Origin of the sequence: Providencia sp., assembly GCF_003533305.1 — a bacterium.
Lineage (GTDB): Bacteria > Pseudomonadota > Gammaproteobacteria > Enterobacterales > Enterobacteriaceae > Providencia.
In genome coordinates, this window is the sequence record NZ_DOEH01000019.1 from 64,756 (window position 1) to 122,426 (window position 57,671).

Consider the following 57,671-nt stretch of genomic DNA (forward strand, 5'->3'; position numbering starts at 1 on the left):
TGTCAGACACGCGCTTGGTTATCGACCGCGAGCATACCGAGCGATCGTGCAAATTTTTGGGTTAGCATTCCAGTTTCGTTACTTGCCGCCGATGCACACAGCATTCCAGTTGATAACCAACGATTTACTGTTGTGCCTGCCGCATTTTTCTCAACAAAATTGGCATCGCGGTCATCTTTCATCAAACGCGCAATACGCGTGAATGCATCATCCCAACTAATGCGCTCCCATTTATCTGAGCCTGGCGCTCGATATTCAGGATAACGTAAACGATTTTCGCTGTGAATATAATCCAGTAGTCCTGCCCCTTTCGGACAAAGTGCACCACGGTTTACAGGGTGGTCAGAATCACCCTCAACATGAAATATAGCGGATTTAGCATTCATGGCGCCATCGCCCATGCTATACATTAATAACCCACAACCGACAGAACAGTAGGTACAAGTATTACGAGTCTCTTTCGACCGAAGTAATTTATTTTCACGTACATTAGCTATTGCCATTCCAGGCATAAAACCTAACGCAGCTACAGTTGTACCTGCCATCCCGCCAGCGCAGATTTTAAAAAACTTTCTGCGACTAACGTTCATTACTAACCTCTTTATCTTTTTTGTATAAAACGATGAGAGAATAGCAGCCTAATATGATGAGTTATTGCCTAAAATCAATTAATGTGAAAATAAATGTTTAATTAATATTAACTGAGTAGTTAACCAACAATTAAATTTACTACTAATAGAGTATTTTTTGTTAAATTGATTTGGATCAAGTGTTACATTTTGAAAAATAGTTAAACATTAGCATACTAAAATAGTGAAATTTGAGATAAGTTTAATTTCGGGTATTTAAAACATGAGATAAAACCAAAATAAAATATCGTTTAATTATTTATAAAAGCTCATATATTAATTAATCATCTCACAGAAAACTTAATTAATAATTTAAAGCGCAAAATAAAAATCCTGCGCCGATATATTTAAACAAACTATTTCCAACCACTAATAATAATACCAGCTCCCAATAGTACGACTAAAGCACCTACCCAATCTGTGGTTGTCAACTGCACCCCATCGACCACACGCAACCATATCAATGCAGTGACAATATATATTCCCCCATAAGTTGCATAAATTCGCCCACTCGCTTCAGGGTGTAAGGTTAATAACCATACAAACAACACTAAACTTAAAGCGGCTGGTAGTAACAACCATGGGCCACCTTGCTTTTTCATCCACAAATAGGGAAAGTAACACCCCGCAATTTCAGCAAGCGCAGTGATAAAGAATAAAACTATCATTTTAAAGGACATAAAATCTCTTTTAATATATTGATTATAAATATTTTATTTATTCATATTACACTACCCTAGACAAAAATTTAAATACTATTTGAGTCATCAATTAATTCATCAACAGGTAAAAGCTTAATTATTAAATTAAATAATTAAGCTAATGCAAAAACTAGTGCCATCCATGGTTAAATAGATGACATAAAATTTATGTTGATTTAACTAACAATAGAGAGAATCGCCTTGCTATTGGCAGTACAAATAACACAGTAGGAAAAGCAATCATCCACGATAGCCCCCAAGAAGTTATCCAAGGTGATAAGATTTCAGAGGTAAAGCCTAGTGCTCTGATGACACTAATAAGCGAAACAATGCCGCTCATTACTAAAGATAAGAAAAAAGGTACGAGGAAAATCATTGCTCTAGCAGGAAGTTTAGGGAAACCTAAAACATAATTTTTGTCTTGAAATGACATAAAGACTCCAAATTAAACGGTACACAACAGCACATAACTGTTAGTACAACAAAGTTATATGCGTTGATTTACGTAAACGCTTACGAGTCTTTAAGACCAATAACGTACATTCTATAATTTGTATTAATTTTGTCAACCTAAGCTAAACAATATATTTTATCGCGTTAATCTTAATATACATTAGTATTCAAAACCCCTAAATCCAATCGAGTAAGAACAAAAATTTTACCTCTTGAAATTCACCATCTTTCATTTATTATACACCGTATAATTATTAATATTTATAGGCTGAAAATGATCACAGGACATATATTTATAGCAACAAGCGTAGATGGTTTTATAGCTCGTGAGAATGGAAATATTGATTGGTTACATGAAATAGATACCAAAAATGAAGATCATGGCTATGTGCAATTTATGCAGAATATTGATGCCATTATTATGGGACGAGGAACGTTTGAAACACTCAGTGCTATTAGGCCTTGGGTTTATGATATCCCTGTGCTTGTGCTTTCTAAAACACTGGCAGACCAATCAACTCCTACTGATCTTATCGGTAAAGTGCGTTTTGTGAATAAAACACCAAAAGAAGCAATGGCTTTACTCGAAAACGAAGGATGTCGGCGTGTTTATGTCGACGGAGGGCGTGTCGTTCAATCTTTCATTTATGATGCCCTAATCACTGACCTGATCATTACTCAAATTCCTCTTTTACTTGGCAATGGCCGTCGATTATTTGGCGATATTCCTAATGATATATTTCTGCAACATCAAAAAACAAAAACATTCCCATCAGGATTTGTGCAATCAAAATATATTATAAAACGATAAATACACTAAAAATAAACATAACAAAACAAGAATTGAGATATCAATATGACTCAACGCAGCCGCGGTAGACCTAAAGCAAGTGAACCCCAAATTTCTCCAGAGGATATTATTACTCATGCATTATTGATTATCGACCGTGATGGCTTTGATAACTTAACCATGCGTGCGCTTGCGAAGGAAATGAATATCAATCCAATGACGATTTATCATCATTTTCAAGACCGTAGTGGCTTAATAAAAGCTATCGCAAACTCTCTATACGCTAATATTATTCCTACTTTAAAAGGGACGAATAGTGAACAAATTGAGGCTATTTTATTGGCCTATAGAACACAAGTTACACGTTACCCTGCACTCACTCTGGCGATATTTAATCTCCCCAATGCATTTCCTGAACAAGCTAAAAAAATAACAGAGAAACTAGTTTTCTTATTAGAACAACGAGGACTCCATTCTACAGAAGCATTGCAATGGACACATATATTAGTGGATTATACCCATGGAGAATCTCTTTCAGTCACTAAACAACCAACGATAAGCACGCCTAATTCAATCGAAGATAACCCTGAATTAACTCGTTACCGTAGTGCTATAAATATGCTTATTAATAACCTTAAGCATGGATTATAATCATTATTCATGCCGCTAAAACTTATTGCTCTAGCGGCATTTTTAAATCAAGGTACCTTTTGATTAAATTTATTATTATTTGCGTAAGGGATTTTTCCGTCGCATTGCTCAAAACTAAAACTTTCTCGGTCAACAAAACCCACAATATTATCTGAATCAAATAACTTTAATGCAAATTCAGCTAATTCATCACTCGTATGATAAGTGCCAAAAGATGCATCATAATCATAGTGTTCAATTCGATTAGCAACTTGGCCAAACTCTGTTTTTGTCGCTGCGGGTGCTAATACCTTAGCACTCAATTTAGCATCGGAAGCGAGTAGTTCCTTCGCTAATCCTTCGGTAAATACATTAACAAAAAATTTGGATGCGCAATAAGTAATAGCTGTTGGCACAATAGTATACCCACCAGCCGAGCTAATATTAATTAATTGGCTATTATCAATATGATGATAATCTCTCACGAATAATGAGGAGAGGATCGTTAAAGAATTTATATTTAAATTTAACAAGTGATTAAGCTCATCAATAGGTTGTTCTGATACCTCCCCATAATAGCCAATGCCTGCGTTGTTTATCCAAACTTGAATATCAATTTCTGCCAGTGAGTTATAAAGTAAAATGGCATTTTCAGGTACAGATAGATCAGCTGATTTTATAATCACGTCAATTTTTGAATTTACCTCCATAATTTCATCTTTTAGTTGCTGTAATAAACTCACTCGCCTAGCAACAACCACAACATTAAATCCTCTACCCGCGAATGCTTTTGCCATTGAGCGCCCAATACCCGAACTTGCACCTGTAATAACAACATATTTCTTATTTTTCATAACGCCTCCTTTGACAACATGGACTAAAGGGTAAAAGATAGAGCTAACTCTAAGTCAAGGCATTTAGGAAAATAGATGAATTACTCAATTAGTGAATTTGCAAATTTAACGGGATTTAGCACCTATACGCTGCGCTATTATGAAAAGGAACAGATACTAAAGCCTGCGAGACAAAACAATAATCACCGTTTTTATTCAGATAGAGATGTTGAGTGGATTAAATTTATTGCTCGTTTAAAAGAAACTGGCATGCCATTAAGAAATATAAAAAAATATGCCCAGCTCAGAGAAGAAGGCAACACTACGGTACAACAGAGAATGACACTGCTCATTGAACATAATGATAATCTAGAGGCACAGTTAACCGTACTTAGTGAACATTTAGTCAGCTTAAAACAAAAAATTAATCATTATGAGCAATTAATAAAATAATAAAAATCATCCCACTTGGTACTCAGGAGTCTGTATGACAACCTATATTCAACTCACCATCAAAAACGATCTCAGCGTTCTAACGTATCAATCAGATGACATAACACTGCCTATTGGACTGACAAATATAAATGGATATCGTTTACAACACTCGCCAATAACGCCTTATGAAGCTGAAATGGCTATTGAGCATATTGAAGACACTATTATTCCTGCTAGAAAACTATTTCCTACCGGAAAAATTAGCCTTTCGTGCACCAATGAAGAATTAAAACAAATACCTATAGATACTATTGACCTAAAGCAATTTATATCGACCTCACAAATAGAAAGAGCATTTAATGAATTAGTGAATGTCATTAATGGTGGCCCATCAAACTCAACAACCTTGCCATTAGATAAGTCATTTAGTGCATTTTTACTGATCATCAGAGAAATAACACATCATTGGGGACTAGAAGGCATTACGATTACAAAGTAATAGATACGCTTGCAGTACCTAAATTTCAATTTATATCAATAATTCAATACCTGTTTAACTTTCACATCTAGTTTAAGTTAATCAGGTTTTCTCTAGCTCTTTCAATAAACTCATACTGTTACAACACAAAGTAAAACACAAAAAATAGGCAATAGATTAAATTAATTTTTGTTTAGTCTTTTTTTTATTAATTTAAAATCTAATTTAATTTTATTAAATATACTTTTATTTTTACTAAAATGACCATTTAATAACTAAAGCACTAGCTTATGAGTACATGAAATTATTTATTATAGTTCCTAAAAACATTATAAATAATATGAAAAAAAGCCTTAATTAATATATTAATAATAAATTAATATATATTTATCAATAGATTAATTCATGGTGTGATATTGATCTCATTATCATATAAACAACTATTGATAAAACACCCTTTATACCCACAAAAAGCAATGAAAATAGATTAATACACCAGAAAACAACACTATAAATAAAATTTAATTCCAATTAAATGCACACTAACTAGCATATTATTTTATGAATTAGAATAATGATCTAGATCAATTCAATCAGTGTAAGTGAATATGTTAAAGTGTATCCAAGTTAAAGAAACAGATTTTATAAATTCATAAATATTGATTTAGATTAAAGAGAGCACTCCATGAAAAACATTAATTTAATTACTGCATTAGTATTAACCGTAATTTCTACAGGTGTTATAGCCGCAGATGGTAAAATTACTTTTAAAGGTGAAGTTGTCACACAAAGCTGCGTTGTTGAAGCGGCAGATCAAAGTAAAACAGTTACGTTACCAAAAATAAGTTCTGTATCATTAACACACCCGGGCGACACTACAGGTACAACACCATTTTCCATTGGATTAACTCATTGCGATTCATCCGATACAATTAAAGATGTTGGATTAAGCTTTGTTGGTCCAAATATTGACTTAGAGACAAATACGCTAAAAACAGACGGTGTTGGTGCAACAACAGCTAAAAACATTAATATTGCACTATATAATCAAGATGACTCTAAAATTATGCTAGGTGGCGATACAACAACTCAAAATACTAGCTATACTAAAATCAGTAATGATAAAGCACAGTTAAATTACTTTGCTAAATATTACTCTACAGGAATAGTCGAACCAGGCTTAGTAGAAACAACTGTTGATTTCGAAATTATTTATAAATAACTCTCTATTAAAAAACTAATTGGAAATAAGTTGATTAGTTTGCTCTAATCAACTTATTCCTATTTGTATTCCTTACTAAAGAGCATCTAAATTTACTATGATCAAAAAAACGCTCCTAATCCTCCTGTCTTTAATAACCATTCCCGCTTATTCAAGTATTGTGGTTACAGGCACTCGATTTGTATACTCCTCAGATGAAAAAGAGATATCAGTTAATATTGAAAATACAGGCAACAAAGTAGCATTAAGCCAAGTTTGGCTTACTAATGGATTTTCAGAGAAAAGAACAGATAAGCAAACGACTAAAGCTGATATTGATGATGCACCTTTTGTTATTTTACCGCCTTTATTTAAACTTAAACCAAATAATGCACAAACTGTCCGTATCCTTTATACCGGAGAGCCATTAGCAACGGATAGAGAAACTATTTTTACATTGAATGTTTTAGATATTCCGCCTAAAAATAAAGAAATTGCAAATAGTCTTCAGATTTCTGTTCTATCAAAATTCAAGTTATTCTATCGACCAGCACAAATAGCCAGTGAATATGATTCATCTATCGATAATCTAGAATGGAAAATAATCAAGCAAGCAGATGGTATTTACCTCACAGCTAATAATAGTAGTGGTTTTTATATTACCCTTAATAAAGCAAAGGTTATTATTAATAAAACCGAGTATGAAACTCAATCTGACTTCAATATGATGGCACCATTTGGTGGAACAACAAAAACAAAAATAAACAAACTATCCTCGCTTCCTAACCAGCCTATAGAAATAAAATTCAGCTATATCAATGACTCAGGTGGAAGTTCGGATTTGACAAAAATAATTAATTAATTAACCTCATTTGGTTTAGTCTATGAGAAGCTATATATCACAGCCATTATTATTACTGGTATTATTTTCTATGTCTATCATCAGCGCCCATGCTGCAGTTGATGATGATGACATGGAATTTAACCCTGCATTTATTAAAAACTATGCCGTAAGTAGTGACGCCTCTCTCGACAATTTCATCAGTAACAATGATGATACTCCGGGCCTATATAGCTTAGATATTGATGTAAACGAGCAATTTGTAGATAGATTACTCGTTAAGCTTGAAAAATCGGATGATATATTACAAATTTGCTTAACTGAAAAACTTATAAATTCCCTTGGCATCATCGATTCACTAATGGAAAGTTATAATAAAAAAATCGAAAGTAATGGTAATGACACCTGTGTATTTCTTTCGGCATTGATTCCTGAATCTTCTTTTAATTTTAACTTTAGCAAACAACAACTTTCAATTACTATTCCACAAAGAGATTTGATAAAAAATATCGCTCCTGAAAATAATCCTGCTAATTGGAATGAAGGTAATGCTGTAATCTTTAGTAATTATTCTTTCAACCGCTATACTACCCGAGCAGAAGGCTACTCCAAAACAACTAATTCACTCAGTTTAAACTCAGGTATTAACCTTTTTAAATGGCGATTACGTCATGACAGTCAAATTTATGATGATCAGTACACCGCTATAAATACTTACCTAGAAAGAGATGTAGACCTAATTAAAAGTAAACTTACCTTTGGTGATTTTTATTCAGGTTCTATTTTTTCCAATGGGAGCTCATTACGAGGCGTTCGCTTGCGTAATGATAACAGTATGTTATCAAATAGGGAAACTGGCTTCGCGCCCTCTATTCAGGGTATAGCAAAATCGCAAGCACAAATTAAAGTTTACTTACCGAACTCAAATACAGAAATTTATAGTACCGTAGTTCCTGCTGGACCATTTGAAATTAATGATTTATTACCCATTTACTACTCTGGTGACTTACTTGTTGAAATCATAGAATCTAATGGGGAAATTCAAAAAATGTTAATCCCTATCCAAAGTGGCTTATCTTTTACACGACCTGGTAAAATAGATTTTGATATAGGCGCCGGTAAATTACGTTATAAAGATAGTGTCTTTGGTGACCCCATTTTTGATGCATCAATGCGTTACGGTGTGAATAACTATCTTTCAACTTCTCTAGGGACAATTGCTAGCCAAGATTATTTATCTAATGCATTAGGTGTTACTGTTAATACCAATCTAGGTGCTTTCAATGCTGAAATGCTCCATTCAAAAGCTAAACTAAAAAATAGTAATAAAAATTTAGAAGGTAATGCCTATAAACTAAGCTACAGTAAATCTTTTGCTGAAACTAAAACCTATATTAATTTATCTTCAATTCAGTACGATTCGAAAAACTATACTAATGCCTATACTGCAATGCAGATGAACCAAAATGATTCCGACTATAATAATCAACAACAAAATAATAAATATAAATTAAAAACACAGTATACCTTATCAATGAGCCAACGCCTTCCTTATCAGTTAGGTAATTTGAACCTCAGCGGATCGCTTGCCGACTATTGGAATGGTAGCAGTCAAAATAAACAATACACTGTATCTTATAATACAAATATTCGTGATATTGGACTCACTACCTCTTTACAGAAAATTAATAATCAATTTAATAATGATACTTTATTTTCTATGTCAGTCAGTATTCCACTCTACTCTAATGAGAATACGATGAACCTAACTAGCAGCTATTTATCCGCGAATAAAACTCAAAATCTTGGTGTCGGTGTGAATGGTGCAATAGGAGAATCTGTTGATTATTTCGTAAACGTCGGACAAGATAAATATGATAATGAACAAAGTCATTATGGTTCAGCCAGCGTAAATTATAAATCTTCATTTGCTAATTTATCAACAGACTATAGTCAATATCAAGATGCAAAAACGCTTAATCTAAGTGCAAATGGCGCAATCGTCGGGCACTCCGGCGGAGTTTTATTTTCGAACACACTAGGTAACTCCTTTGCTATTATCAAAGCTGAAGGAGTAGAAAATGCCCATGTATTAGGTGCTGATACAACAACAAACCGTTGGGGATATGCCATACAGCCGAACTTAGTTCCTTATCGTAAAAATTTAGTTGGTATTGATACTAAAGACTTAAGCCAACAATACACCATTGAAGAATCTAAACAAATGGTTATTCCACGCTCGGGTAGCGCAGTATTCGTTGATTTAAAAACAAAAATTGGCGCACCTATTGTCTTAAGAATTACCGATAAAAATAATAACCCATTACCATTAGGGGCTACAGTTTATGATGATCAAGACCAATCGCTGACTTTTGTAGGACAAGGCGGAAAAATATTTTTAAATTTAAACGCACAGTTACATCATATTTATATCCATACTAATGCAGGCGAACAAGATATTTGCAAGGTTGATCTAGAGGATATCATTGCAAAGAACCTTCATAATGAAAAAATCACAACCCTTAATTTGACTTGTACAAAAGAGCAATAATGAAAATACCACTGATAGCCAAAATCATATTACTAGTTAGTACATTTATGGTCAGTACAACTGGGCTTACCTACAGCATAATTGATGATACTTCAGGACATGTCCCACCGAGATGGCGAGGCTCCAATATTAAAGCTACTTTGGGTACGGTATTATCTGGCACCTATAATTTTGGTGACATTATTATAGATATTAAAAATAAGCCTATCGAATTATTGTATGTGACTCACTTTCATATGTCATATGCAAAGCCTAGATTTAACTGTAATAAAGGTCAATATTATCGAGCAGCTATTACCGCCGATAGTATAGGTGTTGTTCTTGGAGAAAAGGATGGCTATGCCATTCTTCAATCAAATATACCAGGTATAGGTTATCGATTAGATATTGGTGGTGCAATTTCAGGAACTTATATAGATCCAGTAGTTTCCCGCTACAGCAAAGTCAGTGCAACAGGCGCTAATGATATTGAAATGTATTGCCAATCTACCGCTCAATTTGCAATGGCTATCAAAGTAACTTTAGTTCGCACTAATGAGTTACTCAATGATAACGCTTCTAAAGTATTTATCCCTGTTAATGTTACTCCGTTGTATCCAAGAACAGTCCAACTATTTGATAGTTCGGGTAATCTAGTTCTTAGTGGCACATGGACAATCCCTTTAAAAAATGCCAGTAATGCTTCAATTAACTATATTAAAGAATCATGTCGCTACCAATTCTCAAATAGTGAACAAATATTAAATTTAGGCAAAGTCAGTAGCCAGCAATTTACAGGTCCTGGCAGTACGGCTTATGGTGAAAATGGCCAACAAAAAATTGATATATTAGTTAATTGTTCAGGGACAAACTCAATTCGTCATATTCGTGCTTCTATTTTTGAAGGAATTTCAGGAAATGAAGCGGATCAAGCTTTGCGTCGTCAGGGTGTATTGCTAAATAATCTAACTGGTCCCAATGCAGCAAAAGGTATTGGCGTTCAATTATTAATTAATAATGATATCAAACCATTAGGATCTGACACACAAGATTATGTTAATGATGGCACTCAGTGGGATGTCATCGCTGGAAATCAAGCTCTTACTGGTGTATATAATTTTGCGCTTAGTGGTCGTTATTTCCAAATTGATCCTAAAATTCATGAAGGAAAGTTACAAACAACGGCAGGTTTCACCTTAATTTATCGCTGACCTTTAATAGGGTTTGATTAAAGTAACTAACATAATTTATTTATTACATTGTAATACTGAACATTTATCTGATACATAATAAGGCCACAATAAATAGTCATGTGGCCTTATTTGATACCTAATGGCTACGGGTATCTGTAATAGGTTGACGTACTAAAAAAATATAAGCAAATGCGCCTAACAACGTTACACAACTACAAATAATTAACGCTAAATTGAATGAATTAGTTTTATCTAAAATAAACCCTGTCACTATCGGAGCAAAAGATGCACAGATAAAACTCGCAAAATTCTGAATACTGCCAACAGAAGCAGTCATCCTTGAAGCTACTGAAACATGAATAAGTCCCCATGCAGAAGTACCCGCAAAGTGAATACAAAATAGCGCCATACCAATCAGTAAAACTGCAGACATTGATGTCGTAGCCTGTGGCACAATAAAAGTAAATATTGCAGAACAAACCATACCAACAACAATGCTTATTTTACGACTTTTTAAAGGAGCCATTCCTTTTTTTACCAACCAATCTGTCGCATATCCATTTAGTAACATTCCTGCTGCGCCAAATAAAAATGGAATTGCAGCCATCATCCCTGTGCTTTTTAAATCCAAATTATATGCAGTCTGTAAATAGCCTGGTAACCAAGCTAAATAGAGCCAAGCCGTATAATTGATACCGCTAAAGCCCAACATCATTCCCCACATTGTACGATTACGAAATAAGCCTCTCCACTCAGAAAAACTTAATGGATCGCGTTTAACATTAACACTTCCCGCATTTAAATAATCTTGTTCATCACTATTTAAGACAACTTCCTCTCTATTGCGATATAACATATACCAGCCTATAGCGAGAAACATTCCCAGTACACCAATGGTGATAAACATACCCCGCCAACCGATAACTAGCATCATTGCAGCTAGTAATGGTGGGCTTATTGCCATCGCAATTGTCGAAGCCGCATTAAAATATCCCATAGGGCGACCACGTTCTTTAATATTGAACCAGTCATTAATTACTTTTACTCCACATGGGTTCATTGGCGCTTCACCAATTCCCATTCCGATCCGAGCTAATACAAATTGGGTAAATGAATGAACTAGCCCTGACAGGGCTTGAAATAATGACCAAAAAAACATGCCAATACCAAGCATTAACCGAGGCCCTTTTCTATCAAGCAGTGGGCCACAAGGTAATTGTGCAATACCATAAGCCAATGAAAAAACTGACAATAATATGCCTATTTCAGTTGCACTTAGACCTAGCTCTTCTCTAATGGTTAAATTTGCTACAGAAAGCGAACTTCTATCAAGATAGTTTATAATGGCAGCTAAAAATAAAAGGATCATTGCTGTCATTTGTATCCGCTTCAAACGTTTACTTTTTTCAGGTATTGGAATTGTAGTATTCAAATCTTTAGTTTTCTTATCATCACTTAAATTATTTTGATGATTGATAATGCTATCTGTTTTATCCACATTAACTCCCTATCTTCCCAGAATTATATTCAGATTAGTTAACTAAAATCCTAATTAATTGATTGTTATTTATTTTTTACTTTATTTTAGATCTAGACGTCATTTTCATGATTTTGTTCAACCTGAGAATATGTGGGAAGACATATTTATAATTTATAATTTCATAAATTCGTGCACTCGATAGTAATTTACTGCTTTTTATCGGTACTTAATTATTAATTTAATTTATTTCCCTGCTTTTTATTAATTAAAAACATATTTAATACTGTTTTGTGCGTATTACATCACAAATCAAATGGGTATTATTATTATTTTATCCTTTTTAGCTGAAATTAATAGGCATACAAAATAAGGAGAAAACCATGTCAACAATAAATACACTAGTTTGCCAAGAACCTAAAAAATTAATTTGGGAAAAACGTTCTATTTCAGAACCTAATTCAAATGAAGCTAAAATTAAAATTAAAACAGTGGGAATATGTGGAACCGATATTCACGCTTGGGGAGGGAATCAACCTTTTTTTAGCTACCCTCGTGTATTAGGGCATGAAATTTGTGGCGAAATTATTCAGCTAGGTTCCAATAAATCAGCGTTTAATATTGGACAACAAGTTGCCGTTATTCCCTACGTTGCATGCCAAAAATGTCCTTCTTGTTTAAGTGGTCGCACAAACTGCTGTGAAAATATTTCTGTTATCGGTGTCCACCAAGATGGCGGATTTGCAGACTACTTAAATGTTCCGGTTACAAATTTATTATCCGCAGAAGGAATTGCACCAGAAGCCGCAGCATTAATAGAACCTTTTGCTATTAGCGCGCATGCAGTTCGCCGCGCTGCTGTACAGGCAGATGAAGCAATATTAGTTGTTGGTGCAGGACCTATTGGTTTAGGTGTTGCCGCCATTGCTCATGCTGACGGTGCTCAGGTTGTTGTAGCAGACACTAGTGAAGCAAGACGCAATCATGTGGATAAATATTTATCACTGCCAACAGTTGACCCTTCTGCTGATAATTTTGAAGAGCAATTAAAACAATTATTTGCAGGAGCTTTACCTTTAAAAGTTATTGATGCAACGGGTAATCAACATGCCATGAATAATACAGTTAACCTGATCCGACACGGCGGAACCATTGTGTTTGTAGGATTATTTAAAGGTAATTTACAAATTTCCGATCCTGATTTTCATAAAAAAGAAACAACAATGATGGGAAGCCGTAATGCAACGCCAGAAGACTTTGAAAAAGTAGGTCACTTAATGGCTAATAACCAATTAAATGCCGAAATAATGTTAACGCACCACTATCAATTTACCTCTCTAGCTGAAATATACGAACAAGAAGTTATTAATAATAGAGAGTTAATTAAAGGCGTTATCCATTTTTAATATTTGGAGCATGAGAATGAAAATATTAAATCGTCAAGATTTTTTAGGGAAGAATTATCCAACTCGTATTATTCAATTTGGTGAAGGCAATTTTTTACGTGCCTTTATAGGTTGGAGTATTGATATTTTAAATGAAAAAACTAAATTTGATGCAGGTATTACTGTTATTCGCCCTATTAATACGGATTTTCCACCATCATTAAATACCCAAGATGGTCTTTACACTACCATTATTCGTGGTTTAAATGAAAATGGTGATAAAATAAGTCAGTCTAGGCTGATCCGTTCTGTCAATAATGAAATAAATCCTTATAAAAATTATGATGAATACTTAGCTCTCGCTCAAGATAAAAATATCCGCTTTGTCTTTTCAAATACGACGGAAGCCGGTATTAGTTATCATGAAAATGATAAAGTGAATGATAAACCACCAGTCAGTTTTCCAGCTAAACTTACCAGACTTCTGTTAGAGCGATTTAATCATTTTAACGGTGCAGCAGATAAAGGCTGGGTTATCATACCTTGTGAGTTAATTGATTATAATGGGGATGCCTTAAAAGCATTAATTTTACGTTATGCGCAAGAATGGCAGCTACCCACCGAATTTATTCAATGGATAAACACTGCAAATACCTTTTGTTCTACACTCGTTGACCGCATTGTCACCGGTTATCCAAAAGATGAGGCTCAACAATTAGAACAAGAGCTGGGTTATCATGATGCTTTTTTAGATACCGCCGAATACTTTTATCTATTTGTTATCCAAGGTCCTGAATGGTTAGAACAAGAATTACACCTTGATAAATACCCAATGAATATTCAAATAGTTGATGACATCAAACCTTATAAAGAACGAAAAGTAGCCATTCTAAATGGTGCTCATACCGCAATGGTACCTATTGCTTGGCTATGTGGGTTAAATACGGTTGGCGAGGCCATGCAGGATGATGATGTTAGGGAATTTATTGAGAAGTTATTAAGTGAAGATATTATTCCTGTTTTAGATTTACCTGAAAACCAATTACGCGCTTTTGCTGAAGCAGTTACAAGTCGTTTTCAAAATCCGTATATTCAACACCAGCTCCTTTCTATTGCATTAAATAGTATGACAAAATTCCGAACTCGTATATTACCTCAGCTTATTTCGGGTATGAATAAAGGTTATATTTCAGAACGTTTAAGTTTTGCTCTTGCAGCACTACTGGTCTTTTATCGAGGACAGCGTTTTGATGAGTTTTATCCCTTACAAGATGATGATATATGGTTAACACGTTTTACTGAGTTATGGCCACGTGTTGGTAATACACTTGATTCAAAAGAATTTGTTCGTATTATTCTTTCTGATGAAAATCATTGGGAACAAAATTTAAGTAAAAATGACAAACTGGTTGATAAAGTTGCCCTACACCTTGATGCTATTTTGCAACAAGGCATGAGAGAATCAATCAAATCATTAAAATAATCACCTATTCTACACGCGACTTTAACTGTAACTTAAATAGCGTGTAGATATCTTTTGTTACTATAGATCTTTATGATTTAGCGATAAGAAAATATAAAATTACTCGCTCGCAAACTGGAATTTTAAATATTGTCATGGCAAGAACGCAAAATTTACGACATAAAGTCATTAATCAATTTATTGATGCAATTCGTCATCAGTATATTTGTTCGCCGCTACCTTCCCAATCAGTACTTGCAGAAATGTATAATGTAAGTCGCACGACAGTTCGCCATGTATTAACCTATCTCACTCGGCAAAAAATATTAGAAAATATTGGCAATGATTACGTCATTATTAGAAAACCTAACGATGAAGACCTACTTGATACCATTGTTGATCTACCTGATATACAACTCAATGAATTTGAATCCTTTTTTTACAAGTTAATCCAACAAAAAGAACTTAAGCCTGGAGATAACTTTACTGAATTGCAACTTGCTCATCGAGCCAACGTTAGCCCTGTCGTTGTCAGGGAATTTTTACTGCAATTTTCTCAATATAATCTCATTGAAAACTTGCGTCGTGGGCTCTGGAGCCTTAAAACTTTTGAACAGGATCACGCAGAAAAATTATTTGAATTACGTGAACTACTCGAAACCTATGCACTCACGCGTTTTATGAATTTACCCGCTAATGATAAACGTTGGGTACAAGCTAAAGAATTATTATTTCAACATAGAGAATTAAGAGAAACTATTGTTGATAATTATCGTGCTTTTTCTGATTTAGACCGTAAATTCCACACCTTGCTTCTCTCTGCTGCGGAAAATCCATTTTTTGACCAATCATTAAATATGGTTACCATTATATTCCATTTTCATTATCAATGGGACGATAGCGATCTACGTGAACGTAACGCTTTAGCCATTGAAGAACATATGACAATTTTAAGTGCCATCGTCAGTCACAATGACTTACAAGCAATGAACGAGCTACGCAATCATTTATATACGGCAAAACAATCAATGAAGCGCTCCCTTCAAACATCAATAGCTCAACCCTCTAAATAGTGGGATTCAGATAAATTATTCACTATTCCTCCAATTTTATTTTTAAATTGAATAATTGATATACATCAATAAAAAAACAATTTCTTCTCAAATTTAATTTAAAAGGTACATAATAAATATCAGTTAGGGCTAAGTAGGTAGCTATACTATTTTGTCCGGTGATTGTGTAAAACTTATCTATACTTAATATTAGCTATACTTAATATTAGATAGATAAACGAGCATCACAAACTAATCCAAACATATTTAGGAGTGAATAATGAGCAAAGCTAAAGAATTGCAAATCCGCCCACTCAAAACACCAACTGACCTCTCACCTGAAGCGACTAAAGATATTAGTGCCGCTATGAATGCGATATTGGCTGATATTTTTGCTATTTATCTTAAAACCAAAAATTTCCATTGGCACATGAGTGGACCGCATTTCCGTGATTATCATCTCCTATTGGATGAGCAGGGAGAACAATTGTACGCAATGACAGATCCTATTGCTGAACGTGTACGTAAAATTGGTGGCGTGACGCTACACTCCATAAGCCAGATATCTAAAATGCAAAGAATAAGCGATAACAACGCTGAATATGTTGAACCTTTGGATATGTTAGCTGAGCTATGTGAAGATAATAAACTGCTTGCTGCTGAATTTAGAGAAGCCCATGAGGTCTGTTCACAGTATGGTGATTATTCAACTACTAGCTTAATTGAAAACTGGATTGATGAAACCGAGCGCCGTGTTTGGTTCTTATTCGAAGCTTGTCGCGAAGCAAAAACTTCTGGTCATTAATTCTATTACCTTTTTAAGCCACTTTACTTGTATGTAAAGTGGCTTTTCTCTTAGGCGTCAAATTACTATTTGCAATATCAACCGATAATATCAGTTAATCTCTTGTCATTTAAACTTAAGGATTGTGGTCATCGTCATCGTGATTATGATCTTTATGACTATGCAGTTCTAATTCGGTTTCACGTCTTTGACATTCAGTTAAATACTGTATTGAGTCTGCTTTTCCCGTCTTCGGATCAACATAATAAAAACCTACTGTATTTTGCTCAGGTGAAAATACCTCAATGGCACGCCCATCATCATAATAAAGATCGCCTTTACTAATCATTACCTTAAAATCTTTAATACTTTCAACCTGCCTTTGCTGTTCATTTTTCGTCATCGTATAGCCAGTATAATCACCACCATCAAATTTCATGATATGTAGTGTATTATCAATTAAATAAACTCTTGCTGTCGTCGCAGCAGTAGGGAAAGTAAATAAGCCATTTCTCTCCCGAGATATCTCATTAAACGATTGATCAATAGAACAATCAAAAGCACGTTCTGAACGAATAAGATTACAACCAGACAGCAGAAGCGTTGAAACCAATAACATCCCTATTCTTTTCATATATTCCCTTATTTATTCAATCGCTTATTTGACAGTTAACTATACTAGCTAATTTGATTTAGCATTAAAGATACCACCCATAAGCTAAACTTTCATCCAAAAATGAAAATCAATCTAAGATAAACTGTTAATAAAAGTAAAATATATGTCACTGAACCACCTTAAGCATTTAAATACTTAAGGTGATTTTATCAAAAATAATTAAAAATTAGCTTCTATACCAAATCTAAACGTTCTGCCTGGAATTGGCATATAAATTACCGTACCTGGGTCAAAGGCATATCGGTTAGTCAAATTATCAATATTGAAATTTAAGTTAATATTTTTTTGAAGATAGTATTTACCAAAAATATCCATAGTTGTTGATGAGTAAAGTTTTTCAACTGGTGCTGCTGCCGTGCCCGCTAACCATTTTTGAGGATAATCTTTTCCTGAGTTATAACGCACTCTTAAACCTGTTTGTAATTTTTGGTCGAACATTTTGACGCCAACAATTCCCGAAACAATCTTTTTCGGTGGTATTCTAGACGGCGATAATCCCCAAGAAAAACCCACTGAATTACACGCTGATGGTAATCTGCCAAGTTCCATTTCATCTGCCGAACATAGCTCAGAGTTATTATAAAATGTCGCATCTAATGAACCGAAAGCATAATTAGAATCATATTTCAGCTCGACTTCATAACCAGAGAGTTTGAAACTATCATAATTTTTAGTCACTACATAAGGTGAGGACCAATCATCTAATTTAGGATTCACCCCCTGAGATAAATAACCCTTTATATTATTATCGAAATACGCGACACGTAATGACGTGGTATCTTCATCCAAAATAATATTTTTTTTCTCTACATTAATACCCAACTCAAATGATTTAGCGTGCTCAGGTCTTAATGGTACATTCGGGCTATAAGAGTATGTTTGCCCTGAAACGGTACTTTCAAATAAACTTGGCTCTCGATAACTATCTGAATACTTTGTATAGACATCAAGCTCATTGGTTATATGAAAACGAACTTCACCCATTAAATCATTCTTAGGTCCGTAACTGCGACTTTTCCCTTCAATATGGTCATCAACTTCAAATGAATGTATTCGCCAACCGGCAAGTGTTGTGAACCAATCATTTCTATATTCGATATTCGTAAATGCCGACGTATTTGTTCCTTTTGCATCTCGCGTGACGGATGGTAGCTCTTCACCTTGTAAAGTCCCATTAGGTGTCCAAATTGGCTGATATCGCTTACTTAGTGGTTTAGACTTTTGAACCATATATTCCACACCATAAGTAATATCAATCGGATAGTTAGCAACCTGAGAGGTATTCTCTAGATTAAATCCTATTCTTTCATCTGAATATCTGTGTTGGTATTGGTCGCCATAATGAGCGGTCACATCCTCAGTTAAGCCATTTCGCTGATTGAATGTTCCTTTCGTCCACCATAAACCTAAATTCATATCCACCAAAATTGAGTCTGGCTTATATGAGTAGTTCATAGACGCCGTATCAACTTCCGCGCTTCCAAGCGACCATTGGGGCATTCTTCCATCACTTTGGTACCAATAAGCGGCTAAAACCTCTCCGGCTTTTTGTTCATGTCGACGATAATTCAGTTCCAAGCTAGCGTCTGGATTAAAATAGATATTTGTTTTTAATAAAGTCGATTTACTTTCATAACTGGTATTAACGACCTCTTGCCCTGGTAATATAGGGGCATTGGTATTTTTATATTTTGAATAACCGTGTTTACCTGCAAAGAAATTACCCTGAGTTCTATCACTATAGGCAATTAAAAAATCAAATTTTTCATTTCTAAATGCAGCTCCCGCAGTATAAGAACCATTATTAAAATGAGTACTTTGCAGATTTTGTGAAGGCCTATAGTTGCCTTGAAGGCGGTTATCTGAACTGATTGTTGGTCTTACATTATTATTATATATATTACCTTTAAATAAGAAACCGAACTGGTCGCCTTGAGGAATAATACTATTGGCAGAGAGTGTTTTTAATTTCACCGTACCACCAATTGCGCCCCCTGAGAATTTGCTCATGGAAGCCCCTTTTTCTATATCAATAGTATCGACTAAATCCATATCAATATAAGTTCGGTCTGAGCTTCCTTGGTAACCACGCCATGTATTGGTTGATTGTAAGCTACCATCGATAACAATCGGTACTCGCCCATTACCTTGTAGCCCTCTGATCCCTATATCGAGTGCCCCAGCCTCATTTCGAGCGTTATTTATTTGTAATGATGATTCATTTGCAAATACATCAGAGTTAGTTGTTCCTCTTATTGTACTAATATCCCCAGTATTAATATGTTTACTGTCAGATTTTATTTTACTTGCCGTCACTGTAATTTTATCTTTTACTGATGATGATGTATTTTCATTTGCATATACTGAAGCCGATGTGTACAAAATAGCCAAACCAACTATATTTCGTTTAGTATTAAATCTCATTTAAGTAATGCCTTTCATTAATCAATTACCATTTATTTGGTGTAATTGAATATTTGCCAATAGATTAAATTTAAGTTCTTAGTGTTATAACCACACAATTTAAGCGTGGTTAAATTTCCAATTTATTATTCTTAATTAAGCTAATTTGAGATATGTTCTAGATATAACGAGTGCTTTATAATTCAAGCGAATAATATACCCATATGATAATAATTATCAACATGATAATGAATCTCATTAACATTAAAGTTTCTATTGTTTATTAAATAAGAGTTTATTTACATAGGTGTTTATTTAAAAAATTTCACTTAACTCTCGAATAATAACTATGCAATAATTAAGGGAATTGAAATGGCTCACCTAATTGATCAGTGAATTAGCTTGAACTTAACACTAAAGTCGCACTCTAATTTTCTTTTGCGATTAAAGTGAATAAGTGATGAGTTTAAATGCATAAGGGTCTGTTATTAAAAGTAGTGAGGAGTGATATTGCGGTTTCGATAACCCTTGCAATTTATCTTGGTTTTTTCTTAAATTTTTCTGTTTATATTTCAAGATTTCATTCACAGATTTTACTCAATGAAAACAATGGTTACCTATACTTAATAGCTGAAATTATCGTCAATATCTTGTTTTCATTTTTTCTGTTTAGGCTGATTGCACTACTTGGAATATTTAGCTTTAAGCTCTTATACACATTAATTATATTAATCAGTATTGCTATCAGTTATTACATTACATTTTATGATGTTGTGATTGGTTATGGCATTTTAATCTCAACCCTCACAACGGATATTGATTTGTCTCAGGAAGTCGTTGACAATAATTTCTTCATTTGGACTATTTTACTCGCTATTCCACCCGTCATACTCATTTGGTTTACCCAAAAAACAGTACTAAACAAAAAGAGAAACCGCCTATTAGGGCTATTTACCTTTATCCTCATTCCGCTACTTATTTTTAGCTATATCAAGCTCGTCGATTCTTATCAAAAAGAAAGTGAGCGTGAAAAGAACATTGATATATCAAGCTATGGTGGTGGTATTGGCTACTCTTATTTGCCGACAAATTGGATGATCCCATTAGTTCAATATGGGATTGTCAAATATGATGACAATTTCAATGAAACGAATCTGTTAGATCCTTTTGAAAAATTCACTTATACAGCAAACGAAAAAAATAAAGATGTTTATGTGGTATTTGTGATCGGTGAAACCGCGCGTTGGGATCATATGCAGTTATTAGGCTATCAAAGAGAAACTACCCCAAGACTCTCGAGTGAGAAAAATGTAGTAGCCTTCAAAGGAACCTCATGTGATACCTCAACCAAATTATCACTAAGATGTATGTTTGTGCGTGAAGGTGGCGTAAAAGATAACGAACAACGTACTGTCATCGAAAATAATGTTTTTTCTGTTATGAAACAACTCGGGTTTTCATCCAATTTATTTTCGATGCAAAGTGAAATATGGTTTTATAATAAACTTGATGTGGATAATTATCTTATTCGTGAAATGATCACATCGAAAAATAGCTCACGTGGGCAGGAAATTCATGATGAATTATTACTAGATGAAGTCGATAACGTGATACAAGATAAAGTCAGTGGTATGAATTTAATTATCCTCCATACCAAAGGTTCGCATTATCTTTATTCAAAACGTTACCCTGCTGAATTTAAGAAGTTCATGCCTGAATGTATCGACAATGCCGCCAAATGTTCAAAAGAGCAGTTAATTAATTCATATGATAATTCAATTCTCTATACGGACACGGTAATCGCTGATCTTATTGCTAGATTAAAAGATAAGAATGCCATTGTTTTTTATACGTCTGATCATGGTGAGTCTATTGATGAAAATAAAGGGCTACACGGCACCCCGCGCAAAATCGCCCCTATTGAGCAATTTAGAGTACCGCTGATTGTCTGGATGTCGGATACCTATATTGCAAACAATCAAAGCTTGTATAACAACCTAAAACTCAATAGCCAATCTCGCACATTCTTTCATCACGAAATTTTCGACAGTCTCTTAGGCTGTTTAGGTTATACCTCTCCTAATGGCGGAATTAATAATAAAAATAATCTTTGTTTTAAGTGATTTGATTTTATTAATGCTCAAAGCCTCTTATCTGCATGAATATGATAAGAGGCTTTATTTTTATGTGACTGATTTTCTGTAAGAAGTTTTTCAAGGTTGAGTATATAGACAAGTTTTATCGAGTTCACACGGTAGCAAATTTAAGCTTCTATATAAGAAGCTTAAATTTAGAGAATGTCATAAGAATCCGTTATTAAAGGGTATGCCTTATATATCTTGTTCAATTGACACTTCACATGTTTACACAATCGATTATTTATCTACATATTATAGATTGTTTCATTTTTGATATACCGCGTCACCGATATTCGATTCAAAAAACTAGTCAACCAATATATTAGGATAAATAATTCTATCATCAACCATATTGTTTAAAAGATTCATACTCGTTGAATGTACATCTAGCTTATGTCGTGTTTTCTCAAACAGAATACTTATTTTGTACGTTTTCGAACCGTTCTAGAATTTTATCGAACCGAATAACAAGTGTGGGCAATAATGCAATGTTCAATCAGGCTCCGCTTGACTCAATGCCATATTCGTCGGTAATTTACGCAGCTAGACTGAGACATACCCGCAAATTTTCTAATTCGTGGCTAATAAAAAAACACGTATAATATGAAATTGCCGCTAAAGTCCCCTGCGCTCTTAGGAACCGAAAGAGTAGAGGAAAGATTAATTGTAGTAGGGATACCCGCTCTCACCGTCGTAGTCAACGAAGGATTAGAACCCGTGGCAGTTTGTCCGTCAGCAGCGATCTCGATAACTGACTCTATCGTTCCACCATTCGCGTTAGACAAAGTCACCCGATTATTTACAAGATCATCGCTCCCTATCCGCATGGTAGCCGCTGAGTCACATCCGACAGTCCCTGGGCGGGACAAGCGATTTGGTGCAGCACCCAAACTAAGGACACCATGGTTCATTTGTGAGTTATCAAGGTCGACATAGCAATTCACGGGAGTAACGACAGTCCCCCCATCATTCACAGCACTCGATAGAGAACATGTCCGATCGAGTTCGTTCCCGGTACTATCGAGTTCGCTTACGCACAATCTAACAGTAGATGGATGCCACGTGTCCGGTTGATACGTATAAGTATTAGCCGGGTAAAAGGTACCACCATCCAAATTAAATGCACCAAATTCGGTGATCAGTGATTTAACCATCGTGCTGCAATCTGAACGTCCGAGGGAACCCGCAACGGTACCACCACTCGCCGACGATGAGGCGACATAAAAGGGCGGAACCAGATTAAATCCGGGGATGGGGTTACCGTAAATGCTCCACGCTGATGCCTTGAATTCATATTCCAAACGACAATATGTCCCGGGCACGGAAGGAGTATACGATCCCACAATGTTAATACCTACGGAGTGCATCCCATCGTACGATAGGCTGGTACATTCCCAAGGAGGACTTCCGGCTCGCGGAGAACACAACTTACTGGCATTCTTTCCATTCCATGCGTTCGGAACGAAGTTTATTACACCAGAGACAGACTCGAACGCAAACGCCAGCGCGAGAACGCCCAGCAACCCAGATAATCGTGTCATTTCAACCTTCCGAAATATTGATGAAAATTAATGAATAAAACGTGCACTAGCTGGTTTGAGATATACCAATCAACTAGATTGCCCATAAAGCCGCAAGCGTTTTTCTTTTTCAATTTGTCGTTCTTTCGCACGCGTTAATGAACGTGGTGAACGTGTTATTTCTGTTGACGTAAACCGTTGCCCTAACCAATCAAATCCTTTATCAATTCGACCCATTTGAGTCTTATCGGGATGACAGATAAAGCCGTCTTGCGCCAAAAAATCTTGTAATACTGCAATTGAACGTTTTAAGGGCCAGCGCGTGGGCGATAATAATAAGAAATCATCCATATATCTTTCATAAAAAATGCCTCGACATTCACTTAGTGTCTCATCCATAGAAAATAAATAACTACCTCCTATTAGTGGACTCAATGCACAACCACTGATAAGCTACGTCGCCAAACTTCACCCATAATTCACTGATACATCAAGGTATAAGTTAGCGTAGCGCTAAACCAACCTGGTTTAATGGTTTTATTTTCCATCGCGTTTTGATCCGCTTTCAAATAAGCACGTAGCTTAATCACCATATCGCCATCTTTAATCGGATATACCGGCTCAACCTGTGCATTGTTAATGGGTAATGCCGCCCCGCTCATGGTTTCTAAACCAATCACCACACCAGAAGCTTCACTGTCAGGATTAAATTTCAATAGACCATCTGCCGTAGCATTTCCACTAAACTTAGCTGAAATGGTATTCCCCAAAGAGGTATCGCAATCATCTAAATAGAATTCAAACTCTTGGTCACTATAAGCACCACGTTGCCCTGTATAGAGGTCTTTAGAGTTGATATTCTCACCAAAATACACATATCCATTTTCAGAGCCCGGGTTTACCGTGCAAGGCAATGCAATTAATTTACCGCTATATTGAATTGTATTGCTGCTATCAGCCCAGCTAACAGAAGGTAATGCGCCCACTAAGGCTAAAATAAAGCCACTCATTAAATAATGCTTTTTCATTATGATCTCCTTAGGGGTACAGCATTTGCACTGTCGCGGTAGCCGTAAAATCACCTTCACGTAAAATAGTCGCAGGGTTTGGATCACGAATAGGCACGGCGTAGAGAGGCAAGGTCGCTGTTCCGTTACTCGACATGGTCATCTTTGTCCCCGTATTAGGTCCGATGACGACACCGTTGTGGTAAAGACGAATCCCTAATCCATTGATATTCGTTCTCAGTGCTTTTGCATCATAAGAGGCAACAAATGGGCTCATATACTGAAGATATAAGGCAACTGCATTACCCAAGTCAGGGCCACACTTCAAAGTTAAGGTAAAATCTTGTTGATAATTAACACCATCAACTTTAGTAATACCAATTTCACCAAACTGCACTTTAATTGGCTGATTAGCTCCATCAGGCCCAGCAACATCACAAGGTGGGTTTTCAATTAAGTTGCCTGAAAAATTTACCTCAACCGCCTTTGATGGGTTGTAACTCAATAATGCTGCGCTACCGATAAGACCTAGCGCCAAACCTCTATATTTATTTGTCATCGACATTATTGATACTCCACACTCAAAGTGCCTGATGCGGTAAACTCACCACCGCGTATCCCGCCGACATCGCTCGGTACAGCAACCGCCGTTAATGTAGGCTTACTGGCATATCTAAAAGGAAACCAATTATTAAGTTTTAACTGCTGACCATTCGCATTAATCTGAATGGCTAAATTGTTATCAGTCGTTTTTAATTTACCGGCTACTTTAAAGGTACTATTAGGAACAGACATGGCATCTACTCCCGTAAACTGAATTTTAATTGCTGGGTTATCTGCCGCATCTTCACAATTAATATTGTAATTAATTGGGGTTTCTCCGTATGAGCCACCATCGATTTGATTAATAATCAAATCAGGGAATACAACCGAAACTGGTGCGCCTGGCGCTGGGCCATAAATATCACAGGTTTTTTCCACTACTGTCACTTTGACTTGAATAGTAAAAACCTCAGCAAAACTTTGCCCACTTGCCAGTAATAAACTACTGGCAATCAGGGTTGAAACCATTCGCCGAGCTGGGCTTTTCGCTATAATTGGTTTGATTAACGACTTCATCATCTGCCCCTTATTACTCGTAAATCATTTCAAAAGCGATGAGTGCAGAATAAGCACCCGGCTCCAATGGGCCAGAAGTTCTTACCGGAGTCACATAATAGGTCAGTTTATCTTGTCCTGATGCTAACAATACTGGGTTACTATCTTCCCCGAGTGGTAGTGGCTGACCTTTACTATTACTCAATGCCAAACCAATTCCTGCGGCACCATTAACCTTTGCGTAATTAGGCATGAAAGGTACTGTTGGCGCTAAAAAGCGCACTTTTACCGCAGGCTGTGTCGAGCTCCAAGCGGTTTGTCCTGTTCTAATATTCTCTAATGATGTGGATGCTTCTAAACAATCCAACAATTCAATTTGAAACGGAATTGGACGTCCCTGTCCGCCTGTGCGGCTTAACTCTGCTGTTTCTGTATTACCCAATAGCACCGATTGGTAACTAGAGGTCATTGCCAATCGGCATGGACTTTCAGTTAATGAACCCGATACATTCAACACACCGTGTTGGCCATCAACATTCCAGTTATCACTAGGACGGTACAAAGCACGATTGTCATCTTGTGCAAATGCCGATGCGCTACTCATACCCGCAAGCAAACAAACTAAAAAGCTATTGCGTAGCTGCTGGGTCAGTTTTTGTTGAGTCATGGTTCTCTCCTTTCCATTCATGCCGACAGGCCTAAGATAATGTATTATTTGGTTTCAGGAACAACCTGACAGCTCGATGCCTGACAACGGAAATTCAGCTCTGGGCGACCGCCATAATCATTGATATAAGTGATTACTGGCGAATTACCCAACTTGCTCGCACTCACTCCCAAGTTTTCACTCGCAAACGGCGCAACCATGATTGGGTTAAATTCTTTGGCATCCGCTTTTGCTGTCGCACCTGCATTAATAATGGTGACATAGTATGGCGTCGGGTTTTTTAACATCACGGTTTCACCCTGCTTTTCCAGCGTTAATTTATCTTGTGCTGGAGCCGTATTCTTTTCAGGAATAATGGCTTTTGGGCGATAAAACAATTTCACTCGCGTTTGCAATGCAATTTGCAATGTATTTGGCTTGTCACTTTTTGGTGGAATTTCACGCAAATTAAAGTAGAACAGGCTTTCACGGTCGTTCGGTAACATGTTGGCAGCTGGTAATGCCTCAATTTTGACTTGGCTTGATTTGCCCGGCTCTAAACGTTGAACAGGTGGCAACACAACTAAGGGTGAATTAATTTTTTCACCTTCCGCGTTTTCCATCCAACCCTGTGCTAAATAAGGCAATTGCTTGTTATTATTTGAAATATTAAGCGAGATGGATTTTTGTCCACCCTCAAAAACGACACGTGTACGGTCCATAGAAACTGCAGCTTGTGCAGCATAAGAGTACAGAATTAGGCTAGTTAGCCCTGCAACAATACTGCGTTGAGTTATCTTTTTCATGCTGTCGTAACCTATTTAGTGACCTATTTAATAACCTATTGTGGTTGCTCGGTACTGCATCCGAGCAACCTCTTTATATTCAAAATAATTTGTTAATATTGCTTAACGTTGAGTAATTTGTTGTGCCTGCGAGCTCACACTTATCACAGGAATACACGGTAGTAATAACGCTTGTTCAAGAGAGCCTAACTGTGTCGGGAACATCACCTTACAAGCCTTGTTTTCACCCCATGTCACGGTCATTGCATCCCCCGGATTAATACCACTGATGTAGGCATTACCTGCATCACCGACGATCCCGGTATTTTGATCTTTCATATTCTTCACCTGAGCACCAAATGGTGGATGAGTCCCATCCGTTAAGCTCAATACAGTCATGGCTTTTTGCCCCGAAACCACTTCAAAACGACGGAAACCTACGGCACCTTCTGTCATGGTGGCTTGTACCACTGACTGCTGTGCATCGACGTTATCTGGCAAGGCATTCAAATCAATTTGCGCCTTACTGCGGTAATAGCTGTTCACATCACCGACAACCGCTTTACCAAACATATTTGACTCAACTGGCGCACCAAAGCCTTTGATTGGTACACCTGCAACGCCATCTGTATCAACAACCATACGTGTACCGCCCATGCTATTAACACGATGGAATCCACCGCCCTCACCAGTCATGGTGAAACCGCCCGAAGCCGATAAACCAAAGGCACTGTATTGACCATGTTGATAACTTGCGTTCGCACTGACACGAGCAATATCCGCTTGATGGTTAATAAAGGCACTGGAAGATGCACCGTAGCGACTGCTTCCCGCACTAACTTGGTATGTTGTACGGTCATCAATACGGTCATAATAAGTGGCACGGTTAGTGGTATCATTGCGACTTGCATTCAATGAATAACCGATGCTTCCGCTATTACCCCATGGGAATGACAGCGATAAATAAGCACTATCATCGTTCACACCGTTATATACACTGCGATTCGCCGATAAATTGACGCTGACGTTTTTAAGCGAACCAATATCCATGTACTTCGACAGCATCACACTGTAGTAGTCATTATTTGGGCGATCCCAATAAGTTTGGTGGTTATAATTCACATACAATGACATGCCGGCATCACGGAAATTTTTATTCAGTGAAATGGTGTATAGCTCTTTACTACCCCCATAACGCTGCCCAGTTTGTTTCGCATTCAAGTAATCTGACATGGACATAAAGTCACGTTCAGAGAAGCGATAACCGGCGAACAGTACTTGGCTATCGTACTGTTCAAAGCGTTTTGAGTAGTTAACGCGGTATGAACCACCACTGACTCTGTTTTCACCTGGCAAACGTGCAAAAGATTGCGTTGCATCGAATGAAATAGCACCAAAGGCGAGCAAGTCACGACCGATACCCATAGAAAGCGCGTTATAGTCTTGGCTATTTAAGCTTCCGCCAAACAGTGACCAACCGTTATTAATACCCCAAGAAAATTCGCCAGTTAAGAAGTTATCCCCTTGGCTATGGCGTTCATAATCAGTAGGTTGACCTAATGCCAATTTATATTGGATTTGACCCGGGCGAGTTAGATAAGGCAGGTTAGCCGTGTCTACTTGGAACTCTTGAACCGAACCATCTTCTTCTTTAACAACCACATCTAACTTGCCGCTAATCGCATCACTTAAGTCTTGAATTCTAAATGGCCCCGGAGCAACTTGGGTTTCATACAGAACGCGCCCTTGCTGGCTAACAGTTACCGTTGCATTCGTTTTAGCAATACCTGTTACTTCAGGCGCATAACCTCGTAAACTTGGCGGCATCATATTATTATCCGAACGCAAGCTTGCTCCCGTGAAGCGGAAACTGTCGAACATATTTGATTCGAGGTAATCTTCACCCAGCGTTAACTTGGCACGCAATGTTGGCACCGCACGGTAAGCATAAAAACGGTTCCACTGGAAATCTTTTTGTGTTGACGCGTTGATGCCATTCATGTGACTTAAACGCCCTTGCCAATCAGCACGTAAGCGCCATGCTCCGGCATTCACACCTACAACACCGTTACCATTCGCTTGGTAGCTATCATTCCCACCTTTACGGTATGAATTATTCACATTTCCGTTAATGTTATAGTCAGCCAGAATTGCTGGAACACCATCATCCCAACGCGACGGTGGATCCCAGTTAGGTGCGGTATATTCCATATAAGCTTGTGGAATACTGACGTACAAAGATGAAGTCGCTAAATCACCACGGATCTGCATCCCCGGTAAGCTTTCAGGATTTAAACACTGCCCGTCATGCCACCAAGTTAAATCTTTCAGTGAGGATGAAGTCAGCGCTAACTGGTTCATGTATTCAGGCGATAAACAAGCTGCGCTCCCTTCTGGATCATTTTCTGGAGCATAAAAAGGAACCTTAATTTCAGGTAGCTGCTCATCATTAACTTTCAGCGTTAATGAATAAGTACCCGGCATAATGTGACCTGCACGCGCAAACTGATTTAAATCAATGTTACTTTTGTCTTCTAAATCTAATACATCGGTATTAAATTGAATTGCTTCTGCCGCAAAAACAGGCAGTGCTACACCATGAAAGGTGAGCGCAATGACCACACTGAGTAAACGTGGTTTTGGTGAGTAAGCATTAAACAAAGACATAAGTAACATCCCTAAAGGTCAGTATCAGGAAAAAATCAGCATTTTTATTAGTAATAATCCAGCTTGAAACGAATTGCTGTTTGGTATTCCCCTGGACGTAGTGGGGTTTCATCTGAAACGAGTCTTAACCCATAATTAAGAACATGGTCTCCGGGTTTGATATCTTGTTTTGATGTGGCCAATCCAGGTTGTACTGTTTGTCCTGATGCATCTTGTAATGACAATGCGACGCCTTTTGCCGCGCCAGAAACGGTGAACCATTCGCCATTTGCTGGGCCATCAAAAGTCACCGAAAAGGTTTGCCAATTGTCGCCATCATGTGGGGTGAGTTTGCAACCAATTAAGGCGATCGAAAAAGGTTGAACTGGTCCATGTCCAACTTGGCGTAACAAACCAATTGGCAAAATACCCATATCAATAGATTGCTCATAAGAACCAGTATCGATAGCACAAGCGGTATCAACGATGCTTCCTTGCATACTCACTTTGCCCCAAATTTCGCCAGGAGCAGCTTGTGCAGGCATTAGCCACAATGCACTGATTGATAATAATGCTAGCTTTAATTGTCCACTTCGCTTCACAGTCACCTCCATTACTGAATCAGTCATGAAGTGCCGAAGCACTTCATGACACACATACGCTAATATTTAAAAATTAGTTGTATGCTAAGGTAAAGTTAGTGACTGCAGAGAAGTTACCTGGAACAACTGTTGCTCCAGCTAGACCTTTAAGTGCCGCTTGGAATTTCAGTGCATTGTCACCTTGAACGTAGTTCTGAGTACTTCCAGTATTCACTTCGATTTGAGCACTAGAAGAGTTCATGATTTTCACTGCTGCGCCAGATGCATCACCTGTGATTTGCAGTAAGCCAGTTTTTGCTGCTTGACCATCAGTTGCTTCAGTACCAGCAAAAGTAATAGTCACTTGGTTATTATTTTCTAGGTTGCAGCCTTCTAATTGGATAGAGAAAGGTTGAGCTGAAGACTCGCCACCTTTTTCTAAAGTCACGTTAGAAACTTGACCTAATTCAACAGTTTGGTTCTCTTCACCTGGAGCGATTGAACATGGAGCTTCAATGATTGAACCGTTAAAAGTGACTGTACCTGTACCTGCGTCAGCAGCTAAAGCAGATGCACTCATTGCGCCAGAAATCAAAGTTGCTAAAATAATCTTTTTCATATTGGTTACGCCTTACGATGAACGTTAAAATAGGGTGGATTTTAATTAATCCACTTGGTTAAATAATTAATGAATATTTATTTTTAATAAATAAAAATAAATAGAATACCTTCTGAGAAAAGAAAGTATTTTCTTTATTCTCAGTTAAAAAATTAAAACAAATTAATAGCTATTAATAGAAAATCAACCGACTAACTTACTCATCTTTACTGAAAAAGCATTCTCACCATGATAATACGGAACTGGAGGTAAGAATAAATTAATATAATGAGTACCAATCTCTTTCTCTACATTATTAACATTAAGGTAGACTGAACTAAAAAAACCACTCAAACTACAATCCAACTCATGTAATATAACAAAGAGTGTATCTACATTTATATTACAGACACCTCTTTCATATCTAGACACTTGTTGTTGAGATATATTTAATCTTTCAGATAATTGTTTACCACTTAATCCGCGCTTCTTCCTTAAGCGGAAAATCTCTTTCCCTACGGCTATCATAAAAATACTTTTCGATACTTCTTGTTCTACTATCATATTAGGCTCCTTACTTCAGATACAACCAACTTCTTCATTAAAGGCTGCCTGCAAGAAAATGTTTTATGCATTGCTCTGTTGGGAAGAAATTTACGTTAGCTTCTAATTAAAATCAAGCAAGGCAATAGCTATCAAGCAGTTATTAATCAAAATAAAATACCCTTAACACGAGTAATTAATGAAATTAAATCACTTTAATTCAGGAGCCTCAAGACTCCCATTATGAACATACAAATATGACTAGAATTAAAACCCAATAACATCATAAAATGACTAGAATTAAAACCCAATAACATCATAAAATGACCTCTAAGTTGATATTTTATACTTAAATTAATACTTTTTAATACATTAAGTAATAGTACGTATTAAATTCATAACAACAATGCATACTCAAAATCAATTAATCATAATAAAATCATTATGTTATAATTAATTTCAAATAAATCATTACTTCATATTTAGATATAATATTTTGTAATAACTCTAATATTATTGTAATCCCCGTTATTATTTTGAATAAAATAAGATGAGATTTTTATTTTTATTGAATATTTATTTTTTAGTTTATATCCTGATACAGTTATATTTTAACTACTAACATTATCGTCATTAAACTACTGTTCAATAAAATACATCATTAAATGAATAACACTAACGAATTTTCGAGATTCCATTATGACTAAAATTAATCACCCTAATATTAGAGCTTCAATTTATACTTCAATATTATTTTCAACACTACTCTTCCCATCATTATCATTTACTAATGAGAATCAACTTCCAGGATTATTAGAATTTGCTAATGAATATGAACAAAAAAAACTAAAGCAAGGAATAGAAAAAAATCAGCCTTACAATGAAGAACAAAGTGGAATTCAACTGCCACAAGTAAAATTGAAAATGCTAAATAAACAAATTCAAGCACTCACTATCAATGAAAAAATGTATAAGGCTCGTTTCCAACAACAAGAAAAAGAAATTCTACAAGCTAAAATAAATCGAGTTAATGACAACTTATTAGTTTTATTAAACAAGCAAAGCGTACAATTAAAATTAAAAGAACAAGAATCTTTAAAATCACAAATAGAAGAATCATTAAATAAATCAAAAAATGAAAATCTTAATTTGAATAACAATATCAAATTATTAAGTCAACGAATTGAAAATGCTGAGAAGGCACAAAAATTAGCATTGGAACAAGCTGTAGCCACGCAGCAGTTAGTGCCTCTTGAGCAACTAAAAAGTGATGAAGCCCTAAAACAAGCTTATGCGGCAGGTATCGCTATAGGACAAGATGCAATGACTATCCACAAAGAGAATCAATCTTTTGGACAAGATATGGACAAAAAAGCCTATTTAGCCGGTATCACCGATGCAATTGAAGGCCGTACATTACTTTCACCCACCGAATTGCATACAGCATTAATTGCAGCTGATTCTGCTATAACAAAAAATCGTAATGCCAAAAAAGATCAACAAGCACCAATTACAAAAGCATTTATGGCGAATTGGTCGAAACAAAAAGGTGTGGAGTCAGATCCATTAGGCTATTCCTACAAAGTGAACTATACCGGGCAGGGAAAAATTCAAGCTACCGATATGGTCAGTATTGTCGTTAAAGAATCACTATTAGATGGAACTATCGTCAATGATATGGATTTACAAGATAAATCGCTCACACTGCCATTAGATAACTATCCTCCCCTTTTCCAATCTGCCATTAGTCATTTGCAAAATCATGGCGAAATCACCTTTATCGTTCCGCCTGAATTAGCCTATGGCGATGAGGGCTACCCACCCAAAGTACCACCAGGAGCATCAATTATGTACACATTACGTATTGCAGATATAAAACCAGCACCTGCTCTTTAATATTAGGAAACAATAATGAGAATTTCCCTATTAGTCATAACGATAGTCAGTATATTGATGACCACGAGTTGTGGCGACAATTCAGATGACAATAAACCACATACAACCAATACAGTTTCAAACTCAATTAATGCCACCACAGAGTTTGACGCAGGATTATCCTATTACAATGCAAATCCGCCTAATTATGTACAAGCGGCCGAATATTTTCAGAAAGCGGCAGAGCAAGACAATATGGAAGCCCAACTTTATTTAGCCGCATTATATGAATCAGGATTAGGTGTTAATCAATCATGGCAAAAAGCCATTTATTGGTTCAAAAAAGCTGCAATGCGAGGAAGTTTACCTGCACAGTACCAATTAGGCTTAATTTATGAGAAAGGCCAAGGTGTTGAAAAATCGCGTAGTCAAGCATTACACTGGCTCAGTCTTGCTGCTGAACAAGGTGAGCCCGATGCCCAACATCAGTTAGGTTGGTTATATATGGAGGAAAGTGACAGCAACCAAGCTTCGCAACTATCTGCCATAAAATGGTTTAAAATGGCAGCCGAACAAGGCCATGCATCAGCACAAAATATGCTTGGTTGGTTATATGAAAATGGAGCAAGCGGGCAACCTGAACTTAATGAAGCATTAAAATGGTATCAAGCCTCGGCAGATCAAGACAATGCTTACGCACTTAATAATTTAGGTTGGTTTTATTGGCAAGGTAAGGCAGGTAAAATAGATAAAGAAAAAGCACTTAATTACTTTATTCGAGCAGCTGAATTAGGTGATAGCGATGCCCAACTTAATCTTGGGTTAATCTATTATCAAGGTGATGATGTCCCCATTTCAATAGAACAAGCACAAAAATGGTTTATGCTTTCAGCGGAGCAAGGTAATCCTTATGCACAATATAACCTTGGCTGGTTAATGCTAAAAGGTGAAATCAAAAATGCATCGCCACATGCTATACGCTATTATTTTCAATTAGCTTGTGATAATAGTTTGCAGCAAGCTTGTCTTGCTTTGCAATCAGATTCCCAACCACTATTCATTGGGACTCCGGAAGAAAGCGTTATCCATACTCCAAGTGTGTCCCATTAGGCATTTCTAATCGCATTAGACACGCCTCAAATAAAAAATGATTTTAAACCTTTATCAGTATGGTTTTGGCTATAATCTTGTAACCAAAACCGTACAAATTCGATTACCAACTCAACAAAAAATATTATTTTACAATGCATTAAGATAAACAATGATCAATTCAAAACGGTATTTATTATTAATGAAACAATGTTATTAATAAAACAATGCTTCTGTGGTGCTATTTTTTAACAATTTGATGTTCTTATCTTCTGAGTTCAAGGTTAAAACAAAATTACATTTATACGCAATATTCTGATTATCATAGCTACATTTAGAATCCACTTGCAGAATAACCTGCCCTAGAACCAATATTTCCATAAAGAAATCAAATGGTTTTTGCATATCTTTCCCATAAGTCATTATGGTTTCAGAAATGACTTTATTATCTTTATAATATTTTATCGTTGTTGGCAGTTTAAACTCGTTGTAATTATTTTCGCTAAACTTTTCCTTGGTATCAGCAAGCACTGAACCAATGATAATCCCATCTTTATTATATTGATAAATCAACTCACCATTAATATCTTTTCTGGATAATATCATACAGTTATTACCTATAGTCATTTCGATAGGACCAGAGGTATCGGTACCAACTAGTTTATTCTTGACTCTTTTAACAACAAGATGATTATTCAATCGACTAAGATACTCATCTTGTTTTTGATTTAAGGTAAAGCTCTCTACACAGCCATCACGCCCAATGGTTAATAATGACTCATAGTTAATCGAATTATCTTCATTATAAACAACAGCTTTAACTTCTTTAACATTCCCTTTAACTGGATTAAAATCATATAGTTGTGCCATATTAAAGACAACAGGATTATACTCTTGCTTTTGAAATGCCAAAGATTCAAAAGATATAAAAAAAATAGTTAATTGTATAATTGGCAATAAATATTGATTACCCATTTAATTTCATACCTCAAAACAACTCATATACTGTGATTTATTTTAATAATCATCGTATTAGCTTATTACAAATACGAGTAATTTTCTTCTAAAAATCAGAAATTTATTCAAACAAAAATAGATGGCAAAAAATTAAGATAGATTAGCATTTTATTTTAACCCCCCATTATTTTTCGATATTTTGGGGATTAAAAAACTATAAGAGATATAATTAAAATAATTAATCTTAATTAAAACCATAATACAGCACTATCTGATTGATAATAAAAAAATTTTTACGTTTTAACATATACAACTAAAATCATTAAGGATCTTTAATGGGAAAAAAAATATTTCTAATTCATAACCCAAGTCCTACTCTTGGAAGAGTAACGTATCCATGGGTAAACGGCTCGAGTATTGTAGCCAGATATCTCTCAGGTAATACAGTTGATAACTATTTATCAGCGTTACAAAAAGAGATAGATGTAAAAAATTTGGATTGGAAAGCTTACTGTGATGACACAGAGTCAGATATAGAAAAACTGATTTCCCAAAATGCAGATCTTCTCGTTTGTGTCCCTGGTCTAAAGTACCAATTTAATGAAACAGGGTTTGATAAAAATAATATTATCTACCTCAGCACAATGGAATATGCCAATAATGTCACTACAGCTGTTATAAGCAAGATAGTAAAGCTAGATAATAGGCAATAAAATCAACACATGCCTAGCCTTAACTTAACACTATCTAAATTGATTAGGTTTTGATTTTTTTGAGTTTAGATTTACTTAGAATTGAACAACGTTCAGAATTGATACTAGAAGTGAAGATGGCGGAGGAGGAGAGATTCGAACTCTCGGATGGTTTCCCATCGGCGGTTTTCAAGACCGCTGCCTTCAGCCGCTCGGCCACCCCTCCGCAATGACGAGCACTATAAACATCCTCGCATTCAATGTAAACCCCTAATTAAATCATTCGCCTTAAAAATAAACACTTAGCATACTGATGGGTGAAATTATCAACATTTATCACTTGCGCCTTGGGTTATGAGTCAATTTTTGCTAAATTTATGCTCTACTTTTGTTTGGATTGAAATAAGTATGTTGGTTTTTAACAATCAAGAAATTGAAACAGATGCACAAGGCTATCTACTTGATAGCCAACAATGGAGCGAAGAATTAATCCCGCTTCTGGCTGAGCAAGAAAATATCGAGCTCACTAATGAACACTTAGAGATTATTCGCTTCGTTCGCGCTTTTTATTTAGAGTTTAATACCTCTCCAGCGATTCGGATGTTAGTAAAAGCCGTTTCACAAAAATTTGGTGAAGAAAAAGGAAATAGCCGCTATTTATATCGACTATTTCCAAAAGGACCGGCAAAACAAGCCACAAAACTTGCAGGTCTTCCTAAGCCAGTTAAGTGCATCTAATAAACGTTAATAGCGGACAGTAAAATCCGCTATTGCTTCTGTTTGCCAATCTTCACTAAAAAAATGGTCTATTTTTGCACCGGGCGGGCCCCCGGCGTTTAACCACTCATCCACAAAGTCTATATCCTGCTCATTTCCATAGATAGCTAACTTGACACTTCCATCGTCCCTATTACAAACAAAACCTTTTATGCCATTTTGATTCGCCCAATGATAGGTTTGATAACGAAAACCCACCTCTTGAACACGACCATAAATATAAAAATAGCGACCTGATACTGTCATAATAGTCTCCTGTATTAGAGCATAATATAGCGATACCTTCTTTTAGCAGTTGTCTTTTCTGGATTGAGCAGATAATCTAATTTCTGAGGCACTGCTTTTCATCGTAACGTATAAAGACAGTGTATTGCGTTATTGATAATTGTCCATATATTAGCTTGAAAACGCGAAACACTGCCCATATATAGATTTAAAGTACAAGCAAGGCTTATAGGAGGTCGCTATGATGATCACCAGTAAATATGGAATCGGGCAACAAGTAAGACACAAACTTCTTGGTTATCTTGGGGTCGTTGTTGATGTGGACCCTGAATATTCGCTCGAACAACCACATGATGATGATATCGCATCTAACACTACGTTGCGCGATCTACCTTGGTATCATGTTGTTATGGAAGATGACAACGGAGATGCTGTTCATACCTATTTAGCGGAAGCTCAAATTACCTATGAAGCTTTTGGCGACCATCCGGAACAACCGTCGATGGATGAACTAGCAGAATCAATAAGATCGCAATTATTAGCACCGCGCTTACGCAACTAACTAACCTGTGGGTTGGTATCTAAAATTACTCGTCAATGATAAATAGTAAAGCAGTTAATCGAACTGCTTTACTTCATCATATGTTCAAAAAGTATTATTTCTCAAGACCTAATGCAGGAATTTCTTGTTTTGGACATTTATCCATTACAAACTGCATTCCTGCTTGTAATGCAATTTGCTTAGCCTCTTCGCTAATAATCCCTTTTTGCAGCCACAATACTTTTGCATTCACGTCGACGGCTTCTTTTGCTACACCAACGGCCGCATCTGCGTTACGAAATACATCAACCATATCAATTTGTTGAGGGATGTCACTTAACTGAGCATATACTAACTGGCCTAATAAATATTGGCCTGCTAATTTAGGACTAACAGGTATAACGGTATAGCCTTGATGCAATAGGTATTCCATCACCTCATAACTTGGTCTATCTTCGCGGTCACTAGCACCCACTAAGGCAATTATATTTACATGCTTTAAAATTTCAGCAATTTCTTGATCTCTCATCAAAATATCTCCCAAAATCAGTAAACTATTCACCTACATTATGATATATCTTGTATCTAAATGCTCATTCGTTTTTAAAGGCGAAATCATGCCTTTTATTTAAGGGAATATCATGGAATCAACGACCCGTAAATTAGCCGAATCAAAAAATATCGCACTGGTTGCCCATGACCATTGTAAACCTTCCTTACTCGCTTGGTCCAAAAAAAATAGTGAACGACTTCAACTACATAAATTATTTGCGACAGGTACAACAGGGACTCTCATTAGCCAGCATACAGGTTTACAAGTCACTGGTATGCTTAGTGGCCCGATGGGAGGAGACCAACAAATTGGCGCAATGATTGCAGAACAAAGAATTGATTTGCTAATTTTCTTTTGGGACCCTCTAAACGCAGTCCCACATGATCCTGATGTAAAGGCACTTCTACGTTTAGCAACGGTATGGAATATTCCCGTTGCCACTAATGCAGCAACAGCAGATTTCCTTATCACATCACCTTATTTTGATAGCACAATTGATATCGTGATCCCCGATTATCAAAGCTATTTAAATAAACGAACAACTTAATTTTACGCCATACCCGTGCCGGATAACCTCCGGCACACGACTAAAAATCAAAATGCATCATGGTTTTTTCTGTCTAGGTACGCCTAACTCGCGAAGATCTTCAACAAAATCAGAAGGATTTTCTGGATTATATAATAACCAAACTTGCTGCTTAGCACGAGTTAATGCCACATATAGCAACCGCCGTTCTTCCGCGTGCTCAAACTCTTCAGGTTTTGGTAATAGAGCCTGTTCAATAATCGATTCCCTCGCAGGAGCAGGAAACCCATCCTTGCCTTGGTTTAAACCACAAATAATCACATGGTCCGCTTGCTGTCCTTTTGATGCATGAATAGTCATAAATTTAATATTCAGCTTTGGCCAACGCGTCTGTGCTTTGTTTAAAATCTCTGGCTTTAAATAATGATAACGAGCAAGAATTAATATCGTTTCATCATCAAGAACATAACCGCTCATTTTATCTAATAAACGCTCTAACGCATCTTCATGTAATAAAACTACCGACCTTTTATTACCTTTTGTGAGACTATTAAGGGGTTTATCTAATTGTGCAGGATTTTGTAAAATAAACTGATTCGCGATATCACCAATACGTTCATTAAATCGATACGTGGTATCTAAAGCGCAGCTATCACCTTCACCAAAATAATGCTGAAATGAGGTCGTTAAATTTAACTCAGCCCCACTAAAACGATAAATAGCCTGCCAATCATCGCCCACAGCAAATAATGCCGTTTGCTTATTTTGTTGACGTAGTGCTTGAAGCAATTTAGCTCTTAAAGGCGAAATATCTTGAAATTCATCGACTAAAATATGTTTCCAAGGGCTAATAAAACGTCCTTTTTCCAATAAGTTTATCGCCTGATGTATTAAACCTGAAAAATCGACTGCACCTTCCTCTTTCAAGGCACTTTTCCAGACCTTTAATAAAGGTGCCATCAATCGAATACGTTTTTGAAAAAGGTCTCTTATTTCTTCATCTGTATTTTCTATCATGTCCTTTTGGCTCCCCCCATGCATTCGCATAAGGTTCAGCCAACGTTCTAAACGAGCACTGACTTTATGACTAATTTTTTCATCATGCCAAAATTCACCTTCAGGAATTTGCCATTGTAATTCGTCTGATAGCCATTCACGCCAACCTTTGGCTTGCGCTTTTTTACTTGAACACTGCTCACGCCATTCTTCTAATAGTAACGCCTGACGTTTTTGAGTGTCAGTTTCTAATTCACTAATCACCGGAGATTTATTACTACCTTCTCGGATAATCTGCAACGCTAAGGCATGAAATGTTTTTGCTACAATATTTTCTTGTTGAAGGCGTAACTGGATGCGCTCATTCATCTCATCTGCCGCTTTACGACCAAAAGCAAGTAATAGTATTTGTTCTGGTTTCGCCAGCTCACGTTGTAATAACCATCCCGCTCTTGCCACCAAAACAGAAGTTTTGCCACTACCTGCCCCCGCAAGAACTAATACATTGTCTTCACCGTTAATAACTGACAGTGATTGAGAATAATTTAACGCAGAAGATTCCACATTTTGAAAAAAATCGGCATAGCGAGAAAGAACAGACTCACACCATTTTTCATTAATTTGAGTACGGCAGCGTTGACTCTGATTAAGCCATTTCTGACATAGTTGATATTGAGAAAAACAATTTTGAAATGATGAAATACGTGCTAAAGGTAGTGGGAGCGACGAGAATTGTTGTGTAATTGACTCTCTAATTGCCGCTAAATTGCGTAAACTCAGCCAAGCATCCTGAGTTGTTTGCTGCAATATACGTTCTGCCAGTGAAGTTAACACCTCCGCACTCACCATACTCATTTCAGCGCTCCATTGCTGCCATTTTTCATTTAGATAATGATAAAAATGCTGAGTTTGCTTCCATTCTGTGCCATGCAAGCGCACCACTTGCTCACCAATGATTTCAAATTCTAATTCGCCCCATACAATCCCTCTTTTACACCGAATATCAATGAGTTCATTAAAAGGGATCATGTATTGGTGATTTTCACCACTGACTTCTATGCCTGCATTAAGTAAGCGAACCCGATTATAGGGATGCTGAGCCAGGCGCTGTCCAATCTGCGTCGATTTCAGTTCCATACGTCTTGCACCTGAATTAATCAATAATGAAAATAATGGCAGCTTGATTTCAAACGGTTTTTTATTATCGAGAAACAAGCTATCCTATATAAATTAGGGATTGTCTTACCTTTGAGGTATTTTGTGTTAACGCTGCTGACCAATTTTCGCCGTGTGCTTTATAACAGCCATATACTCTATTATATCCGAATCTTAATAGCGCTGACAGGAACAACATTAGTTCCATGGTTATTAGGTCAGGATCCTAAAGTCACGATCCCCCTTACATTGGGTGTTGTAGCCGCCGCATTAACTGACTTAGATGATAGGCTAACGGGCAGAATAAAAAATCTCATCATCACTTTATTTTGCTTTTTTATTGCATCAGTCTCAATTGAACTGTTATTCCCCTACCCCATCTTTTTCTTTTTCGGTCTCGCTTTTTCTACCTGCGCTTTTATTCTACTTGGCGCATTAGGGCAACGCTACGCAACTATCGCCTTTGGTGCCTTACTTATCGCCATTTATACCATGCTAGGTGTGCCCATTTTTGATACTTGGTATCAACAACCCGCCTTATTGCTGACTGGTGCTATTTGGTACAATATTTTAACTTTGATAGGGCATCTTCTATTCCCTGTTAGACCATTGCAAGATGCCATTACTCAATGTTATCAGCAACTATCTGCCTATTTAGATGCTAAAGCCAACTTATTCGATCCTGATCTCGAAGATGACTACCAACAATCCGTCTATGATTTAGCACTGGTTAATGGCACCCTTGTTAGCACAATGAATCAGGCCAAAATTGTCCTACTCAGTAGGTTAAAAGGCGATAGAGGCCAAAAAGGCACACGAAATAGCCTCCATTATTACTTTGTTGCACAAGATATTCATGAACGAGCAAGCTCCTCACATGTCCAATATCAGCAATTAAGTCGTACATTGCGCCATTACGATATCTTATTTCGCTTCCAACGTTTACTCACCATGCAAGCAAGAGCCTGCCAACAGGTAGCTCAATCCGTCTTATGGCGTAAACAGTACCAACATAATCCTCGCTTTGAACGGACTTTTGCTTACCTCGAAAATTCATTGCAATTATTAAAAGTACAGTCGCCTAATCTACATGAAATTAAAGCGTTGCATAATCTGCTTAATAATTTAAAGGGCATTGATATACAACTTAAAGGATTAGGTTTAGAACAAAGCTCATGGTTACAAAATGATAAACAAATTGAACAACTTTCTGACGAATCCCTTTCTGGTATTGGCGATATTATTGCGCGGGTAAAACATAATCTAACGCCTAAATCTTCACTTTTTCGCCATGCCGTCAGGATGTCAATACTGTTATGTACCGGCTATGCCATCATTCAATTGTTTGATATGGAACGTGGATACTGGATTTTGCTGACCAGTTTATTTGTCTGCCAGCCCAACTATAGCGCCACTAAACGACGCTTAGCGTTAAGGATCATCGGAACCATTATCGGTATTTTGATTGGCTTGCCACTTCTCAATATCATTCCATCTATTGAGGGGCAACTTACGTTAATCGTCGTATCGGGATTACTGTTCTTTATGTTCCGTAGCAGCCAATATGCACAAGCCACCTTATTTATCACACTATTAGTTCTATTTTGTTTTAATTTATTAGGTGAAGGGTTTGATGTGGCATTACCAAGAATCATTGATACTGTCATCGGCTGTTTCATTGCATTACTTGCCGTTAGCTTTATTTGGCCAGACTGGAAGTTTCGCCAACTTCCACAAGTTATACAAAAGACAATGGAGAGCAACTGCCGCTACTTAGATGCAATCTTACAACAGTATTATCAAGGTAAAGATAATAGCCTTGAATACCGCATTGCTCGTCGTGATGCTCATAAGAATGATGCAGAATTTGCCTCTATTGTTTCTAATATGGCGACTGACCCAAAATCCTATCAAATTACGCAAGAACAAGCTTTTCGGTTACTTTGCTTAAATCATACTTTATTAAGCTATATTTCAGCACTCGGTGCACATCGCGAAAAAATGCCAAATAACGAAAATCTTACCTTATTAAACGATGCAGTTTGCTACGTAGAGTCTGCTATTCAAGTAACTCAACAGGATGAAACAATTGATGAAAAATCCGATCAATTACGTCAAAGCTTATTACAACGAATTGATAACACGTCCACCAGTGACGATGAAAAAACACAATTGATATTAGAGCAAACTAAATTGTTACTCGAACTTATTCCTGAAATTAAGCTCATGATAAAACAAATTAACGTATCATAAACGTACTGATGAGCGGGCATTAAAATCCTATAGTGGCGTTTAATGCCCGCTCTGTTATTCATATTGTTACAATGATATTTAATCAATAACGTAATTAATTAACATCGTTATACCAGTTAATCAATTCCTGCTTAATATTTGTTGGCAGTACGGCACTATGGCAACCTTCAATTGCAGCGGCGAGTCCAATTAAAAATTTAATACTCGGATTATGTCGTCCATGTTGTTTTAATTTAAGAAAACAAGCTTTAGCACCCATCATACGCAATTCCTCCACATGATAGATACCAATTTTACCCAGAGCCCTTTCAACCGACATATTCATATTGGGTAAATCTTTAATGCGAATTGATACTGTTTGTTTTTGTTGCAACTCCTCCATCGCAGAACGATACGCCAATTCAATGTAATAAAGACATAATCCTTCATCACACCATATTTGTTCAGGTAATTGGTAATATCGAAGTGCTAATGGGATCCCTTTTTTACTATAAACTAAGCGGTTAAGTCCCGAGGCCTCAAAATGACTTCCTGCCAATAAACATCCTCTTAAATAAAAATGCTCTTCTAAAATCACCCCAATAATTGCATTATCAACAAGTAGGCAATGCCCACCAAAATGATTTTTTCTTTTCAATTCCCCAAATTGACCTAATAATCGATACAAATTGTAAATTTTTTCTTCCTGTAATGACATATGCCCTCACTCCTTTTAAGGCTTATTACACTTCAATTCCTACGAGTAGAAACTTTAGAAGTCCTTTTTTTACAAATAATTACACACAACTGATTCTGAGAGTTTCTACAATAAATGCCAAGCTTAATGCATTTAAAAACCACAAAGTTGCGAAGCGCTTTGAAAAAATAGGCTTGATATTGGATGAATATACAGTTACTGTACGTTCATACAGTATCGTAACGAGGTGAATTATGAGCATCTATTCTTGGAATAACACAACAGAACATTCTCTCAATGATTACACACAAACTCTGTCATCAGAAAGTCACTTAAGTGACTCAATGCAACAAGGTATAGTGAGTGAACTTGTCTACGATGAAAAACACCCAATCATGGATTATATTCTTTTACCTATGCTACGGCAGTTTGGTATACAGTCGCGTTGGCTGCTTTGGTTAAGCCCAAATAAAAAATTAAGTAAACACTGGTTAGAGCAAGCTGGAATTCCAACGCATAAAGTTATGCAATTAAGTCATATGGAATCTATCACGACGATTGATGCAATGGAAAAAGCACTCAGAAGTGGTAATTATAGTGTCGTATTAGGATGGCTTCCTGAAATAAGTGAACATGATTTCATCCGTTTACAATATGCTGCTCAAGAAGGTCGCTCAATTGGCTTTATTATGCGTCCACAAATGACATATAATATGGCTAGCATCAATTCTGGACAGCAAAATCATCTAAAAATTCATTCAGACTATTATCATTAAGCAATATTAAGAATTTTCTTACTAAATTTAACCTCTTGTAATAATTAGCCCTAAAGTGAAATGAAAAACATTGAAGATCAACTAGATAGCTAAAAAGTAAACAAGATGCTAAATATATATATCCCTCTGATTTATACAATAAAATAATATTTTTTTTAACCTTTATTGCTCACTCTACTTGTATCTTTCTCCGTTCGTTGTAGACTTTAGCTTGTTATGCGTAAGGCATTATTTTTTACTTTTCGTAATTTTTTGTAGATAATGTCAGCGAACCTAGCAAGTAAATAGAACCAATGGCAAATAATAAGGCTCATTGAAGCCAGCCAATATTGGATGATAACGAGGCGTAAAAAATGAAAAAGACAGCTATCGCAATAGCAGTGGCAGTAGCAGCATTTACAACTGTTGCACAAGCAGCTCCAAAAGATAACACTTGGTATACTGGTGCTAAATTAGGTTGGTCACACTATGAAAGCACTAGCCTAAACCCATCTAAAGCTGATAACCAAGCATGGAATAATGTAGGTAACTCTACTGACCGTGACACTATCGGTGCAGGTGCTTATGCAGGTTACCAATACAACCAGTACATGGGTTTTGAACTCGGTTACGACTGGTTTGGTAAAATGAAATATAAAGGCGCTGACAACAGCGGCGACCTGAAATCTATGGGTGTTTCACTAACTACCAAACTGAGCTATCCAATCATGGATGACTTAGACGTTTATACTCGTCTTGGTGGTATGGTATACCGTACAGAAGCTAAAGCTAAACAAGATGGCCAACGTTTCAAAGAAACTGACACTGGCGTTGCACCTGTATACGCATTAGGTCTTGAGTATGCAATCACTCCAGAGTGGGCTACTCGTTTAGATTACCAATGGGTTAGTAGCCTAGGTGATAAAGACAATATCGGTGTTCGTCCAGACAATGGCATGCTGAGTGTTGGTGTTGCTTACCGTTTCGGTCAAGAAGCAGCTCCAGTAATTGCACCAGCTCCAGTTGTTGAGCCAGCAGCTCCAGTTGTTGAAAACAAACGTTTCACACTGCGTTCAGACGTTCTGTTTAACTTCAACAAAGCAACTTTGAAACCAGAAGGTCAGCAAGCGCTGAACGAACTGTATACTGAACTAAGCAGCATCGATCCTACTCAAGGTCGCGTACTGGTAGTTGGTTTCACAGACCGTATCGGTTCACAAAACTACAACCTGCCACTTTCTCAGAAACGTGCTCAGTCAGTAGTTGACTACTTGGTATCTAAAGGCGTTCCTACAACAGCAATCGCTGCTGAAGGCCGTGGTAAAGAAGATCCAGTAACTGGTAACAAATGTGACAACGTTAAAGGCCGTGCTGCTCTAATCGAGTGCTTGGCACCAGACCGTCGCGTTGAAATCGAAATTCAAGGTACAACTGAAGTTGTAACTCAACCAGGCGCTTAATTATTAGCCCTAGTTAGAATTTTGAACTGAATACTAAAAAACCCCATTTTATGGGGTTTTTTTTATACTTATTTTGGTCTCGGCTTATTTTTAATTGTTCATTATGCTCAAATTGAGACTTACCCTAAAAATATCAATATTAACTGCGACCCTTTATTGCTTAAACCTTATTACTTTGAATCTTTATGACTTTGAATCTTTATGACTTTGAGAACTGCCCAAAATAGCCTGTAAATCATGCTTTAATGCGCTCATTTGATTTTCATATTTATCTTTATGTTCTGCATCTTCAATTAACTGAATAATAGTCTCAGATAACGTTTTATTACGTTTTACAGCTAAATTAGATAAACGCTGCCAAACAGAAAAATCTAAATCAATAGATTTTTTCCTAGTATGTGGATGTTCCGCATTGAAATGACGTTTACGTCTTGCACGTATACTTTGCTTCATTCGATTATCAAGCTGAGGATTCATGTGCTCTTTAATCCATTTAAGCACATCAATTGGGCGACTTTCCATTTTCAGCAGTAACGCTATCGCTTCTTTTTCTGCACTTCTTTCAAGATAACGACTAATCGCCTCGCCAGATCGGGATTTATTAACCAGATACTCCCACTTCCAGCCACATTCAAGATTTTCAAGCTGCTGATATTTCATAATTATTCCTGAAGAAAATCGAACCTATAGTTATATTAGCAATATTAGAAATAAAATGCTCAAGTAGAGATTCAATTTCTCAACTAATCTGTTTTTAACCACAAAGAAAATAACAGTTAAGACGCCAAATAGTGTAGAATTCGCATCCATCCGTTAACAAATTAATAAATTAATATGTCCACTTTTGAATACATACTTCTTGTTTATGGGATTGGGGGCGTATGTTCTATGTTAATCACCCTATTGCTTACCAAAGACCCAAATTTTTATATGCGACTACTGAGCGCAGTATTAATTGGCTTCACATGGCCCATGACTTTACCAATTGTGCTAATGTTTTCCCTATTCTAGTCAATAATTCAACAATTCTTGCTGCAAGATTGGCTGTCAAAGGCTAATATAGCAAACTTGCCCACTGGGTAATAAACTGACCTGAAATGTTATAATAAAAATAGTGCAAAAAAATGTAATAACATCAAGCCAGATTCAGGTACAAGCGCCCAGCTAAATGGCAGGCATTTCATTTATAACCATATTAATAGCAGATAATTATAGTGATCAGTCAAGAACTTACATGGCAAGGCCTAATACCTGATTTATCGTCTCTACAAACAGATTTTGTCTCTTCGGCAACACTCGCGCCAACAACGCTATCAGATATTCAACCACGACTATTTGATGGGATGCAGCGCTTTGTGAATGAGTCGGATCAAACACGGTTTATGTTTATCAAATCAGATGAAAGTGAGGAATACCTCAGTCTTTTTGCTGATTCAATTCAACCATTACTGATAAATTCAAAAACCATTGATGGTGACTATTGCCTATCTGAAGATAAGCAATTATTTCAATGGAAAAATGGCATTAAAAGCCGATTCTCGACACAAGCGAGCATTGCCTATCGCCCATGGATTGAACCAGAGCAATTATTTGGCTATATCACGCCAACAATGACACTTGTTCCTGGGCTACTACACCAAATTAATGGTGGCGTATTGATCATCGCAGCTAACACGTTAATCGTTCAGCCACTCATGTGGACACGATTAAAAAATATGGTTAATCGTCGTCAATTAGAATGGCTACCATTATCTGAAAATCATACCCTTCCAGTTTCCGTTGAACCTCAACCTCTAGAACTGAAAATTATCATCGTAGGAGATAGGTTAGCACTGGAAGAAATTGAATATAATGATCCTGAGTTATTTAGCCGTGCTATTTATGGTGAATACGAACCCGTTATGTTTTTCGAGGAAGAAGAACAATTATCGCTATGGATGCGTTACATTAAATCTATCATTATTTTAAATCAGTTGCCGGATATTGCCGCTGATGGCTGGCCTACATTAATTACTCAAGCAACACGTTACTGCGAAGACAAATTCAATCTGCCTTTAGATAGTGCTTGGTTAGCACGCCGTCTTATGGATGCCTCACACCATAAAATTGATAACTTAATCACTCGCGATTCATTAACTCAAGCAGAAGAAAACCGTCTATGGCGTCACAGTTTTATTGCTGAACGCACCTTAGACGATATTTTACAAGATCAAGTCCTTCTTAAAACCGAAGGGGAAGTTATTGGTCAAATTAATGGATTATCAGTCTTACAGTACCCTGGTCATCCTGAAGCTATCGGTGAACCTTCGCGGATCACCTGTGTCGCACACTTAGGTGATGGCGAATTCACAGATGTCGAACGTAAAGCTGAGCTTGGTGGCAATATTCATGCAAAAGGCATGATGATAATGGAAGCCTATTTAAATTATGAGCTGAAATTAGAGCAACCACAGCCGTTCTCAGCGTCCATTGTGTTTGAGCAATCTTATGGTGAAGTTGATGGCGATAGTGCCTCACTCGCTGAAGTGTGCGCATTTATTAGTGCTTTATCGCTGCAACCAATCGATCAGCAAATCGCGGTAACGGGTGCAATTGACCAATTTGGTTATGTTCAACCTATTGGTGGTGTAAATGAAAAAATCGAAGGTTTTTTCGATATCTGTGCTAAACGTGGTTTAACTGGCAACCAAGGTGTTATTATTCCTTTGGCAAATGTTCGTCATTTATGCACTAACAATGACGTTATTGAAGCCGTAAAAGAAGGCCAATTCCATATTTGGCCAGTTGAACATGTCGCACAAGCGATTACACAGCTCACTAAGCAACCTTACTTTGAGCAACAAGCAGATGATGATAGTGTACATCTGTTAGCTTTAATTCAGGAACGTATTCATCAAGCCAATACTCCAGATAAAGCAAGGCTTCCTTGGTTTCTGAAATGGCTTGGTTGAGTAAAAAATATCAGATCGGAGTTGTTCAGCGTACAAGTGTAAGCTATTCTATGGACCTATACATAATAAAGGCAATCTTAAGAACATGGTTGATAAACGCGAATCCTATACAAAAGATGATTTAGAAGCTTCTGGAAGAGGCGAATTATTTGGAGAAAACGGTCCGCCGTTGCCATCAGGAAATATGTTGATGATGGATCGCATCGTCAAAATGACTGAGGATGGCGGTTCATTTAATAAAGGCTATGTCGAAGCTGAGCTTGATATCAATCCTGACCTATGGTTCTTTGCCTGCCACTTTACTAATGACCCTGTTATGCCAGGTTGTTTAGGCCTTGATGCTATGTGGCAACTGGTTGGTTTTTATCTCGGTTGGCTCGGCGGTGAAGGTAAAGGTAGAGCACTTGGTGTAGGTGAAGTTAAATTTACCGGACAAGTTCTACCAACGGCTAAAAAAGTCACTTACCGAATCAATTTCAAACGTGTGATTAACCGTAAATTGATTATGGGTGTGGCTGATGGCGAAGTCTTAGTTGACGGTAAAGTAATTTATACCGCCTCAGACCTAAAAGTCGGTTTATTTAAAGATACTAGCGTATTTTAATTGCCAACTAAGCCTTAAAATGCAAACCTCCGCAAATGCGGAGGTTAATAAATTAACAGATTATATTTAGATTAAATATAAAATTACTTCAGTTATCTAATCTAATAAATCACGGTATATTCTCTTTTATACAGTAACAACTGCCCTGTCCTCCATTGCTTTACGCCAACCACCTAACCAATGTGAACGAGCATCTACTGCCTGATAAGGACATAATTCTTTCGAACGCCCTACTATACCGGCTTGATATCCTCTTGATAAAGCTCTTTCTAAACGATCACGTTTCTGTCTTTTCATGCCTTACTTCCCTCATCATTAAAAATGGAAAAGAAAACAGCACCTACCTTTCGTAATAGGTACCCTATAGGAATAACGCTCTCAGGGTAGAAAATCAAGTAAAGATTTTAATATAAATGTCATAAATAGTATAAATGTGACTTACACACTCTAATTATTCTAATACATTGAATATATTATAAATAATTATTAGTTCTTTATTTTTCATCATATTATACGCAATAGATGTGAATTTATGAGTAAACGAAAACGAATTAAAAAACTAATATATTGATGGGATAAAAGAAAATAAAAAATAGAAAAAATAACAAAAAAATGCACTCCATTTAAATATCAGGAGTGCACTTCAATAACCTAACCTATTAATAACAAATTTTAATCGCTAACGTTTAATCACTTCTTTTGCAATACCATCAGCGACTTGTTGCCAACCAAGTGCAAGTGTGCGTACTAGCTCAGGGTAGCCATCTTCTTTTTGTTCTAATTGAACATCAAAGTTACGACGAGTGACTTCTTTTCCTTGTGTAAAGGTCCAAAAGCCTTGCACTAAAACAATACCATCATAGCGGCCATTAAAAGCCGTTAAAGTAATATCTAGCGTATCAGGTGAATTTTGTAGCGCCTGTAATGACACCAGCTGTTCAGGTAAGGCTGTTGAAAGCTCACTCACCATGGATTGTCCTAATTGCTGCTCAAGTGGACTCGCCCATAAATGCGTACTCGCATTACTGTAGCTAACGTCTGAGGTTTGATAGGTTATCCCATTTGAGGTTAATACATCCGACAACATAACACGTTGTAACCAAACCTGATTTTTACTCATCACCTCTACATTTTGAACCTTAGAGGATTTCATTGGCAGCTGATAATACATTTTTTCAGGAACGCTACTACAAGCCGCCAACATCAAAACAAATAGGGATAATAAATATCTCATTATTTTTTCACTCCTTTCGGCTCAACATCCTTAGTCGGTTCTGCTTCGAAGACTAATGCATTACTTTTATTATTCAATGTCCGCAATAATGGCTGAACTTCTCTTAGCACCTGATCTAAGCGTTGCATATTATCAACCATCTTATTATAAGCAGGAGAACCTGGTTGGAAGCCTTGCATTGCGCGATTCATTTCTTGCAACGTTTTTTGTAAGTCATTTGGCAAATTCTGAAACTCTTTGCTCGCCATCACTTTATTCAGTTCAGATAGCATCACATTAGCTTCTTTAATTGTTTTTTGCCCTTCTGCTAGCGTTTGTGTTGTTTGGTTCAACATTGGCTCAATTGGCATATCATTAATTTTATCCAATACCGCAATCACTTTTTGCTGTATTTGCGCTAAACCACCACTTGTAGTCGGGATAATTTTATAACCGGCAACGACAGTAGGCCCTTTATATTCCCCGGCATTCGGGATGAAATCGAGGTCAATATAAAGTGCGCCCGTCAATAAATTACCTGATTTTAATGAGCCTCTTAATCCTTCTTTCATTGCTGTCTTCAATTCATTTTTTAAATTGAAATTAGCTCCAACATCTTTTGAGAAACGTTCAGGCTCAATGTGGATTAAGACAGGAATACGGAAATCATTATCCAATGATTGATCTAGGCCTGCGGTATAAAAAGGGACCTGTGCGACAGTACCTAGGCGAATACCGCGGAATTCAACAGGTGCACCCGGTTGAAGTCCGCGCACTGAATCAGAGAAAAACAACACGAAATCTTGATACTGAGTATATAAAGAATTCTGAATACTACTTTGGCTATCAAATAGTTGGAACTCAGCATTTTCTTTAACGCTACTACCCGGAACCCAACCATCTGGCACATCAAAACTCACACCGCCCGTTAATAACGTTGCAATTGAGCCCATTTCAACATGTACCCCTTGGGATGACATATCAAAGGCAATTCCGCTATCTTTCCAAAAACGAACGTTAGAGCTAATTAGCTTGTCATAAGGAGCATTGATGAATAATTGATAACGCATATCACGATTATTCATATCAAAATTACTGGTTTCGACAGAACCAACACGGTAACCGCGAAATAGAATCGGGTCTCCCGGATTAAGTTGCCCTGCCTTATCACTCATCAACGTGATACGGATACCTTTTGCATCTGGTGACGCTAAAGGTGGAGTATCCAATAAGGTAAATTCAAAATGCTCTTTGGCAGCGAGTCCTGGTTGCAATTCAATATATGCACCTGATAACAACGTGCCTAATCCAGTCACGCCATCACGACCAATTGTTGGTTTAACTATCCAAAAAGCAGAATCTGTACGCAGTAGCTCTTTCATGTCATTATTTAGCCGCGCTTTAATAATTACGCGACTGAAATTGTCATCGAGGGTAACGCTTTCCACAACACCAATATCGACACTGCGACTTTTAATTTTCGTTTTACCCGCCTCAATCCCTTCTGCGTTATAAGTTATCAGCGTGACTTCAGGGCCTTGATGGCTATAGTGGTAAAATAGTATCCAAGCACCTAATAATACAGTCACAATAGGGATCACCCATACCGGTGACCAGCTTTTTAATTTACTGACTTTGGCGTTGGCCTGTGGTGTTTCTTGATCTGTCACCCGATGACTCCTTCTTGTTCAACAGTTTTTACTGTATTTCTTTTTTCACTGCGATCCCATGTCAATCTTGGATCAAACGTCATCGCGGCAAACATCGTTAAAATAACAACGACACCAAAGAAAATCACACCCTGTGCAGGGACGATACTCATTAACTGCCCCATTTGAACTAATGCGGCTAAAATAGTGATAACAAATACGTCAATCATTGACCAACGACCAACATACTCCACCATTTCATAAATAAAATGCATACGATGCGGATCTCTATTGCCATAGCCTTTTGAATCAAGGCATAGCCACGCAATACTTATCATTTTCAATGATGGCACCATAATACTGGCAATAAAAATAATTAAAGCCACAGGATAGGAACCATCTTCCCACAGTAATATCACACCATCCATAATGGTTGAATGCAAATCACTACCTAAGGTATTCGTTGTCATGACAGGCAATACATTCGCAGGAATATAAAGCAAAATTGAGGTTAATAATAGTGCCCAAGTCCATTGTATACTTTGATGTTTTCGAACGGCCCCATGTGCGTAACAACGCGTACATTGCGATTGCTCTGCCGGTAAAATTGCCGTGCAAACAAGGCATAACCTGACACCTTGGCTAATTCCGGTTTGCCCAACTTTCAATTTTTTATCCAGCAAAGGCGCCGCTTCAATTCGATTCCATAACCAATGGCGGTCAAGGCACTGAAATGCCCTGACTTGTAACATGCAAAATAAGCAATAAGGGATAAAACTCAGCCCGACACCAATATCACCATAAGCAATTAATTTTACAAAGCTGACTAATACACCCGCTAAAAATATCTCAGCCATGCACCATGTTTTCATCTGAAATAAGATGCGTGTTATCCACACTTTTAGTCTCTTAGGGATATGCACTTGCAACCCTAAGAGAATAATCGTCACCATACAAAATGCAGGGATGACAAGTGAAAAAAACAAGAAAAACAAAGCTAAACCGCTATAGCGGGTTGTCGAGATAATTTCAATGATTTGAAAAAGAGAGATCTCATTTTCAATACCCGCCGCGCCCATTTTCACAAAAGGAAATAGACAAGCAACAAATAGCATCGCTAGTGCGCTAAATGCATAAGCTGCTGGTTGCTTGTAAGGGTATCGCCACTTTGAAATTAACGTTGTATCACAGCGTGGACAAGTCGCTTTACTGCCCTGTTCCAATTCAGGAACGGCAATCAGCATGTCACACTGTGTACAAAGTACATGTTCATGAGACTCATGAGAACACAAGGTATTGTCTCTCCTCTTTATTTCAAATCGTTATCTCAACCGTTTTTCTGTAATTCAAGCTCTTGCCAACGATCAAACGCTTGCTCTAATTCTTGCTCTTTTTCAGCCAGAGAGCTCAAGGTTTTTTCTGTAACATCATGAGGTTGATTAAAGAAATCAGCATCGCCAATTTTGGCCTGAAGCGCTTCAACTTCGGATTCAAGTTGCTCTAATTTTGCTGGTAGTAACTCTAATTCACGCAGCAAATTGTAGCTTAACTTATTCACTTTCTTTGTTGGCTCTTTTGGCTTAACACTTTTTTCTGGCGCAGCGACTTTACTGTTTTGTTCAGGCTTTAAACTCACAGTTTGTGCTCTTTGTTGCTGAGCATCAAAATATCCGCCCGCAAAACGCTTAATTACGCCATTGCCTTCAAAAATCCAGCACTCTGTCACACTGTTATCAACAAATTCACGGTCATGGCTGACCAACAACACAGTACCTTGATAACTATCAACTAATTCTTCAAGTAGCTCTAATGTTTCTACATCAAGGTCATTAGTTGGCTCATCGAGGATCAATAAATTACTTGGTTTTAAAAATAAACGGGCAAGTAATAAACGATTACGCTCACCACCGGACAATGCTCTCACTGGTGTCATGGCACGTTTTGGCGGGAACATAAAGTCTTGTAAATAACCTAAAACATGGCGCGGTTTACCGTTAACCATGACTTCTTGCTTACCTTCAGCAAGGTTATCCATCACGGTTTTATCTGGGTCAAGTGCAGCACGATGTTGGTCAAAATAGGCAACTTCAAGTTTAGTACCACAATGTACTCGACCACTATCTGCCTGTAAATCACCAAGCATCAAACGTAGCAAAGTTGTTTTACCACATCCATTTGGCCCCACTAGCGCAATTTTGTCTCCACGCATAACTTGCGCAGAAAAATCATTGACGAGTACTTTATTATCAATTTGATAATTCACGTTTTCCATTTCAAACACAATTTTGCCTGAACGGGCAGCTTCGCCAACTTGCATGCGTGCAGTTCCCATTACTTCACGGCGCTCGGAACGCTCGACTCGCAAGGCTTTCAGTGCACGAACACGACCTTCATTACGCGTACGTCTCGCTTTAATCCCTTGGCGGATCCAAGTTTCTTCTTGTGCTAGCTTGCGATCAAACTCAGCATTTTGCATTTCTTCTACGCGCAGAGCTTCTTCTTTACTCAACAAGTAGTTGTCATAATCACCCGGCCATGACGCTAATTGTCCTCGGTCTAAATCGATAATACGAGTTGCCATATTACGAATAAAAGAACGGTCATGGGAAATAAATACGATACTACCTTGGAAATCTTTTAAGAAATTTTCCAACCATAAAATAGTTTCGATATCTAAGTGGTTCGTTGGCTCATCAAGGAACAATACGCGAGGATTACTCACCAGCGCACGACCTAAAGCCGCTTTACGCAACCACCCACCCGAAAGTGAAGACAGCTCAGCATCTCCCGGTAAACCTAGTTTCTTTAGAACGTCCTCAATACGAGAATCGAGTAGCCATAAATTACGGTTATCTAGAATTTCTTGAACTTCAGATAATTTATTTAAATTTTTCTCACTCGGGTCTTCTTCAACCAATTTTAAGATGTGGTGATAATCTTTTAAATATTGTGCTTGTTCAGCGACGCCTTCAGCAACAAAATCATAAATAGTCCCTTCAACGTTACGCGGAGGGTCTTGTTGCAAACGTGCCACAATAAGATCTTGTTCATAAATTAGCTGACCATCATCAAGAGGTTGCTCTTTAGTCAGCACTCTCATCAACGTTGATTTGCCCGCACCATTACGGCCAACTAAACAAACTCGCTCATTATCTTCAATATGTATTTCTGTGTTATCAAGTAGTGGTGCATCACTAAAAGCAAGGTATGCACCAGACAAATTAATTAAAGCCATTGATTCTTATCCTTTACTCTGCGTGACGAATTAGCCAGCAGTTATGAATTTGACGATTACGGGCGAAATCTTCTGAACGTGTTTTGCCAGTAATTTCTTCTGCATGTAGCCCTAGCTCATCCAGCGCCTCAGTATCCATTTTGAAACCACGTTTATTATTCGAAAACATGACAGTTCCACCACGGCGTAGCAGGCGTTTTAAATCGGTAATTAATTGAATGTGATCGCGTTGTACGTCGAAAGTACCATCCATACGTTTTGAATTTGAGAACGTAGGGGGATCGATGAAGATCAGATCAAATTGTTCGTCACTATTCGCTAACCAGCCTAAACAATCCGCTTGTATTAAACGATGTTGGCGACCAGATAAACCATTTGCTTGTAGATTTTTCTCTGCCCATTCTAAATAAGTACGCGACATATCAACAGAAGTGGTACTTTTTGCGCCGCCAAGACCTGCATGAACAGTTGCAGAGCCTGTATAACAGAACAGATTTAGAAAATCTGCACCTTTACTCATTTGCCCTAACATACGACGCGCGACACGATGATCAAGGAATAATCCCGTATCAAGGTAGTCCGTTAAGTTAACTAACATTTTCGCGTTGTATTCTTGCACTAAAAAGAAATCATCTTTTTGGGCTAATTTTTCGTATTGCTGTTTGCCTTTTTGACGTTGACGCGTTTTAAGTATCAACTGATTAGAGGTCAATTCCAAAACATTCATCGTGGCTGTAATGACATCAAACAGACGTTGGCGTGCTTTACGCTCATCAACGGTTTTTGGTGGCGCATATTCTTGCACAACCACTTTGCTACCGTAAATATCCACGGCTACGTTATATTCAGGCAAATCCGCATCATAGACTCGGTAGCAATCAACACCTTGCTGCTTCGCCCATTTACTCAGTTTTTTATGATTTTTACGCAAACGATTTGCAAAATCAGGAGAAATTTCGCCAACACCTTCAGAAGGTACTGCTGCCAATATGTAGTTTTTCTGCACGCAATCGAGAGGACCATTTTTGGCCTTAAATTCGCGCTCTGAACGTAATTGCAAACAACTCAGTAACTCAGGTGAACCACTGAATACCGAAAAACGCCATCCAGGAAAACGTGCTTTAACGACACGTCCAAATTGACTGTGCAATGCCACCAGCGCTGGCTCGCTTTCTAAACGTTCACCGTATGGCGGATTACAAACAATCGTACCGGTTATCTCAGTTTTTACTGGATTTTCAAGAGATGCTGCATCCCCTTGATTAAAGCTAATTAAATCTTGTAGCCCTGCTCTGCGGGCATTGGCGCGTGCCATATCTAATACACGTTTATCAATGTCATAACCATAAAAACGTGAAGTCGTTTCTTTAAGACCTTGACGAAAACGCACTTGTGCTTCCGCTTTTAGTTCACGCCATAGCTCCGCATTATATTTCGACCACGCGTAAAAACCCCAATGCTCACGATATAAACCTGGCGCTCTATCCGCAGCCATCATTGCAGCTTCAATTAATAAAGTACCTGAGCCACACATAGGATCGACCAAAGGCGTCCCATTTTGCCAGCCAGAACGATTAATAATCGCCGCACCCAAGGTTTCTTTTAATGGTGCTTGACCCGCAAGGTCACGATAAGCACGAACATGTAAAGAGTCGCCACTTAAATCTAAAGCAACACTGACTCTTTCTTTATTAAGGTACACATTGACACGAATATCAGCTTGCTGACGTGCAACATCAGGTCGTTGATCTAACTTACGCGTAAAGCAGTCTACGATGGCATCTTTGACTCTCAATGCACCATACTGACTATTACGAATTTCGTCATTCGTACCAGTAAAGTGCACCACAAAAGTGTCATTAACTGAGAAAATTTCTGTCCAGTCAATCGCTTGTACACCTAGATACAAATCCATATCGCTATAGACGTCAAAATCACTTAAAGGCAATAAAATACGCGATGCCAGCCGACTCC

General features: G+C 37.2%; 53 protein-coding genes, 1 tRNA gene and 1 pseudogene (1 of these 55 running past the window's edge). 25 read left to right on the plus strand and 30 right to left on the minus strand.

From position 1 onward, the window contains the following. From DD649_RS12040 to DD649_RS12050, 3 genes and pseudogenes are all read right to left on the minus strand, one after another. Window positions 1–590 (minus strand): annotated as a pseudogene (locus tag DD649_RS12040) (molybdopterin-dependent oxidoreductase); the annotation flags it as partial. Window positions 591–985: 395 nt separating this feature from the next. Continuing rightward, window positions 986–1,309 carry a YnfA family protein gene (locus DD649_RS12045; RefSeq protein ID WP_294107254.1) on the minus strand — a complete coding sequence of 108 codons (324 nt, stop codon included), beginning with the start codon at window positions 1,307–1,309 and terminating at the stop codon, window positions 986–988. 187 nt (window positions 1,310–1,496) lie between these two features. Beyond that, the gene (locus DD649_RS12050) at window positions 1,497–1,763 is read right to left on the minus strand and encodes a DUF2798 domain-containing protein (protein ID WP_294107255.1); all 267 of its coding nucleotides are present in this window, start codon (window positions 1,761–1,763) and stop codon (window positions 1,497–1,499) included. Window positions 1,764–2,057: 294 nt separating this feature from the next. Here DD649_RS12050 and DD649_RS12055 point away from each other — a divergent pair, with 294 nt between their 5' ends. Both DD649_RS12055 and DD649_RS12060 read left to right on the plus strand, forming a co-directional pair. Beyond that, complete coding sequence (locus tag DD649_RS12055) at window positions 2,058–2,594, plus strand: dihydrofolate reductase family protein (RefSeq protein WP_294107256.1); 537 nt, start codon at window positions 2,058–2,060, stop codon at window positions 2,592–2,594. Between the two features lie 45 nt (window positions 2,595–2,639). Further along, complete coding sequence (locus DD649_RS12060; RefSeq protein ID WP_294107257.1) at window positions 2,640–3,224, plus strand: TetR/AcrR family transcriptional regulator; 585 nt, start codon at window positions 2,640–2,642, stop codon at window positions 3,222–3,224. A gap of 47 nt (window positions 3,225–3,271) precedes the next feature. Here DD649_RS12060 and DD649_RS12065 read toward each other — a convergent pair whose 3' ends face one another. Continuing rightward, window positions 3,272–4,057 carry an SDR family NAD(P)-dependent oxidoreductase gene (locus DD649_RS12065; RefSeq protein WP_336430801.1) on the minus strand — a complete coding sequence of 262 codons (786 nt, stop codon included), beginning with the start codon at window positions 4,055–4,057 and terminating at the stop codon, window positions 3,272–3,274. Window positions 4,058–4,132: 75 nt separating this feature from the next. Here DD649_RS12065 and DD649_RS12070 point away from each other — a divergent pair, with 75 nt between their 5' ends. From DD649_RS12070 to DD649_RS12095, 6 genes are all read left to right on the plus strand, one after another. Further along, the gene (locus DD649_RS12070) at window positions 4,133–4,489 is read left to right on the plus strand and encodes a MerR family transcriptional regulator (protein WP_294107259.1); all 357 of its coding nucleotides are present in this window, start codon (window positions 4,133–4,135) and stop codon (window positions 4,487–4,489) included. Between the two features lie 34 nt (window positions 4,490–4,523). Then, window positions 4,524–4,970 (plus strand): hypothetical protein, encoded by a 447-nt coding sequence (locus tag DD649_RS12075; protein ID WP_294107260.1) that lies wholly within the window; start codon window positions 4,524–4,526, stop codon window positions 4,968–4,970. Between the two features lie 664 nt (window positions 4,971–5,634). After that, the gene (locus DD649_RS12080) at window positions 5,635–6,171 is read left to right on the plus strand and encodes a fimbrial protein (protein ID WP_294107261.1); all 537 of its coding nucleotides are present in this window, start codon (window positions 5,635–5,637) and stop codon (window positions 6,169–6,171) included. A 97-nt stretch (window positions 6,172–6,268) separates the two neighbouring features. Then, complete coding sequence (locus tag DD649_RS12085; RefSeq protein ID WP_294107262.1) at window positions 6,269–7,012, plus strand: molecular chaperone; 744 nt, start codon at window positions 6,269–6,271, stop codon at window positions 7,010–7,012. A 22-nt stretch (window positions 7,013–7,034) separates the two neighbouring features. Beyond that, window positions 7,035–9,542 carry a fimbria/pilus outer membrane usher protein gene (locus tag DD649_RS12090; RefSeq protein WP_294107263.1) on the plus strand — a complete coding sequence of 836 codons (2,508 nt, stop codon included), beginning with the start codon at window positions 7,035–7,037 and terminating at the stop codon, window positions 9,540–9,542. Next, window positions 9,542–10,732 (plus strand): fimbrial protein, encoded by a 1,191-nt coding sequence (locus DD649_RS12095; protein ID WP_336430802.1) that lies wholly within the window; start codon window positions 9,542–9,544, stop codon window positions 10,730–10,732. The genes DD649_RS12090 and DD649_RS12095 overlap by 1 nt, the downstream gene beginning before the upstream one ends. A gap of 118 nt (window positions 10,733–10,850) precedes the next feature. On the opposite strand, the gene DD649_RS12100 is transcribed toward DD649_RS12095, so the two are convergent. Next, window positions 10,851–12,146 carry an MFS transporter gene (locus tag DD649_RS12100; RefSeq protein WP_336430816.1) on the minus strand — a complete coding sequence of 432 codons (1,296 nt, stop codon included), beginning with the start codon at window positions 12,144–12,146 and terminating at the stop codon, window positions 10,851–10,853. A 428-nt stretch (window positions 12,147–12,574) separates the two neighbouring features. Between DD649_RS12100 and DD649_RS12105 the strand changes: the two genes are divergently transcribed. From DD649_RS12105 to DD649_RS12120, 4 genes are all read left to right on the plus strand, one after another. Beyond that, complete coding sequence (locus DD649_RS12105) at window positions 12,575–13,597, plus strand: zinc-binding alcohol dehydrogenase family protein (protein WP_294107265.1); 1,023 nt, start codon at window positions 12,575–12,577, stop codon at window positions 13,595–13,597. A 16-nt stretch (window positions 13,598–13,613) separates the two neighbouring features. Continuing rightward, the gene (locus tag DD649_RS12110) at window positions 13,614–15,059 is read left to right on the plus strand and encodes a tagaturonate reductase (protein ID WP_294107266.1); all 1,446 of its coding nucleotides are present in this window, start codon (window positions 13,614–13,616) and stop codon (window positions 15,057–15,059) included. A 134-nt stretch (window positions 15,060–15,193) separates the two neighbouring features. Further along, the gene (locus tag DD649_RS12115; protein ID WP_294107267.1) at window positions 15,194–16,111 is read left to right on the plus strand and encodes a GntR family transcriptional regulator; all 918 of its coding nucleotides are present in this window, start codon (window positions 15,194–15,196) and stop codon (window positions 16,109–16,111) included. A 259-nt stretch (window positions 16,112–16,370) separates the two neighbouring features. Further along, window positions 16,371–16,895 carry a DNA starvation/stationary phase protection protein gene (locus DD649_RS12120; protein ID WP_294107268.1) on the plus strand — a complete coding sequence of 175 codons (525 nt, stop codon included), beginning with the start codon at window positions 16,371–16,373 and terminating at the stop codon, window positions 16,893–16,895. Between the two features lie 115 nt (window positions 16,896–17,010). Here DD649_RS12120 and DD649_RS12125 read toward each other — a convergent pair whose 3' ends face one another. Both DD649_RS12125 and DD649_RS12130 read right to left on the minus strand, forming a co-directional pair. After that, on the minus strand, window positions 17,011–17,508 hold the full coding sequence (locus DD649_RS12125) for a hypothetical protein (protein ID WP_294107269.1): 498 nt from the start codon (window positions 17,506–17,508) through the stop codon (window positions 17,011–17,013). Between the two features lie 201 nt (window positions 17,509–17,709). Further along, the gene (locus DD649_RS12130; protein WP_294107270.1) at window positions 17,710–19,974 is read right to left on the minus strand and encodes a TonB-dependent receptor; all 2,265 of its coding nucleotides are present in this window, start codon (window positions 19,972–19,974) and stop codon (window positions 17,710–17,712) included. Between the two features lie 449 nt (window positions 19,975–20,423). Here DD649_RS12130 and eptB point away from each other — a divergent pair, with 449 nt between their 5' ends. Then, complete coding sequence (eptB, locus tag DD649_RS12135; protein ID WP_336430803.1) at window positions 20,424–22,076, plus strand: kdo(2)-lipid A phosphoethanolamine 7''-transferase; 1,653 nt, start codon at window positions 20,424–20,426, stop codon at window positions 22,074–22,076. Between the two features lie 1,625 nt (window positions 22,077–23,701). Here the strand turns inward: eptB and DD649_RS12140 are convergent. The 10 genes from DD649_RS12140 to DD649_RS12185 form a co-directional block, all read right to left on the minus strand. Beyond that, window positions 23,702–24,046 carry a reverse transcriptase domain-containing protein gene (locus tag DD649_RS12140; RefSeq protein ID WP_336430804.1) on the minus strand — a complete coding sequence of 115 codons (345 nt, stop codon included), beginning with the start codon at window positions 24,044–24,046 and terminating at the stop codon, window positions 23,702–23,704. Window positions 24,047–24,090: 44 nt separating this feature from the next. Next, complete coding sequence (locus DD649_RS12145; protein WP_336430805.1) at window positions 24,091–24,639, minus strand: fimbrial protein; 549 nt, start codon at window positions 24,637–24,639, stop codon at window positions 24,091–24,093. Window positions 24,640–24,649: 10 nt separating this feature from the next. Then, window positions 24,650–25,183 (minus strand): fimbrial protein, encoded by a 534-nt coding sequence (locus tag DD649_RS12150; protein ID WP_294107274.1) that lies wholly within the window; start codon window positions 25,181–25,183, stop codon window positions 24,650–24,652. After that, window positions 25,183–25,740, minus strand: a complete 558-nt coding sequence (locus DD649_RS12155) for a fimbrial protein (RefSeq protein WP_294349702.1) — start codon at window positions 25,738–25,740, stop codon at window positions 25,183–25,185. Before DD649_RS12155 ends, DD649_RS12150 begins: the two co-directional genes overlap by 1 nt. Before the next feature lie 10 nt (window positions 25,741–25,750). Next, the gene (locus DD649_RS12160; protein WP_294107276.1) at window positions 25,751–26,383 is read right to left on the minus strand and encodes a fimbrial protein; all 633 of its coding nucleotides are present in this window, start codon (window positions 26,381–26,383) and stop codon (window positions 25,751–25,753) included. A gap of 44 nt (window positions 26,384–26,427) precedes the next feature. Then, window positions 26,428–27,168, minus strand: coding sequence for a fimbria/pilus periplasmic chaperone (locus DD649_RS12165; RefSeq protein WP_294107277.1), 741 nt, complete (start codon window positions 27,166–27,168; stop codon window positions 26,428–26,430). 102 nt (window positions 27,169–27,270) lie between these two features. Next, entirely contained in the window at window positions 27,271–29,823 is a 2,553-nt protein-coding gene (locus DD649_RS12170) for an outer membrane usher protein (protein ID WP_294107278.1), read from the minus strand. A gap of 38 nt (window positions 29,824–29,861) precedes the next feature. Further along, window positions 29,862–30,422: a fimbrial protein gene (locus tag DD649_RS12175; RefSeq protein ID WP_294107279.1), complete on the minus strand. Its 561-nt coding sequence runs from the start codon at window positions 30,420–30,422 to the stop codon at window positions 29,862–29,864. Window positions 30,423–30,468: 46 nt separating this feature from the next. Continuing rightward, a complete protein-coding gene (locus DD649_RS12180) occupies window positions 30,469–30,993 on the minus strand; it encodes a fimbrial protein (protein ID WP_294107280.1) in 525 nt (174 codons plus the stop codon). 183 nt (window positions 30,994–31,176) lie between these two features. After that, entirely contained in the window at window positions 31,177–31,536 is a 360-nt protein-coding gene (locus DD649_RS12185) for a helix-turn-helix domain-containing protein (protein WP_336430806.1), read from the minus strand. A 678-nt stretch (window positions 31,537–32,214) separates the two neighbouring features. On the opposite strand from DD649_RS12185, the gene DD649_RS12190 reads away from it, so the two are divergent. Beyond that, window positions 32,215–33,411 carry an FKBP-type peptidyl-prolyl cis-trans isomerase N-terminal domain-containing protein gene (locus DD649_RS12190; protein WP_294107282.1) on the plus strand — a complete coding sequence of 399 codons (1,197 nt, stop codon included), beginning with the start codon at window positions 32,215–32,217 and terminating at the stop codon, window positions 33,409–33,411. 15 nt (window positions 33,412–33,426) lie between these two features. Then, a complete protein-coding gene (locus DD649_RS12195; RefSeq protein WP_294107283.1) occupies window positions 33,427–34,500 on the plus strand; it encodes an SEL1-like repeat protein in 1,074 nt (357 codons plus the stop codon). 195 nt (window positions 34,501–34,695) lie between these two features. Here the strand turns inward: DD649_RS12195 and DD649_RS12200 are convergent, their stop codons facing one another. Then, complete coding sequence (locus tag DD649_RS12200; RefSeq protein ID WP_294107284.1) at window positions 34,696–35,454, minus strand: YnfC family lipoprotein; 759 nt, start codon at window positions 35,452–35,454, stop codon at window positions 34,696–34,698. A gap of 317 nt (window positions 35,455–35,771) precedes the next feature. Between DD649_RS12200 and DD649_RS12205 the strand changes: the two genes are divergently transcribed. Next, a complete protein-coding gene (locus DD649_RS12205) occupies window positions 35,772–36,149 on the plus strand; it encodes a nitrogen fixation protein NifS (RefSeq protein ID WP_294107285.1) in 378 nt (125 codons plus the stop codon). A gap of 117 nt (window positions 36,150–36,266) precedes the next feature. Here DD649_RS12205 and DD649_RS12210 read toward each other — a convergent pair. Further along, window positions 36,267–36,354, minus strand: a tRNA-Ser gene (locus DD649_RS12210). A gap of 182 nt (window positions 36,355–36,536) precedes the next feature. Here DD649_RS12210 and tusE point away from each other — a divergent pair. Then, a complete protein-coding gene (tusE, locus tag DD649_RS12215) occupies window positions 36,537–36,866 on the plus strand; it encodes a sulfurtransferase TusE (RefSeq protein ID WP_294107286.1) in 330 nt (109 codons plus the stop codon). A gap of 6 nt (window positions 36,867–36,872) precedes the next feature. Here tusE and DD649_RS12220 read toward each other — a convergent pair whose 3' ends face one another. Next, entirely contained in the window at window positions 36,873–37,151 is a 279-nt protein-coding gene (locus tag DD649_RS12220; protein ID WP_294107287.1) for an acylphosphatase, read from the minus strand. A 220-nt stretch (window positions 37,152–37,371) separates the two neighbouring features. Between DD649_RS12220 and hspQ the strand changes: the two genes are divergently transcribed. Then, a complete protein-coding gene (gene hspQ, locus DD649_RS12225; protein WP_294107288.1) occupies window positions 37,372–37,692 on the plus strand; it encodes a heat shock protein HspQ in 321 nt (106 codons plus the stop codon). A gap of 94 nt (window positions 37,693–37,786) precedes the next feature. Here hspQ and DD649_RS12230 read toward each other — a convergent pair whose 3' ends face one another. Next, window positions 37,787–38,200 (minus strand): CoA-binding protein, encoded by a 414-nt coding sequence (locus DD649_RS12230; protein WP_294107289.1) that lies wholly within the window; start codon window positions 38,198–38,200, stop codon window positions 37,787–37,789. Between the two features lie 112 nt (window positions 38,201–38,312). Between DD649_RS12230 and DD649_RS12235 the strand changes: the two genes are divergently transcribed. Further along, window positions 38,313–38,771 carry a methylglyoxal synthase gene (locus tag DD649_RS12235; protein ID WP_294107290.1) on the plus strand — a complete coding sequence of 153 codons (459 nt, stop codon included), beginning with the start codon at window positions 38,313–38,315 and terminating at the stop codon, window positions 38,769–38,771. 57 nt (window positions 38,772–38,828) lie between these two features. Here the strand turns inward: DD649_RS12235 and helD are convergent, their stop codons facing one another. Further along, window positions 38,829–40,883 carry a DNA helicase IV gene (gene helD / locus DD649_RS12240; protein WP_336430807.1) on the minus strand — a complete coding sequence of 685 codons (2,055 nt, stop codon included), beginning with the start codon at window positions 40,881–40,883 and terminating at the stop codon, window positions 38,829–38,831. Window positions 40,884–41,006: 123 nt separating this feature from the next. On the opposite strand from helD, the gene yccS reads away from it, so the two are divergent. Then, window positions 41,007–43,154 (plus strand): YccS family putative transporter, encoded by a 2,148-nt coding sequence (yccS, locus tag DD649_RS12245; protein ID WP_294107291.1) that lies wholly within the window; start codon window positions 41,007–41,009, stop codon window positions 43,152–43,154. Between the two features lie 94 nt (window positions 43,155–43,248). Here yccS and DD649_RS12250 read toward each other — a convergent pair whose 3' ends face one another. After that, window positions 43,249–43,851, minus strand: a complete 603-nt coding sequence (locus tag DD649_RS12250) for a TfoX/Sxy family DNA transformation protein (protein WP_294107292.1) — start codon at window positions 43,849–43,851, stop codon at window positions 43,249–43,251. Between the two features lie 233 nt (window positions 43,852–44,084). Between DD649_RS12250 and sulA the strand changes: the two genes are divergently transcribed. Both sulA and ompA read left to right on the plus strand, forming a co-directional pair. After that, window positions 44,085–44,606 (plus strand): SOS-induced cell division inhibitor SulA, encoded by a 522-nt coding sequence (sulA, locus tag DD649_RS12255; protein WP_294107293.1) that lies wholly within the window; start codon window positions 44,085–44,087, stop codon window positions 44,604–44,606. Window positions 44,607–44,959: 353 nt separating this feature from the next. Then, window positions 44,960–46,045: a porin OmpA gene (gene ompA / locus DD649_RS12260; protein ID WP_294107294.1), complete on the plus strand. Its 1,086-nt coding sequence runs from the start codon at window positions 44,960–44,962 to the stop codon at window positions 46,043–46,045. A gap of 183 nt (window positions 46,046–46,228) precedes the next feature. Here ompA and matP read toward each other — a convergent pair whose 3' ends face one another. Next, on the minus strand, window positions 46,229–46,705 hold the full coding sequence (gene matP, locus DD649_RS12265) for a macrodomain Ter protein MatP (protein ID WP_294107295.1): 477 nt from the start codon (window positions 46,703–46,705) through the stop codon (window positions 46,229–46,231). A gap of 174 nt (window positions 46,706–46,879) precedes the next feature. Between matP and DD649_RS12270 the strand changes: the two genes are divergently transcribed. The 3 genes from DD649_RS12270 (at window position 46,880) to fabA (ending at window position 49,600) form a co-directional block, all read left to right on the plus strand. Further along, window positions 46,880–47,056, plus strand: a complete 177-nt coding sequence (locus DD649_RS12270; protein WP_294107296.1) for a GhoT/OrtT family toxin — start codon at window positions 46,880–46,882, stop codon at window positions 47,054–47,056. Window positions 47,057–47,259: 203 nt separating this feature from the next. Further along, window positions 47,260–48,996: a Lon protease family protein gene (locus DD649_RS12275; RefSeq protein WP_336430808.1), complete on the plus strand. Its 1,737-nt coding sequence runs from the start codon at window positions 47,260–47,262 to the stop codon at window positions 48,994–48,996. A gap of 85 nt (window positions 48,997–49,081) precedes the next feature. Next, complete coding sequence (gene fabA, locus DD649_RS12280; RefSeq protein ID WP_294107298.1) at window positions 49,082–49,600, plus strand: bifunctional 3-hydroxydecanoyl-ACP dehydratase/trans-2-decenoyl-ACP isomerase; 519 nt, start codon at window positions 49,082–49,084, stop codon at window positions 49,598–49,600. Between the two features lie 126 nt (window positions 49,601–49,726). On the opposite strand, the gene rmf is transcribed toward fabA, so the two are convergent. The 6 genes from rmf to rlmKL all read right to left on the minus strand — a co-directional run. Then, a complete protein-coding gene (rmf, locus tag DD649_RS12285) occupies window positions 49,727–49,897 on the minus strand; it encodes a ribosome modulation factor (RefSeq protein WP_294107299.1) in 171 nt (56 codons plus the stop codon). A 382-nt stretch (window positions 49,898–50,279) separates the two neighbouring features. Next, window positions 50,280–50,834, minus strand: a complete 555-nt coding sequence (gene pqiC / locus DD649_RS12290; RefSeq protein WP_294107300.1) for a membrane integrity-associated transporter subunit PqiC — start codon at window positions 50,832–50,834, stop codon at window positions 50,280–50,282. Next, the gene (gene pqiB, locus DD649_RS12295; RefSeq protein WP_294107301.1) at window positions 50,834–52,483 is read right to left on the minus strand and encodes an intermembrane transport protein PqiB; all 1,650 of its coding nucleotides are present in this window, start codon (window positions 52,481–52,483) and stop codon (window positions 50,834–50,836) included. Before pqiB ends, pqiC begins: the two co-directional genes overlap by 1 nt. Then, window positions 52,480–53,754, minus strand: a complete 1,275-nt coding sequence (pqiA, locus tag DD649_RS12300) for a membrane integrity-associated transporter subunit PqiA (RefSeq protein ID WP_336430809.1) — start codon at window positions 53,752–53,754, stop codon at window positions 52,480–52,482. Before pqiA ends, pqiB begins: the two co-directional genes overlap by 4 nt. 35 nt (window positions 53,755–53,789) lie before the next feature. Next, window positions 53,790–55,697, minus strand: a complete 1,908-nt coding sequence (locus tag DD649_RS12305) for an ABC transporter ATP-binding protein (protein ID WP_336430810.1) — start codon at window positions 55,695–55,697, stop codon at window positions 53,790–53,792. A gap of 13 nt (window positions 55,698–55,710) precedes the next feature. Then, on the minus strand, window positions 55,711–57,671 hold the 3' portion of the coding sequence (gene rlmKL / locus DD649_RS12310; RefSeq protein ID WP_294107304.1) for a bifunctional 23S rRNA (guanine(2069)-N(7))-methyltransferase RlmK/23S rRNA (guanine(2445)-N(2))-methyltransferase RlmL. The gene runs 148 nt beyond the window's last position; only the last 1,961 of its 2,109 coding nucleotides appear in the window; its start codon lies beyond the right edge, outside the window; it ends in the stop codon at window positions 55,711–55,713.

Bases quoted from the DNA above. Each gene is read 5' to 3' on its own strand.
- fabA (WP_294107298.1), top strand. From the start codon at position 49,082: ATGGTTGATAAACGCGAATCCTATACAAAAGATGATTTAGAAGCTTCT.
- DD649_RS12145 (WP_336430805.1), bottom strand. From the start codon at position 24,639: ATGAAAAAGCATTATTTAATGAGTGGCTTTATTTTAGCCTTAGTGGGC.
- eptB (WP_336430803.1), top strand. From the start codon at position 20,424: ATGCATAAGGGTCTGTTATTAAAAGTAGTGAGGAGTGATATTGCGGTT.
- DD649_RS12270 (WP_294107296.1), top strand. From the start codon at position 46,880: ATGTCCACTTTTGAATACATACTTCTTGTTTATGGGATTGGGGGCGTA.
- DD649_RS12235 (WP_294107290.1), top strand. From the start codon at position 38,313: ATGGAATCAACGACCCGTAAATTAGCCGAATCAAAAAATATCGCACTG.
- DD649_RS12085 (WP_294107262.1), top strand. From the start codon at position 6,269: ATGATCAAAAAAACGCTCCTAATCCTCCTGTCTTTAATAACCATTCCC.
- DD649_RS12125 (WP_294107269.1), bottom strand. From the start codon at position 17,508: ATGAAAAGAATAGGGATGTTATTGGTTTCAACGCTTCTGCTGTCTGGT.
- DD649_RS12055 (WP_294107256.1), top strand. From the start codon at position 2,058: ATGATCACAGGACATATATTTATAGCAACAAGCGTAGATGGTTTTATA.
- DD649_RS12230 (WP_294107289.1), bottom strand. From the start codon at position 38,200: ATGAGAGATCAAGAAATTGCTGAAATTTTAAAGCATGTAAATATAATT.
- sulA (WP_294107293.1), top strand. From the start codon at position 44,085: ATGAGCATCTATTCTTGGAATAACACAACAGAACATTCTCTCAATGAT.
- DD649_RS12105 (WP_294107265.1), top strand. From the start codon at position 12,575: ATGTCAACAATAAATACACTAGTTTGCCAAGAACCTAAAAAATTAATT.
- DD649_RS12170 (WP_294107278.1), bottom strand. From the start codon at position 29,823: ATGTTACTTATGTCTTTGTTTAATGCTTACTCACCAAAACCACGTTTA.
- DD649_RS12115 (WP_294107267.1), top strand. From the start codon at position 15,194: ATGGCAAGAACGCAAAATTTACGACATAAAGTCATTAATCAATTTATT.
- DD649_RS12250 (WP_294107292.1), bottom strand. From the start codon at position 43,851: ATGTCATTACAGGAAGAAAAAATTTACAATTTGTATCGATTATTAGGT.
- DD649_RS12180 (WP_294107280.1), bottom strand. From the start codon at position 30,993: ATGAAAAAGATTATTTTAGCAACTTTGATTTCTGGCGCAATGAGTGCA.
- DD649_RS12205 (WP_294107285.1), top strand. From the start codon at position 35,772: ATGGGAAAAAAAATATTTCTAATTCATAACCCAAGTCCTACTCTTGGA.
- DD649_RS12095 (WP_336430802.1), top strand. From the start codon at position 9,542: ATGAAAATACCACTGATAGCCAAAATCATATTACTAGTTAGTACATTT.
- tusE (WP_294107286.1), top strand. From the start codon at position 36,537: ATGTTGGTTTTTAACAATCAAGAAATTGAAACAGATGCACAAGGCTAT.
- rmf (WP_294107299.1), bottom strand. From the start codon at position 49,897: ATGAAAAGACAGAAACGTGATCGTTTAGAAAGAGCTTTATCAAGAGGA.
- DD649_RS12065 (WP_336430801.1), bottom strand. From the start codon at position 4,057: ATGAAAAATAAGAAATATGTTGTTATTACAGGTGCAAGTTCGGGTATT.
- DD649_RS12305 (WP_336430810.1), bottom strand. From the start codon at position 55,697: ATGGCTTTAATTAATTTGTCTGGTGCATACCTTGCTTTTAGTGATGCA.
- DD649_RS12130 (WP_294107270.1), bottom strand. From the start codon at position 19,974: ATGAGATTTAATACTAAACGAAATATAGTTGGTTTGGCTATTTTGTAC.
- DD649_RS12075 (WP_294107260.1), top strand. From the start codon at position 4,524: ATGACAACCTATATTCAACTCACCATCAAAAACGATCTCAGCGTTCTA.
- DD649_RS12120 (WP_294107268.1), top strand. From the start codon at position 16,371: ATGAGCAAAGCTAAAGAATTGCAAATCCGCCCACTCAAAACACCAACT.
- pqiC (WP_294107300.1), bottom strand. From the start codon at position 50,834: ATGAGATATTTATTATCCCTATTTGTTTTGATGTTGGCGGCTTGTAGT.
- DD649_RS12200 (WP_294107284.1), bottom strand. From the start codon at position 35,454: ATGGGTAATCAATATTTATTGCCAATTATACAATTAACTATTTTTTTT.
- DD649_RS12070 (WP_294107259.1), top strand. From the start codon at position 4,133: ATGAATTACTCAATTAGTGAATTTGCAAATTTAACGGGATTTAGCACC.
- DD649_RS12045 (WP_294107254.1), bottom strand. From the start codon at position 1,309: ATGTCCTTTAAAATGATAGTTTTATTCTTTATCACTGCGCTTGCTGAA.
- DD649_RS12165 (WP_294107277.1), bottom strand. From the start codon at position 27,168: ATGAAAAAGATAACTCAACGCAGTATTGTTGCAGGGCTAACTAGCCTA.
- DD649_RS12150 (WP_294107274.1), bottom strand. From the start codon at position 25,183: ATGTCGATGACAAATAAATATAGAGGTTTGGCGCTAGGTCTTATCGGT.
- ompA (WP_294107294.1), top strand. From the start codon at position 44,960: ATGAAAAAGACAGCTATCGCAATAGCAGTGGCAGTAGCAGCATTTACA.
- helD (WP_336430807.1), bottom strand. From the start codon at position 40,883: ATGGAACTGAAATCGACGCAGATTGGACAGCGCCTGGCTCAGCATCCC.
- DD649_RS12060 (WP_294107257.1), top strand. From the start codon at position 2,640: ATGACTCAACGCAGCCGCGGTAGACCTAAAGCAAGTGAACCCCAAATT.
- DD649_RS12050 (WP_294107255.1), bottom strand. From the start codon at position 1,763: ATGTCATTTCAAGACAAAAATTATGTTTTAGGTTTCCCTAAACTTCCT.
- DD649_RS12155 (WP_294349702.1), bottom strand. From the start codon at position 25,740: ATGATGAAGTCGTTAATCAAACCAATTATAGCGAAAAGCCCAGCTCGG.
- DD649_RS12175 (WP_294107279.1), bottom strand. From the start codon at position 30,422: ATGACTGATTCAGTAATGGAGGTGACTGTGAAGCGAAGTGGACAATTA.
- DD649_RS12190 (WP_294107282.1), top strand. From the start codon at position 32,215: ATGACTAAAATTAATCACCCTAATATTAGAGCTTCAATTTATACTTCA.
- DD649_RS12220 (WP_294107287.1), bottom strand. From the start codon at position 37,151: ATGACAGTATCAGGTCGCTATTTTTATATTTATGGTCGTGTTCAAGAG.
- DD649_RS12110 (WP_294107266.1), top strand. From the start codon at position 13,614: ATGAAAATATTAAATCGTCAAGATTTTTTAGGGAAGAATTATCCAACT.
- matP (WP_294107295.1), bottom strand. From the start codon at position 46,705: ATGAAATATCAGCAGCTTGAAAATCTTGAATGTGGCTGGAAGTGGGAG.
- DD649_RS12080 (WP_294107261.1), top strand. From the start codon at position 5,635: ATGAAAAACATTAATTTAATTACTGCATTAGTATTAACCGTAATTTCT.
- DD649_RS12090 (WP_294107263.1), top strand. From the start codon at position 7,035: ATGAGAAGCTATATATCACAGCCATTATTATTACTGGTATTATTTTCT.
- DD649_RS12185 (WP_336430806.1), bottom strand. From the start codon at position 31,536: ATGATAGTAGAACAAGAAGTATCGAAAAGTATTTTTATGATAGCCGTA.
- DD649_RS12160 (WP_294107276.1), bottom strand. From the start codon at position 26,383: ATGACTCAACAAAAACTGACCCAGCAGCTACGCAATAGCTTTTTAGTT.
- DD649_RS12195 (WP_294107283.1), top strand. From the start codon at position 33,427: ATGAGAATTTCCCTATTAGTCATAACGATAGTCAGTATATTGATGACC.
- hspQ (WP_294107288.1), top strand. From the start codon at position 37,372: ATGATGATCACCAGTAAATATGGAATCGGGCAACAAGTAAGACACAAA.